Below are 57,671 nucleotides of genomic sequence, written 5' to 3'. Positions count from 1 at the left end.
ATAAATTCAAGAAAATATAAACTATTTTGAAAATTCATTAATCATTTCTAAATAATTTACACTTACATTATCATATTTTTAACAATATCCTTCAATATTCAACTGCACAAATATTAACCGTTTTCAATGCTTTTTTTTCATCAAAATGCATAATTTTATTTTTTTATTTATCATAAAGAATTTTGTAATAATTTAACTTACATACACAGACTTCTGTCATAATAAACTTTACTACTAATAATGCATTTCCTTTGTATTATTAGTAAAAAATAGTATATTATAATCTAAGAATAAAATTAATTATAGATTAGCAACCTTGCTGTAATAGTCAGTATTTTAGCATAAAAGAAAATATCTTGTGACTGCTTAAAAACAATTACAAGATATCTTCCTAATTTAAATATTTCTTAATTATTAGACATTATACTCAGTGTCCATTTCAAAATTAATTATAGCACTATAAAGCCAAAACAAATCTGTATATTTTCTTGGATTTCTATCTGTCAATTTATATATTTTATCCAAACGGTAACTTAAGGTATTTCTATGAATGAACAATCTATTCGCCACATTATTAAGTTCTCCATTTTCCTCTATCAAAACTTTCAGGGTTGCTCTTAATGCTTTGCTTTTATCATTTTCAGCTATTAACTTATATGTATCCTCCAATTCATTAACTTTCCATTTGGCATTATTTTGAAAAAATAACATATCATACTTTAAGGCTTCAAATATATAAATATTATCTTTATTATGCATCTTTTTCCCAAATTTCAGAGTTTCCTTCGCAATGTCAAAAGATTTATACATTTCTAACAACTTATTATATATTTTTCCTGTTGATATTTTTGTATCAATGCTAGTTTCATCTTTTATTTTAATACTTACTTTTTTTATCTTTTCTTCATATTCTTGATTTTTATTACTATGCTTTGAACATTTATGCAATAATACAATAGTATTTGAATTCACTACAGCTGCTAGTGATTCTTTAAAAGTTCCCTCTAAAATATTTATTATTCTACTTGATATAGTTAAATCATTTTGGATTGAACTGTTTTCAATTTCTAATTCAAAAATAATGATAATCATTGGATGATCATATGGCAACTTGAATTTTTTTATGTATTCATCTAACAGAATAACTGAATTAGGTTTATTATATATTAGTGCGAACATCATTTCTTCTTTCATTCTATTATTCCACTCTAATTCCTTCATCACATTTTCTTGCTCAATCATCATTTCGGCTGTCATTTTAATTAACTTAGCATATCCCAAAACTTCCTTAGGCTTTCCTGTAATACCAATTACTCCAACCACGCTATTTTGAAATTCTATTACAATGTTAGTTCCTTGATGTACACCATTTAATCTCTTACTTTCATTTTCACTAACATTAAATTCTGATTTTCTTTGCAATGCAATTATTGCACCTTCATGAATAGTTCCAATTCTTTCTTTATCTCCTGATGCTATTATGACACCGCTTTCATCCATTATATTAATATTATAATTAACGACACTCATAGTTCTTTCTACAATACTTTTAGCCAATTCTCTACTCAACAATTCCATTTATACAAGCTCCTCCCTTTGTTATAAATACAAATAATAATAAAAGGCATAGAATCTTTCTATACCCTTATATTAATATTTCCATAAACTTATGTCTACATCCACACTTTAATATTCATCTATATCTTTTATTTTAAATTAAACATGAGATTAACTAATCTGAAATTTATCTGTCATTTTTTCAAGACTTTCTGACATTTCACCTAACTCAGCAGCTGATGCAGTCATCTCTTCAATTGATGCTACTTGCTCTTCTGTTGTAGCGGAAATTGTTTGTGCTCCCATACTTACACTATTAGAAAGTTCAGCCATTGTTTTCATATTTAGTGATATTTCCTTTCCATCATTCTCCATAGACTCTATAGAGTTATCCACTTCTTTTATATTTACTGAAATTTCTTGAATAGAATTGAATATTAAATCAAAATATCTATTGGCTTCTTCTATTATTCTAGATCCGCAACCAACCTCATTTAATCCTTTGTCCATTACCAGACTTACATTTTCAGTTTCACTTTGGATTCCATTTATTAAATTGCTTACTTTTTCTGCTGCTACGCCAGATTGCTCGGCTAATGCACGTACTTCTTCAGCTACAACAGCAAACCCCTTTCCCTGCTCTCCTGCACGTGCTGCTTCTATTGCGGCATTTAATGCTAACAGATTTGTCTGCTCAGAAATTCCCTTTATTACTTCTGTAATTTCTCCTATAGCCTTTGAATGTTCACCTAACTTATGTAGAACCTCAGCAATATTATTAACACTTTCTTGAATATTTTTCATACTTAAGTTAATTTGTGACAATGCCTTGCTTCCACTTTCCGAATAATCTGCTGCATTATCTACTACCTTAGTAACCGTATTGGATTTTTCTTTTACATTATTAATTCTTAATTCTAAATTATCTATATTTGAACTAATTTTATCTATACTTGAGTTTACTCTTAAAGCTCCTTCTGCTATTTCATTAACATTTTCAGCTGTAGTAGTTGAAGCTTGTGATTGCTGTCCACATACCTCTGCAAGCTCTTTAGATGCTTCAGAAACCCGAACTGTATGTACTTTAATATTATCAATTAATTCTTGCAAATTGTTAACCATTTTTTCAAAACTTCTGCTCAAAATACCTATTTCATCTTTTGATTTAACATTTATATTCTTAATGGTTAAATTTCCTTTTGCAATATCTTCAGCAACAAATGCAATAAGCTGTATTGGTTTAATTCCACGCCTAATTACTAAATATCCAATAATGCTTGAAAGTATTATTAGAATTAATCCTATTGAAGAGATAATAAGAGAACTCTTTATGCTGTCTTTTATAACAAGACCATATGGTTTTTCAGCACAAATCAGCCATCCAGTTTTAGGATCTTTAACATAACTAATGAGCATATCAGTTCCATCTTTTTTCACACTTACTGAACCTTTATTACCACTTAAGCCATCTTTCACAAAAGCGTAATCGCTTAAATCTTCTCTATCTTCTAATTTTTCTAAAGTTTTGTTAGCATCCGCTAATAATTTACCATCGCTATCTAATACATACACAGTAACATCATTATCTGATAATTCTTTAACAAAATCCTTTAGCATAGTGAGCTGGATAGTCCCTTGCAAAACCCCTGTTACATTTCCATTTTGCGCGTCTCTTATTGGAGTCGCTAATACCGTTATCAAATTACCAGTAGTATTACTTTGAAGAATTTCTGAAACAACTTCATCAGTACCTTTCATAGCAAGCTGAAAAAAGTTACGGTCTGAAGCATTCGCCAATTTCCCATCTGGAACTTTTATGAATTGATTTCCATCTGGTTTTGTAACTACATATGAATCAAAACTTTTATATACTTTTAAATTGTAGCTTAAAACATTATTAATTCCTTCCTTATCATAAGATTGAATACTTGGATCCTTTGCTGCCATCTCAAGTCCATGTAAATCTTCATTAATTAAGGCACTTACTTTTTCTTGGACTAATTCTGTCCTTTTTAAGTTATCACTCATGGAATTTTTTACTGCTGTATTTTCAGCAAAATAAAAGCTAATTGCAATAAAAATTATAAGTGGTACAACACTAGTCAATAATAACACTGCTAAAAGTTTCTTTTTTATACTCATATACAATCCTCCCCTAATTGTTTTTAAAACTAATAAGAATTTCTTCTTAAAGTAATGACCATGCTCTATTTAAAGTTCTTTTTGCATTTGCAATAATAATATCTGAATCTTCTTCTTCCCAAGGTTTAACTTCAAAAGAAACCATGTAAGGATTATCCTCTTCAAAAAACCTTCTTCTTTCATAACTTTCAAATATCTATAAATTGATTCTTTCACATTAATACCTCTTTTCGTAATTAAATAAAGATATTTGCAGAATTATATACAAAAACTTTATTCATTTGTATACTTAAACATTTATTTACTATATATATCGGAACTTCAAACTTAATACACCCCCATCAACTTCCACCATAGCATTCCAATTCCATACCAAATAATAATATGAGCTATCGATACAATAAATCCTACTTTCCACCATTTCTTTTGGTCAATATACCCTGTCGCAAAGAATACGCTGCCATGAGCCACTGCATAATGAGTTAAGCCTGAACTTAATGCCGACATATTAGTTAATAATACTATAGATATTATCGGAGGAACCCCAACACTTATTAATATTGCTAAAAATGCTGAAAATAGTGCAGTAAAGTGAACTGTATTGCTTGCAAATAGATAATGGAGATAATACATAGCTACTGCGACTATAAATAATGCAGCCCACCAAGGAACTCCAGAAATATTTTTCTTAACTCCTCCGCTTATCCAATCAACAACACCTAACTTATTTAATTGACTTGACATCATCATAAAAGATCCCTGCCAAATCAATAAATCCCAAATCTCTTTTTTTCCAGTAAATTGTTTCCACGATACGATTCCTGTGGAAATAGCCACTACTAATCCCAAAACTGCTACAGTTGTAGAATCTATATTAAGCATACTTCCAAACATCCAAAGAAGTAGTACTGTAACAAATAACACAATCATTATTTTTTCCGATTTTTTGATTTTACCTAACTCCCCTAGCTTTTCATCCATTATGTCTTTAACATTATGTACTTCTTTTATTTCGGGTGGACAAATAAAATATATAATTAATGGTATTAAAATAAATCCAACCACACAAGGTCCTACTCCTACTAAGAACCAGCTTTGTAATGATATTTCTGCATCAACACCTAAACCTTTTGCCATGGTGATTGCTAAAAAATTCACAGCGGATGCCGTCATAAAAAACGATGATGATATGAAATTACTATGTAATGCTGTTAGTAATAAAAATTCTCCTGCTCTTTGCTGGGTTCCGTCTTCTGCTTTTGAACCATATCCTTCTGCTAAAGATCGAGCAATAGGGAGCACTATCCCCGCCGATCTTGAAGTTGCACTTGGAACAAATGCCCCTAATATAATTTCACATAAAACCAATGCATATCCTGCTCCTATGGTTCTTCTACCGATCAATTTAATAATGTTGTAAGCAATTCTCTTTCCTAGACCTGTATTTGTAATTCCCATTGAAAGACAATCCGCGCACACTATGAGCCAAATAAGACTTTCACTATATGAGGAAAATGCTGTTTTGACTGTAATTATATGTGTAAAAGTCAATACAAAAATTCCAATAAAAGCTGCGAGTCCAACTGAGGCTGCTCCTATAGCACAAGCCACTATAATTGACATAAATACTGCTAGGAGGTACCACCCCTCTTGTGGTATTTGAGTTGGTCTAGGCATAAAACAAATAGCAATTCCAACAATTACTGATATAATAAGTGGAATTACTTTTACATTTGGTTTAAGAGTTTCCTCTTCAGTTTTTATACTACATACCGACATATGAAATCCCCCATTAATATAAAGTCTAAAATTAAATTCACCTATATTTAAATTATGCTATTTTTTTACTATTAGCTCAATATTCAATATTACAATTGTTAACTGCTGTTAATATATTTTTTTGTTCATTTGCACATTGTAAACAAGATACAATATGTGTTTTTTTGTGATTTATAACTATAAAAAATAAGGCATAACTACTACTGCTAATAATAGACATAAATAATTCTTTTAAAGGAATTTACTGCGCTCATCAACTTCTCTAATCAACCTTTTGCTAATTATACTCAAAGTTAATTTTTTAACGAAATATTATATTCGTTTTCAGAAACGATTTCAATATATTCAATATATTCTTAACATTAATTTTACATATTATTAATTTTTTGTTCATACTATATAACGTTTTCTTCAATTTTTTTCCTTTATTTTTATGTTTCAAAGTACTATTATAATAATATAAAAAAATAGATAAAAGAGGAAAATTTATGGAAAGATCAATTAATATACATTCAATTATAAAAAAAATTCTATCTAATTATGATATTGAGAAAATATTAAAAAGAGCTGAATTATTTAGTTCATCAGATTTTGCAGAAACATTTATTTGCTTAGATAAAAAACAATCAGATAAATAATAAGTTCATTTACCAGCTTATTTAAATTTGATTAAAGAAAATAGATAAGGTAATTGATATCAATAATTAAATTAATAAACATAAAAAAGCAAATAGAAAAAGCCTATAATTTAAATTATGAAGCTTTTTCTATTTGTTTTTTTGTCTTTTACAAAATAGGAGATATGCGTATGCATAATCCCTATTTCTAACACACTATTACCTCAATCACTTTAATATACCTTAATTAAAAACCCTGACAACTACCAATTTCTTATTATGTAATTGGAGCTGGATTGAAGATACACAAATCATTGTGCAGCTCATATTTTTCTGCACTAGATTTTGCTCTTCCGCTTGCAACCTCAATTATCTTATTAAATAGTTCTGTTCCTATTTCCTGTATTGTGGCATCTCCAGTTGCAATTGGACCAGCATTTATATCAATTAAATCCTGCCACATATCTTTCATATCATTCCTAGAACATACCTTTATTACAGGAGCTGCTGCCAAACCATACGGTGTTCCTCTACCTGTCATAAATACTTGAAGGGTAATACCTGATGCTAACTGACATGGACCACATACAATATCACTAGCTGGTGTTGCTGCATATATAAGACCTTTTTTATTAGGTCTTTCACCTGGTGATAAAACTTCTACTATTGGAGAAGTTCCTGACTTTGCAATTGATCCCATAGCCTTTTCTACTATATTTGATAGTCCGCCTTTTTTGTTACCTGGAGTAGGATTAGCACTACGATCAACTTTCCCATTTAATAAATAGTTATCATACCATTTCATTTCAGCTGCTAGTTTTTTGCCTACTTCTTCATTTATACAGCGTTCCCCAATGATATGTACCCCATCACGGACCTCGGTAACTTCAGAAAACATTACTGTAGCACCTGCTTGAACTAGCATATCTGCTGCATATCCTGCGCTTGGATTTGCTGTAACGCCTGAGAAAGCATCACTACCACCACATTGCATTCCAATGCAGAGTTCTGATAATGGGAGAATCTCCCTCTTTCTCATGTTTAGCTTAGCCAATTTTTTTTCAGCCATTTCCATTAATGCATTTATCATGGCATCCATTCCCTTTTGTTCTTGAAGAACAATAACATTTTCAGAAGATATATCTGCTTCATCTAACAGCATCTCAACTGTTAACTTTTCACAGCCTAAAGCTACTACCATTACTTCCCCGCCAAAATTAGGATGCTTCACAAGATTTTTCAAACTTCTAATTGGAACTTTAGCCTCTGGTGCATTAATAGCAACTCCACATCCATATGCATGATTAATTGGAACTATATCATCCACATTAGGATACTTTGGAAGTAATTCCTCCTTCATTTTTTTAACAGCTACATTTAAAACGCCTGTTACACATTGTACTGTTGTGCTTATTCCAAGAATATTTCTTGTACCCGCATAACCTCCATTTGGATTTTTATATCCTTCAAAAGTCTTAATCGGAGCCTCTGGAAGATCTGTAGCAATATTTGTTGCAAATTCCATTTCATCTACAGAAGGCGGCATAGGAAGTTCTAACATTTTCTCATTAATCCAGTCACCTTTCTTTATTGGATTAATAGCATATCCTAAAACGATTCCATAACGGACAATCTTTTCCCCCTTAGGAATATCACATAAAGCAATTTTATGACCTTGTGGGATATCTTCATTAGCTAAAATATTATCCATGACTTCTGTTCCTGCCGGTATTGTATTAACTGCAATCGCTACATTATCCACATCATTAATCTTTATATAAGTTTTTATACTCAATATACTCCATCTCCTTTCTTGAATTTTAAACCAAAATTAATAATAATTTTAATTTGTTTTTTCTTTGATTTTATTGTATAAAATAAGTAACTATTAATCAAATTAATTAAAATAAGACTACTCTTAGAAAAACTTATAGAAGGTGATATGTTTGGATTTAAAACAACTTGAATACATGGTTAAAATTTCAGAAGAAAAGAATATTACAAAAGCTGCTGAAAAACTCTTCATTACGCAATCAGCATTGAACCAACAGTTGTTAAAATTAGAAAAAGAATTAGGTGCTTCCTTATTCTATCGTTCTAGAACTAATTGGCATTTAACTGAAGTTGGTGAAATATACATATCTGCTGCCAAAGAAATTCTTGGTTTAAAAAAAGAAACATATAACAAAATCAGTGACTTAATTAATCTAAAAAATACTCATTTGTCCATAGGTTTAACTCCTGAAAGAGGAATATCTATGTTCGCATCAGTTTATCCTGAATTTCATAAATTGCACTCAAATGTTATTGTCGAACCAATGGAACTTAGCGTGAAAGAACAAGAGGTTATGATTAATTGCAGGGAATTAGATTTAGGATTTTTAACCTTATCAGATAATATTCAAAAGACTGATTTCTCATATAAATATATTTTAAATGAAAACATTATAGTTGCTCTTCCTTCTTGTCATCCTCTAGCTGAAAATGGAAGCAGATATGGTGATTTTCTTAATGAGATTGACTTAAAATTATTAAAAGATGATGAATTTGTATTGATTTCAAAGAGCAGCACAATCCGTGATGCTGTAAATCCATTATTTCAAGCTGCTGGCTTTACCCCTAATGTATTATTTGAAACAAGAAGTTGTCAAACTTTAATTAATATGGTTGAAAAAAATTTGTGCTGCACCATATTGCCAGAACATTATGCTATAGATTCCAATAATATTGCGTACTTCTCTCTGCCACAAAAACCCCAATTAAGAATTGTTGCCGTACACAAAAAAGGTGTCTACTTAAGTAAATCTACAGAAGATTTTATCAAACTTGCTTCGATTTATTGGAATACTTTAAGAAAAAATTTCAATCTTATTTAAATTTAAATTTACTTAGAAATATTCTTATTTAGTTAATTTCTCTAGTTTCCATTTAGATTTTTGCAATGCAAAAAGCCCTGAAATGAATTAATCAGCATTTCAAGGCTAATTTAAAAATAAATATTATCAACACCAAAATTCCTAAAATAACATTAAACTTTTAATATTTATTTTATACTGATATGTATCTTACTTCATCTATCGCTAATGCAACAACCCAATAGTATTTTTATCTTATAGTTTTAAGAAGTTAAGGCTAAATTCTGGATCTTGAGATTTTTCTAATTCTTCTCCTAAATCCCTAAGAAATATTTCCGCAGCTAGAGATATTTTTCCTTCAAATAAATGACCACCTACAATATTAAAGTTTTTATCTGATAATGTTATATGATTATGAACAAGAACATCACCGTTTGATAATCTCCCAACATTCCCCACAAGACTTGTTATTTCTAAATATTCCTCAATATCTTTAGTTTCATATACTTTTTCTTTTGGGTTAAACCATCCTAATTTAACGCTAGAAATTGCTCCAATTCCTGTGAAATATCCACCTCTAACGTTTTCACTTTTACATAATTTAGTAATTTCCTTAACTAAATCATCGCCTTTATCCATCTTTATTACATAATCGGAATTTATTTTTCTGAATTTCATGTACATCCCTCCAATTATTTTTAATTTCTTAAATTTAAAAGTTTTAAATTTAAGAAATATATATATTTCTGTGTTACAAATATAATGCTTTTACACACATAAATCATTATGTATTTGCATAAAGCTTAACTATTATCGTTACATTTTTTTGTGCATATTACTAATTTAAATTTATATTTATTATTTTATAATTATGTATAAACTTAAATAAATCGCAATATCTTTATAATATTTGTAGTTGCTTATTATATTTTTTCTCATAATGTTATTAATTAAACTACAGATATTTAGTACAAAATCTATTGATAAGAAAAAACTTAATTATATTATTCTTATCTTTATTACAAGGAGATTAAAAATGGAAAAAATAAATATACTTGGTACAGGATCTGCTATGGTTACAAAATGTTATAACACATGTTTCACTTTATCTAAAGATAATAAGCATTTTCTTATTGACGCTGGTGGCGGTAATACAATACTCACCAATCTAGAAAAATTAAATATTTCTATTAACCAAATACATAATATGTTTATATCACACAATCACAATGATCACATACTAGGCAGTATTTGGGCTATCCGTGCTGTAGCTCAAAGTATTTTAAATTATAAATATGCAGGTAACTTAAATATCTACTGTCATGAAACATCTATAACTGCGATAAAAACGATTTCTTCATTTGTTCTTCAGAAGAAATTTTTAAAACTTTTTGATGATAGAATATTATTTAACAAAATTAATGATAATTATTCCACTACCATACTAGATAGACCTACTACCTTCTTTGATATACACAGTACAAAGGATCTTCAATATGGATTTAAGACAACACTCAAAAATGGTAAGACTTTAACATTTTTAGGAGATGAACCTTATAGGGAAAACGTAAAAAGTTATTGCACAGACGTAGATTATTTACTTCACGAAGCATTTTGCCTTTATTCACAACGAGAAATATTCAAACCGTATGAAAAGCATCATGCTACAGCAAAAGATGCTTGCAAAAATGCTCAAAAATTAAATGTAAAAAATATTATTTTATATCATACAGAAGATAAAAACTTAGAGAATAGAAAATATCTATATACAACTGAAGGCAAGAAAGAATTTTCCGGCAATATATATATGCCAGATGATTTAGATATAATAGAATTATAGATTTAATAAGGCTATATTAGATATGATATACACATGGATGAGATACATTATTAACTTCATAAAATAGTTAACAATTTTTCTAACTCATCTTTTCAAATCATAATAATAAAAAATTATACTTTATAATTGATATATATATACTATATACAAAAGCAGCTATTATAAATAATATTTTTTATAATAGTTGCTTTTTAACATCAAATTGTTATATCAATCTATAGATTCGTAGCATAATGATGCTTGGCTTTCTAATACACTTCCAATATATTTAGCCACTTCAACATGTACCGGATGAATTAAGTAAGCATCTAAGGCTTCTAATGAATCATATTTAGTAATCAACATGATGTCATAATTTCCTTTACGTACATCAATCTCTACTTTTATATCCCTAAGAGTTTCAATCTTTCCTTTCATGCTTAGTAATGTATTTCTAGCCTCTTCAATACTTTCCTTGTTATTGTTCTTGAGCTTAATTAACAGATTATTTGTAATCATCTTTATTCCTCCAGTTTTATCTTTAAAATATAGTAGATATCTATAGTTATACTTAACTATGAGATAATTATAATATTTATAACCTGACAACATATAGTCATATTATTAATTTATATTTTTAAGCTGATTAATTAACATTCATTTATCCTACTAAATATAATCTTTATGGCATATTTAATCTTGAATTAGTTTAATTTTTATTCAAAATACACTTTCCTTTTCCAAGACATCCATTACAAGATACACACTTAGTTTTGCTAGTATCTCCACTTTCCCATCTTTTAACTAGGTCAGGCTCCGAAATCAAAGGCCTACACATAGCAAAATATTCGATTGATGTTTCATTCAATATGTTACTCATAGAGTCAAAATTTCTATTTCCTCCAACTAATATAACTGGAACCTTATTTTCTGCTGCAATTTTTTCAGTATACTCTTTAAAATAAAACTCATCTTTAGAATTAAATAACTGATACCACGCTCCACTAATTTCTATTGCATTAATGCCCTTATTAGCAAGTTCTTTACATGTATAGCTTAATCCTTCATAAGTTATCCCTTGATCAATACCATCCATACAATTTATTTTCACAAAAATAGGATATTCGTTTCCAACTGCTTCTCTAACTTCACTATAAGTTTCTAAAACCATCCTTGCTCTGTTTTCAATTGTTCCACCGTATTCATCAGTTCTTCTATTATAATAAGGTGTCAAAAATTGATTTAGTAAAAAGCCATGAGCTGAATGAAGTTCAACACCATCAAATCCTGCTTTTTTAGCACGAACTGCTGCCTCTGCAAAAGCCTTCTGTATATGTTTAATATCTTCTTTACTCATTTCCTCAGGTATAATTTCTACACCTCTATATTCTAGTGCTACTGCACTTGGTGCCAATATTTTTTTGTTTCCTATTTCCCCTGATGCATGGGAGCCATAGTGAACCAGTTGAAGGATTATTTTTGAATCATATTCATGTACTACGTCTGTTAACTTTTTATACTCTGATATAAATGAATCGTCATAAATTCCAAAAGATCCTTCGCTCGGAATATCTGAATCAAGAATATATGTATATCCAGTAATTATCGCTCCTACTCCACCTTTAGCAATATCTCCATAAATTTCTAAGTCATTTTCTGTCATATGACCATTTACAGCATATCTATCTCCTGCTGCTGCTCGAATCAATCTATTTTTCAATTCCATAGTTCCTATTCTAGTTTTATCAAATAAAGTTTTCATTAATAACACACTTCCTATCTTCTAATAGTTATTTTGCTTTTTTACTTTAAAAAATATTAAATATTAATTATTTCAAGATTTTTTAGATTATTTTCAGTATATTATTTAGAGCATACTCTAAGTCAATAGTCAGTTTAAGATTGATTGAAATTGATTTGTAAAATGAAAAACTTAGTTCGTGTTCGCAAGAATAATTTCATCATAGATGTTGTAATTTTCCTTAAAATATTAAAATTAGGGCTTGTAAATCAAGCCCTAATTTTAATATTTCAATATATATTTTTTTAACTTCTTCATAATATACAATTATTATTTTATTGATTTTTTCTTAGATTCTCTTTATTTTGCATAGCACATCCAAAATTATAACCATAATCAAAAGCTTGTTTCAAGTCATCCTCACTTGGTTTAAATTTTATACGAAGTCCATCATCAACAACTTTCATTCTAAGCTGCTTTAATCTTTCTATGATATGTGGAACTGCCTCCCCACTCCATCCATAGCTTCCAAAAGCACTTGCAAATTTATTACAATGAGTTCTTGCAAAAATTGATGTTGTTAAATCCCAAATAGGTTTTAATGCCTCACCTACTATTGTAGGAGTTCCAAATAAAATACCATCAGCAAATTCAAGTTCTTCAAGTACTTTAGCTTGATCTGCTTCTACCATGTCATAAAGCCTCACATCAATATCTCCACTTTCTTGAATTCCTTTAGTAATTTCATAAGCTAATTCCTTTGTATATCCATAAGCACTTACATACGGTATAATTACTGTCTTCTTAGGATTTGGATTAACAACATTACACCACTTCTTGTAGTATTCCATAATTTCGTCTATTCGAGAGTCAAGTACTGGACCATGACCTGTGCATATCATATCAATTTCTAAATCTTTAATTCTTTCTAATGCTTTTGACATAAATGGATTTTTAAAAGGTCCAATTATGCAGTCAAAATAATATTTAAGAGCTCTTAAGTATCCCTCATTATCTGTAACCTTACTTAACAAAATTTCATCAAAGCTATAATGAGCTCCAAAAGAATCACAAGTAACTAATGCTTTATCTTCTTCAATATATGTATACATTGTATCAGGCCAATGTAAATTAGGAAGCATCATAAAACGTAGAGTTTTATTTCCTAGTTTTAAGGTTTCATTTTCCTTAACAATTATACTGTTAAATTCGCGGTTTACAATATTTTTTAGAAAACCTATAGCAACTTGAGTCCCAACAACTTTGATATTAGGATTCATCTCAACAAGTTTTTCTACACTGCCTGCATGATCTGGTTCTGTATGATTCACAACAATATATTCAATGTCTTTAATATCAACTAATTTATTCAATGCTTCCAAATATTCATCAAAAAATTTAGCCTTTGCTGTTTCAAATAAAACCACGCTTTCATTTGTTTTAAGTAAATATGAGTTATAAGAAGTTCCAAATTCTGTCTCCATTACAATATCAAATACTTTTAAATTAGGATCTAAAACACCTGTCCAGTATAAATCCTTTTTTAATTCTAATATCTTCATATAAAATCCCTCCTAGTATGTTTTCTACACATAAAAATATTATACATCTTTTTCTAAGAAATGATTAGAGTTCTTGTGCATGAAAATAAATTTACTTATAAAAGTTCTACTTATTTATTAATTTTACATCTTAAACTTGCTTAAATATTTCACTTATTTCTCTTGCAGCTTCTGCAATATCCTTTTGCGCAATAATAGCAGAAACTATTGCAAGTCCATCAATTCCACTTCCTTTAAAATCTCTGGCTGTGACTTTATTTATTCCACCAATTACTACTATAGGGATAGATACATTTTCTCTTATTTTCTTTAGTTCTTCCATACTAGTTGGATTTGCATCCTTTTTAGTTCCAGTTGCATACATTGCACCAACACCTAAATAGTCAGCACTATCTTTTTGTGCTTTAAGAGCTTGTTCTAGTGAACCTGTTGACACTCCAATAATTTTATCTTCCCCAATTATCTTTCTTACAATTGCTGCCGGCATATCACTTTGACCTACATGTACCCCTGCTGCATCTACTGCGAGTGCAATATCTAATCTATCATTTATTATAAGTGGAACATTGTATTTATCAGTGATTTCTTTAACTTTCACAGCAGTACTATAAAAATCAAGAGATGAACAATCTTTTTCTCTTAATTGAATTAATGTACATCCTCCAATAATAGCTTGCTCTACAGCTTCTTCTAAAGTTTCTGTACTCATTAAATCCCTATCCGTTACAAGATAAATACTATAATCTATTTTAGGTTTCATATATAAATCCACTCCATTTCTATATTAATATTTTTTTATTTAATTTAAGCGTATATCTAATTTTACTAGATATACGCTTAAAACACACTCAAAAAATATCTTATTATTCTTTAATTTTAGCCATTTTTTTAATTATTTCAGTATTTAAATTACTTATTGCATCTATAATAGCAATATGGAAGCTACCTGTTCCAATATTCCCTGCCTTTTCAAATGCAATTTCTCCTGCAATTCCCATTGAAATAATTCCTGATATAGCTGCAATGAAATAATCTGAACCTGCGCCACAATATGCTCCAACTAATGCACTTGTCATGCAGCCAGTTCCTGTTACATTTGATAACATTTTTGTTCCATTTTCAAGTATAGCTACTCTTTCCCCGTCAGATATAATGTCTATTACACCAGTAATAGCTACAGTACAATTAAGTCTATTAGCTAAATTTTTAGCTACATTAATACCTTCATCACTTCCACCTTTTGTATCAGCCTCTGAAGCATCAACACCTTTTGTAGTTGCTTGTAAACCTGCTATAAATTTGATTTCAGACATATTTCCACGTAAAACACTTATTTTAACTTCATCTATTATTCTCTTAGTGGTAGCATTTCTAAATTCTGATGCCCCTGCACCTACTGGGTCAAAAACAACTGGTATGTTTAATTCATTTGCCTTTTTTCCTGATGCAACCATTGATTCAATAGTTCTTTCGTTTAATGTACCAATATTTATTACAAGTGAAGATGAAATTTTAGTAATATCTGCTGCTTCTTTAATATCATCTGCCATAATTGGTGATGCACCTAATGCAAGCAAAATATTAGCACAATCATTTACTGTAACATAATTAGTTATATTATGCACAAGAGGTTTATTATTCCTAACCTCATCTAATAATGTTCCTATTTCTAAAACTATTTCATTATTCATAAAACCTTAGCAAGAATTTATCTTTAATAATATCAGAATTCTTGCCAGCTCCTCCCTTCGATAATCAACAGTATTCAACTCATTTTAATTAATTTGCTAAAATGGCTGCAACTTCTAATGTTAGAAATCCACAATCTTATTCCCTAAGTAGCCGAAACAACATAGTAACCATTCTTTCGGTTTATCGCATACACTTAAGTTTATTTTTGATCAAAAAGTTCTACTTTTTCACCATTTAAAATTTTATTAGTTGTTCTTACAGCACACATCTTTCCGCACATTGAGCAGCTATGTTTGTCTTCTGGTGGTATGCTTTCAAAATATTCTCTTGCCTTCTTTCCATCTATGGCAACCTTGAACATCTCTTCCCAATCTAATTTTTGACGAGCATCTGCCATTGCATTATCTCTATCTCTTGCTCCTGGAAGTCCATTAGCTATATCTGCTGCATGAGCTGCAATCTTTGAAGCAATGATTCCTTCCTTAACATCTGATAAATCTGGAAGTCTTAAATGTTCAGCAGGTGTTACATAGCACAAGAAGTTTGCTCCATTAGTTGCTGCAATAGCTCCACCAATTGCTGAAGTAATATGGTCATATCCTGGGGCAATATCAGTAACAAGTGGTCCAAGTACATAGAATGGTGCTCCATGACATAATCTCTTTTCAATCTGCATGTTTGCTGCTATTTCATTTATAGCCATATGTCCAGGTCCTTCAATCATAACTTGAACATCTTTTTTCCAAGCTCTCTTTGTTAATAACCCTAATTCTATAAGTTCTGTAACTTGTCCTGCATCAGTTGAATCATCAAGGCAGCCTGGTCTCATAGCATCGCCAAGACTTATTGTAACATCATACTCTCTAAGAATTTCAAGCAATTCATCATAATGCTCATAAAATGGATTTTCATTTCCTGTCATCTCCATCCAGGCAAATAATAAAGATCCTCCACGAGATACTATGTTCATCTTTCTCTTATCTTCTTTAAATATTGAAACTGTTCTCTTATTTATACCTGCATGAATAGTAACAAAGTCAACTCCAGCCTTCGCATGAGCTCTAACTACTTCAAGAAAATCCTCTGCTTTTATGTTTAAAAGATCCTTTTCAAGATATCCAATTGCATCATACATTGGAACTGTTCCTATCATAGCAGGAGAATATTCAATAAGTTTTTCTCTAAATTCTTGAGTCTTTCCATAATTACTTAAATCCATTATAGCTTCAGCACCAAAGTCTATTGCCATTTTTACTTTTTCCATTTCTCTACAATAATCCACTGAGTCTCCAGATATGCCTAAGTTAACATTTATTTTTGTTCTTAATCCATCGCCAATTCCTTCTGGGCTAAGTGATTTATGATTAATATTTGCTGGAATAACTATTTTACCCTCTGCTATAAGCTTCATTAATTTTTCTTCTGAAATTTTTTCTTTCTCAGCTACTACCTTCATTTCTTTAGTAACTATACCTTTTCTTGCTGCTTCCATTTGAGTTTTATAATTCATTTTATTTTCTCTCCTTTATCACATTTTTTATATAACAAAATTTTAAATTTACAATTCTAGTCCCTAACTTTTAAACCACTATTTTTTTAGAATTCTGTAAAGATCCTATCTTATTGTTAGTTAACTCTTAATTCTTAACTTTTAGCCCTTAGCTAATTTAAATATTTGCTTTTTTATAAAGTTCATAAAAATGATTAGTAGGTCCTACACCTTTACCAAGTTCAAAGCCATGCTCAATTGCAACTGTTATATATCTCTTTCCTTCTTTAACAGCTTGCTCAATACTCATATTCTTTGCTAAGTTTGCTGCAATAGCAGATGATAAAGTACATCCAGTTCCATGAGTATGCTTTGTATTTATTCTTTCCTGTGGTAAAAACATAAAGTTCTTTCCATCAAATAGTAAGTCAGTTGCGTCCTCTTCTAAATGCCCGCCTTTAACTAAAACAGCCTTTGGTCCAAGTTCCTTAAGTTTTAAAGCCGCTTCCTTCATTTCTTCTAAATTGCTTATTTCTATACCTAAAATTTCTTCAGCTTCAGGTAGATTAGGCGTAATTAGCGTTGCTAAAGGAAATAATTCCTTAACTAAGGTATCCTTAGCATCTTTTGATAATAAATTAAAACCGCTTTTTGAAATCATAACAGGATCTAAAACTATTACTGGTAGTTTTTCAACCTTTTTTAAAGCTTTAGCTATAGCTTTTATTGATTCGATTTTAGAAACCATACCTATTTTTATTGCATCAACCCTAATATCATCAAAAATAACATCTATTTGTGATTCTATCATTTCTGGATTTATATCTTGAATTCCAAAAACCCCCATGGTATTTTGAGCCGTTACAGCTGTGATAACGCTCATTCCATAAACTCCATTTGCAGAAAAAGATTTTAAATCAGCTTGAATTCCCGCCCCTCCACAGGTATCTGAACCTGCAATAGTTAATGCTCTAAACATAAAATCATCCTTTCATTTAAATTTGATTAGTACTATGTTTTTCATCTATTGGTGACTCATTCTCTATTAACATTTTCTTTATAACAGGAATATTTACAAAGAAATATGCTATTATTGCTCCAACTGTGCAGCTTGATATAAATGGTATTACATAAACAAATACTGCAACATTCTTGCCTAAAACAATTTCTGTCACTGGATAAGCTAATAATGCTCCTAATATTCCTGTACCAATTATTTCTCCAATCACAGCTATACTTGGTCTTCTAAATTTCTTATACAGAATCCCGGCAAGAAACGCACCCACCATGCTTCCTGGAAACGCCAATAAACTTCCTGTTCCCATAATATTTCTTATAAGTGATGTAATAAATGCATTTGCAAGAGCGTATAACGGACCAAGGGTTATTGCACCAACTACATTTACAAAGTGCTGCACCGGAGATATCTTGGCCGCTCCAATTGGTACGGAAAATGTTCCAAATATCACAGAAATCCCAATTAACACTCCACTTAATGCGATTTTCTGTGCTTTACTTTTTTCCCTCATTTTAATGACCTCCTAAAAAATAAAGTAGATTATTTTTTTAAGATTTTTTAATTGATTAACTTTAAAGAAGTTAAATATTTTAAGCAAAAAAAAATGTATCCCAACGGGATACATTAACAACCATATGCACACAAAAATATTAATATACTTCCCTACGTTGGTACTAACCAAATCAGGTTATAAGAGTCTAGGAAATCAATCTTTCCAATCTCAGCTAAAATATTAGCTCCCCTAGTTATTCAATTATAAAATTATCTTTTACAATTTAAACATTATACCATTAGCCTTAAAACGTCAAGCAATATTTTTAGTGATAAATTATAAATAACAAGCAATACTTAGTTATAAATTAAAAGTTATAAATTATGCTCCTAAAAGTGAGAATCTAGAAAATAATTATTTAAGTTTTATATTTGGTTAGCATAACTTTCTCTGTGAGCTTTATTCTTAACTTTGTCACTTATCATTCTTAACTGATCTAATTGTTCTTTACTAATACATAGTATTTTCCATATCTTTTAACAGGTTTTATTACCTCAAATCCGTTGATAAGTTCACCTATCACTTGATCTTTAGCAACCTCAATTAAAATTGTTTCCTTCTTTTTCTTAACACGTTCTGCTGTTATTACGGCAGGTTTTCTGCCTATGTTAGTTCTGCTTTTAGATGGCATTTTATTTCATACTCCTATTAATATTATAATCCTGAGATTATTATATTAATAATTAATATAATTGTGTCTAAATATATTATTTTGCCTGACTTAAAGCATCAGCTACAGCACTCATGATTCCTTTTGAACTATAAGTAGCACCAGAAACAGTATCAACCTGAGCTGTCTGTTTTGAAATTATTCCCTTAGATATAGTTCCAAAGGCCCTATTATAATAATTAGAAGTATCTTTATTAGATAATGTTGTTATATCTGTTATTTTTCCACCTGCTATTGTTACAGAAATTTTAGTTGTCCCTCCTCTAAATCCTTGTCCGTTTCCTGTATATGTTCCATCTTTATAAGCATTATTATTGGATGTATTTACTGCTTCTGTTGTATTTCCTGTGTTTTTTGTATTAGAATTAGAAGCTGTACTTTCAGTTGAAGAAGTGCTATTAGCACTTGAAGTAGATGCTTGATTTAATGCATCTTTAACTGCACTTATTATTCCATTAGCACTATGTGTAGCTCCTGATACTGTATCTACTGCAGTCGTTTGTTTTGAAATTATTCCTTTAGATATATTTCCAAAGGCTCTATCATAATAGCTACGAGTATCACTATTGGATAGTGTTTTTATATCTGTTATTTTCCCACCTGCTATAGTTACAGAAACCGTAGTTGTTCCTCCAAATCCATGTCCATTTCCTGTGTAAGTTCCATCTTTATATTGTACAGAACTATTGGAAACAGAACCTTGAGAAACCTCATTTGAAGTTCCACTTGATATTACACCTGCCTTTGTTAAAGCATCTGCACTAAAATTACTTAATCCATATGTTCCAATCATTGCTGCTAATGCTACAGACCCTGCTAAATTTTTATTTACATCTTGTCCAAGAATATTTATATTTGCATTTCCTCTAGGGCATATTTCTGTACACTTTAAACAATTGATACAGTCACCACCTTTAGTGCCATCCACTTTATAAAGCTTTAATCCCATAGAACAATTCATAGTACAAGCTCTGCACTTTCCACAATCAGTTTTAGGTTTATTAATTTTTACTATTCCAATTTTAGAAATTATAGAAAATACGGCACCTAATGGACACAAATATCTACAAAAAAATCTTTCAATAAACGCTGCTCCTATTGTAATTAAAATTAAAAGCACTAAACCTATAAATAAGTTATTAAATATACCAGATACGTCAGACATTTGTCCAAACACATCCCACGGACTTGTACTTTGTAAAATATTACTTCCTAATGTCCATGAAATAATTATTATAAGCAGTAATATCACATACTTTGTATATTTTAATATTGAATCAATTTCTTCACTTATTTTAAATTTTCCTTTGAATATTTTTTTAGATATAGCATATACAAAATCATTATATGCTCCAAAAGTACATACCCATCCGCAAAACCATCTTCCCATTAGTATTGTTATAAGCATCACAGCTGTGAATTCTATTAAGCTTGGAAATGCTTGAATGAAATTAAAATTACCTTCTATAATCATTTTGTACACTGTTTTTACTTCACTAAATGTCATGGAATAAAGTCCAGGCATTATAAAAAACATAATTATTTGTACAGCATGCCTTAAAACTTGTGATTTCTTTATTTTCTTAGCCATCTCTTTTTCTCCTTCTAATAAAATCTTATATTTTTATAACTGCAAATATTTTTATAGCTGCAAATTAAAAGAGTTAAGCATCATTTATCCTATTATTAGTTATCTCTTATTAAATGTTAATTTTTTATTATTAGAAAAAACACCACTTGCCCTAAATGCGATATTTAATCCTTTCAACAATAAAAATTATAACAATTAAACCTTAAGACAACCTTAGTGTAAGCTTAGAATTTGCTGAGAATAGCTAAAAATGTGAAATTAATAGAGAATTACACTTGTAAAACCCAAAAATAATAGACAATCTTATGATTGCCTATTATTCCGCTATTGTATCTTATTCATTTTCTGATGTAAATTCTTTATCTGTTACCATAAAAATTTCATTAATGCCTGATGTGGTATATACTTTTTTATCTTCTGTAACTAATATTGCTTCAACACCCTCAATTGACTCTATAATCCTTAAGGACTTCTCTACTCCAAGAATATATATTCCTGTTGATAATCCATCACCATCTATAGAATTATCTGATATAATAGTTGCACTTATAATTTCACTTTCTGATGGGTATCCAGTTTTAGGATCAATTATGTGATGAAATCTCCTTCCATCTTCTATAAAATATCTTTCATAATTTCCTGAAGTAACAATTGACTTATCCTTAACACTTAGAATCCCTATGAATTCCCCCCTAGGTTTAAAAGGATTTTGAATTCCAACCTTCCAAGATGTATTATCCTGCTTATTACCTAATGCAAAAATATTTCCACCTAAATCAATTAATGCACTTTTAATATTATTCTTTATAAAAATATCCCTAACTTTATCAGCAGCAAAACCTTTTGCTATGCCTCCAACATCTAAGGCCTGTTTCTCTTGTTTTAACTTTATTGAAGAGTTACTTTCCTCCAAAATAACATCATTATAATTCACAAGCTTTAATACCTTGTCTATTTCAGACCTTTGTGGAATTCTTTCATCCTTTGTGCCTATTCCCCACAATTTCACTAAAGGTCTTATTGTAGGATCAAAAGTTCCCTCTAGAATTTTACTATACTCTATAGCTTTCTTAACCACAAAATATGTATCATAACTTACGATTTCAGCCTTTGCTCCAGCCCCCAAATTTATTTTTGATATTTCGCTGTTTTCCTTAAATGCTGACATTTTATCATCAATATCATTTAACTTTTCAAAGGCTTCATCAATTGCAGCTTCTGGTGCATTTCCATATGCTCTCAAATTAATTAACGTTCCAAGAACATAACCGCTTCTAGCCGCTTCATGCATTTTCTTACTCCTATTATATTTATTAATAAACTTACTAATTAAAAGAAAAATAATAACTATTGCACATATTACTAATAAAATATTTATAATACTCACCTACCAAACATACTATTAATTTTATAATAATCAAATCATACCAATTAAGTCTTAGTTTATCCTTAGTATAAGCTTAGAATTTACTGAGAATTTATTTGTTTATTAAAATAAAGGATACTCTGCCTCTTCAACTAATATATAGTCTTCAACCAAAAAGTATCCTTTATTGTTTATTAATCTTCTACTCTCATATATACTTTAAATGTTGTACCAACATTTACTTTACTTTCTACTTTAATTTTTCCTCCATTGCTATCTATTATAGCTTTAACTATAGAAAGTCCCAGACCATAACCTCCTCGTGTTCTTGATCTGTGTGCTTCACTTCTAAAGAATCTATCGTATATTTTTACAATATCTTTTTCCGGTATTCCTATTCCATTGTCTGTTATTCTTAGAACTGCAAAATTTTCATTATCCAAGTTTTCTACATATGTAGCTATAGTTATAATCCCCTTTTCACTATCCGTGTGAAGTACAGCATTTTGAGTCAAATTAAATATAACCTGCTTCATTTGATCTCTATTTATAATTGCTTTTACATTATCTGTGAATTCAAGCTGCAATGACCTATTTTTACAAAGTATCCTAAGCTGTGGTTCAACTTCCTTAATTACTTCATTAATATTTTCTATTCCCACTTCTACAACTGGCTGTCGATCCAGCCTAGTTAAAATTAAAAGATCATTTACCAATTTTGTGAGTCTTTCACTTTCTATTAATATGCTATTCAATGCTGAATCTAACTGCTCTTTGTTTTTAGCTGCTCCTCTTAATAAAACCTCGACAAATCCATGAATTGAAGTTAATGGTGTTCTTAACTCATGGGAAGCATCGGATACAAAACGTCTCATCTTTTCTTTAATCTCCCGTTCATTTTCAAAGGATTCCTCTATTCTTGCAAGCATAATATTAAATGATTTAGCCAACCTATCTATTTCTAATTGTCTGTTTTCTTCTTTAAGTCTCTTATGTAAATCAGTTACTCCTATGCCTTCAACTGTATCTGTTATATTATATAATGGCTTTAACGTTCTATTAAAAATAGTGGTTCCGAGTATTGTACCTATTATAAGAATCAAAACTGAAATACTGGTGTGCATATATAGCTGTCTATCTAATATGTCTGAAATATCTTGTATAGGTGTACTTAATTGTATTAATCCAGTTGGCGAAGATTGGTCCCCAACTTTTCTCCATGCAACCATTTGATAATTATTATTCTTATCTTTTACAATTTCATAGGTATGCTCTAAATTATCAGGTTTATTGCAGATACTTATATATTCTTCTTTGGAAAATATCGGCACCGGTATAGTTTTTATTTTCTTTTCATCTCTCTCTTTGGAATCATCATCACCATCTTTATCATCTTCTTTAATTATATTATCTGCATTTGTTTTTTTAAGTAGTATTTCACCGTTTTTATCTATCATAGATAAACTCATATTTTTATCTCTCAAAGTTTCTAATATACTATTAATGTTGTTTTCATCTATATCTTCTATATTGGTCTTAGATAATACATCCAAGTCTAAGCTATGAAATCTCGACTGCAATATCTGTCTTTTGCCTTCATATAAGTAATTTCTCATACTTATATATTGGAAAATCTCCATTGTAATTAGCAAAAAAGTCAGTATAATAAGAAAACGGAATAATAATTGCCACTTTAAACTCTTGACTTTGAATCTTTTTCTTAATTTCCTCATTGTATCACCACTTTATATCCGACACCACGAACTGTTTTAATTATATTATGCTCCTTGTCCTCAATTTTATCTCGTAAGTATCTTATATAAACCTCAACAATATTTTCCTCACCATTAAAATCATATCCCCAAACTTTCTCGAGAATTAATGATTTACTTAATGCCATTCCATTATTCACAAGTAAAAATCTTAATAAATTATATTGAGTTGGCGGTAAATCTAACACTTTGCCATTATATGTAATTTCATGAGCTCTATCATCTATAACAAAATTACCTAGTTGCTGAATATTATTTAATTCAGGAAAACTACTCCTTATTCTTGCATTAATTCGTGCTAAGAGTTCTTTAAAACTAAACGGTTTTGCCATGTAATCATCAGCTCCAATATCTAAGCCTCTAACTTTATCATCAACATCATCCCTTGCTGTAAGCATAATTATTGATGTTTTAATACATTTTTTAATTCTAGAGCATACTTCATATCCATTTATTCCTGGCAGCATAATATCTAATATAACTATATGTGGATTAATTTTTTGAGCTAATTCAATCGCTTCATTTCCATCAAAAGCTGAGTATACAACATACCCTTCTGCTTCTAAACCCATTTTAATAAAATCAACTATACTTTTTTCGTCATCCACTACTAAAATAGTAATTTGTCCTCTTGTTAATGGATTCATAATATTCCTTCCCTTCATTAAAAACATATAACAATTCACAGTTAGTAAATTATGATTCAGGCTCTACATTTTATAATTACACATTTTGAATCTTAGCTTATAATTTTTATTACTTTCCAAAAACTTGCTCCTTAAGCCTTAGTCCTTCTTTTGTTGTTGCTACTCCACCAAGAGCTGTTTCTCTAAGTGCTGGAGGTAAGCATTTACCTACTTTGTACATTGCACTTACTGTATCATCAAAAGGAATTTTAGAAGTTACGCCAGCCATTACCATATCGGCTGTACAAAGTGCGGTTACAGCACCTTGTGCATTTCTCTTAGCACAAGGTATTTCAACAAGTCCTGCCACTGGATCACATACAAGCCCTAAGACATTCTTAATTATTATAGCTGCTGCATCTAAGCTCATTTTAGGAGTTCCGCCCATCATTTCAACAACAGCTGCTGCACCCATTGCAGATGCTGAGCCACACTCTGCCTGACATCCGCCTTCTGCACCAGATAGTGTCGCATTTAGCCCTATGATAGTTCCTATTGCTGCTGCTGCAAATAATCCCTTCAGCATTTCTTCTTCATCTAATTTTAATTCTCTACCTGCTGATAAAATTACAGCTGGTAAAATTCCACATGAGCCAGCTGTTGGACAAGCTACTATTTTCCCCATGGAAGCATTGACTTCTGAAGATGAAATTGCCATTGCCATTGCCATTGTTGTCGCAGTTCCAGTAAGGGTTTTCCCACCTTTTGCATAATTATATAGTTTATGTCCATCTCCGCCTATTAATCCACTAACCGAATAAACTTCCTTTTCCATTCCTTCGTTTGCTGCTGATACCATAACCTTTAAATTTTGTCTCATTTTATTCATTACTTCTTCTCTAGTTAAGTTTTGTTCTTCCATTTCACACATTATGGCATACTCACTTAGTGAAATATTATTTTTTTCACATATTTCTAAAAGCTCTAATCCTGTTCTTGCTATCATAAAATAACTATTCCGCCTTCCTTAATTCTCAATTTTTCATCTTTTCCGTATCTCATTTGCATTACTAGAATAATATTTTTAAGAAGTCTATCCGAAGATTTCGTCCCCAACTTATAGTTCTTAATTCATAACTCTTAACTGTTCCTAGCTGGACTTATTGAAATTGCATTATAAACCAGTTCTATATTTTTAATTTTTTGCATTAGTTCATCGTTTACCTTATTATCCATTTCAAAAATCATTGTAGCTTCTTTACCTTTGTGATTCCTAAAAACTCTCATAAATGCTACATTTATATTTTCACTATAAAGAATACTCGTAACACTACTAATAACTCCTGGAACATCTTTATGATCTATTATTAAAGTTTCATACATTCCAGAGAAATCAACTTCATTACCATTTACCTCTATAATTTGAATACTTCCTCCACCAATAGATGATCCCATAACTTCACAATGTCTATCATCTTTTGTCCTCATAATAAATTTTACTGTGTTAGGATGAACATCCCCCAAATCAGCTTCTTTAAACAAAAACTCAATCCCTTTTTCTTTTGCAAGCTCCATTGAATTTCTAAGTCTTTCATCACTTGGTTCCATGCCTAATATACCTGCAACTAATGCTCTATCAGTTCCATGACCTTTATAGGTTTGGGCAAAAGATCCATGTAATAGGAAAGTCACTTCTGCTATCTCTCCATCAGCTATACTTCTTGCAACTTTTCCAAGTCTTGCTGCACCAGCTGTATGCGAACTTGATGGACCTATCATAATCGGCCCTATAATATCAAAAACTCCTATACCTTTCATATTGCTCCTCTTTCTTACAACTTTTATATAAGTCTATCCTTAGTTTATATATTTTTTATATTAATTAAACCACAATATGACTAATTTTAGTATATAAAATTATCTATTCATATTACAATTTTTATTTTTAATTACAATCAATAATTAATTTTACTACCATTAACTCTCTTTTCCCTAGCTTAATTATCTGTTAAGTTCAATAATATGTAAAATAAATAGAAAGTGTAAACATGCATTAATAAAATATTGATGAAGAATAAATACTCAGCTATACTATTATTGTTAGTTGCTTAAATTAACTAAAACACAATAGGGAGGAATTTCATTGGCTACTATAAAGGAAATTGCATCTCTTGCAGATGTTTCTATGTCAACAGTTTCCCGAGTTTTAAATTTTGATGAAACATTAAATGTCAGCAATGCTACAAGAGAAAAAATATTAAAAATTGCAGATGAACTTGAATATGTTCCATTGAAAGCAAAAAGAATTAAAAGCAAAACTTATAAAGATATAGGTATTATTTACTGGTACAATTATGAAGAAGAGTTAGAAGATCCATACTATTTATCAATAAGGCTAGCTGCTGAAAAAAAATGTTATGAAAATAATCTCAATTTAATTAAATTAACAGAAAATAGCAGCCTGGATGACATTAGCAAAGTCAATGGAATAATCGCAATTGGTAAATTTAATTCTACTACTATAGATAACTTATTCAGTGCTAACGACAATATTGTTTTCGTGGATTTTTCTCCAGATGAAATTAAATTTGATTCTGTAATGGCTGATGTTGGCAAAGCAACAACAGAAATACTAAGATATCTCTATGACCTTGGCCATAGAAAAATTGGTTTTATTGGAGGTAAAGATCTTGAAAACCTTTCATTAAAAAATTCATATACTGATGAACGATCAATTAAATATAAAGAATTCATGATAGAAAAAGGTATTTTTAATCAAAATTACATATATAGCACAGATAAATTTACTTTTAAAACTGGATACAATCTCATGTTAAAAGCACTAAAGACGAAAAACAGACCAACAGCATTTTTTATCAGTAATGATACAATGGCTATCGGTGCATATAAAGCAATTTCCGAATCTAATTTATCAGTGCCTGATGATATAAGTATCGTTGGTTTCAATGATCAACCAAGTGCACAATATATGATTCCAGCTTTAACAACTGTACGAATTCCATGTGAATACTTAGGAAGTGCCGCTGTCGATTTATTACTTGAAAACCTTAACTGTAGCAGAGATTACAATAAAAAAGTTATTATACCAACTGAATTTAAAATAAGAGAAAGCTGCAAAAAAATATAATTATAAAAAAGCCTATGTAACTTGACAGATATACAAGATACATAGACTATTTTATAATTTCTAAAATTAAATTTGTTGTTTCAATATTTTAAATCCATATTTATTTAATTCAATTTCACCACTTACATCCTCTTCTAAAACCATATCTATATAGTCTTCTTTTCTTAATGATATTTTTTTCTCTTCTTCATTAAAGTTCATAATGAATATATATCTATTATCTTTGTTATGTCGCACTTGAGCTGTAACACCTTTAGGTAATTTTCCATCAATAGCACTCTTAATATTTAAATCTTTGATTAACTTTGAATAAAAATCATTATTGAAATCTGCTCCTGCCCTTGTTGCTATATAATATGTTTTTCCCTTTCCATAATCATTAACTGTTAATGCAGGCATGCCCGCATAAAAATCATTCTTATATGTGCCGAGAACTTTTGCAGTTTCTACATGAATTAAATCACAATAATCCTTTACTTCATAACTTTCTTTTAAGTCATCTATTTTAGAATTATTAATCTCTACATAATTTAATTCATTATCATATAGTGAATCTATCTCTTCTGACCAAATTCCAGTAACTTCTCTTAGTGGCCCTGGAAAACCTCCTAAAAAGCAAAGATCATTTTCATCCACAATTCCACTAAAGTAAGTAGTTACAAAAGTTCCTCCTTGTTTCACAAATTCGTTAATTCTATCAGCTACATTTGATCGCACCATATAGAGCATTGGCGCTATTACAAGCTTATATTTTGAAATATCACATTCCATATTAATTACATCCACTGAAATGCCGTTCTCCCAGAATACTTTATAAGTAGCTTTGCAGCTCTCTTCATAACCTTTTTTATACTTTTTTAAACCTTGAGTATCATCAATTGCCCATCTATTTTCAATATCATATATTATAGCTACCTCTGATTCTTTTATTGAGCCTTGAATTTCTTTTATCTTATTTAATGTTTCACCAACTTGTGTTACTTCTCTAAATACTCTAGTATTTTCGTGTCCACAGTGATCTACTACAGCCCCATGAAATTTTTCTGATGCTCCTCTCCCCTTTCTCCATTGGAAGTACAACACCGAATCTGCTCCATGAGCTATCCCTTGAATTGATGCTAACAAATGCATCCCAGGTCGCTTTAATTTATTAATGTCATGCCAATTTACTAGACTAGGAGTGCTTTCCATGACCAAGAATGGCTGTCCACCCTTTAATGATCTATATATATCATGTACAAAACTTACATTTGCCGCTAAGTCTGAAGTACTTTCAAAATCATTATGCCATGCAGGATAATTATCCCAAGAGACTACATCTACTTCTCTTGCAAATTTAAAGTAATCAAGTCCTGTGAATAATCCCATATGAGGATAATTGCCCATAAAATTAGCCGTTACAGGAATATTAGGAGTTATCCTTCTGATAGGAGCAATTTCATTTTTATAAAACTCTATGGTTTGATCTGTAACAAACCTTTTCCAATCCAAATTATGTCCATGCACAAACATTTCCCCTTTTTCTGACGGACTTTCTATTTGTGACCAATTAGTAAATTTGTGACTCCAAAATCCTGTCCACCAAGCTTCATTTAGCTTTTCTAAATTATTTTCATACTTTTTCTTAAGCCAACTTCTAAAAGCATTCTGGCAAAGTTCACAATGGCATTCGCCTCCATATTCATTAGAAATATGCCACATTATTAAAGCTGGATGATCTTTATACCTATTAGCTAACATTTCATTGATTTCATAAGTTTTTTTTCTGTATACAGGTGATGTAAAGCAGTGATTATGCCTCTGTCCATGAAGATTTTTGCTTCTATCACTGTTAACTCTTAAAACTTCTGGATATTTTTCTGACATCCAGGCAGGTCTTGCACCACTTGGAGTAGCTAAAATTACATGAATATTATTTTTTGCCATATCATCCATGATTTTATCCAGCCATTCAAAGGTATACTTACCCTCTTCAGGCTCTATTGCACTCCATCCAAATATATTTATGGAAACACAATTGCAATTTGCAAGCTTCATAAGTCTTACATCTTCTTTTAATATTTCAGGATAGTTTAGCCATTGATCTGGGTTGTAATCACCGCCATGTAAAAATCCATTAATTTTACTATTAGATACTTGGAATTCTTTACTCATAAGTCTTCCTCCAATATTATATAAACATTTTTATTCTATTTAAATTCTGGTAGTTATAAAAAGCTTAGCTGTAATTTCATGCTTGTACAGTAAATCTAATTTAATACTATTTTATTGATCCAGTCATTCCTGCTACAAAATGCTTTTGCATTACAAAAAATACAAATGCAGTTGGTAAAGTTGTAATTACTATGGCCATCATAATTAGACCATAATCAGGTGAATAACTTGATGCTAATTTCGAAATTATAAGTAAGACAGTTTTCTTATCTGGTGACTGTAATGCAATTAATGGCCATAAATACGCATTCCATGCACCCATAAATGTAATAATTGCTGCTGCTGCATAAGTTGTTTTCATAGTTGGGAAAAATATTTTAAAGAAAATTCCCATTTCACCTAATCCATCAATTCTTGCTGCTTCTAAAACCTCTTTAGGAAACGATTTAGTATTTTGTCTAAAGAAAAAAATTAAGAATGCGGTACAAAAACTTGGTAAAACTACAGCCCATATTGTGTTTAGTCCTAAAAAACCTAATGGTGAATTTTTTATGCCTGCAAAAAACTTAAATAGTGGAATCATTAAAGCAGAAAATGGAATCATCATTGATAAAAGTAAAATGTTAAATACTCTATCTCTAGTTTTCGATCTGAATATTTCAAAACCATAACCAGCTACAGATGAAATTAATAACGCAAATATGGTAGTTAAAATTGCAATTTCTGCTGAATTAATTAATGAAGTGACAAATCCCAAATCTGGCTTCAAAAGATTATTTAAATTTTCCATAAAACTACTTCCTGGAAACAACCTTCCTCTTGTTACATCAACTGACTTATTAGTAGCACTTATAAGCATCCAGAAAAACGGGAATATTGAAATAAAAGATGCTGCACTTAAAAATGCATACTTTAATATCTTATTAAATTTATTTGTCATTCTTGTCACCTCCTATTTTAAATTGAATTATAGCTAATACTACTACTATAACAACAATAAGATAAGCCACTGCTGTTGCATATCCAAAATCTGGTGTATATGTGAAACATAAATCGTATATATATTTCGAAATGGTAGTTGTTGCATTCGCTGGACCACCTTTCGTAATATTCATAACTTCATCAAATAACTGTAATGTACCAGTTGTTGAAGTAATTGTTGTAAATAAGATTATAGGTTTTAATAATGGTATTGTTATTGCTGTAAATTTCTTAAATGAAGATGCTCCATCAATATCGGCTGCTTCATAAATTGAGTGATCAATATTTTGTAAACCTGATAAATAAAATATCATGTTATAACCTGTCCATCTCCAAGTTATTGCAATTATTATTAATACTTTCGCCCAAATTGGATGTGTAACCCACTCAATCGGTGTAGAGATAAGATGAATTTCCATAAGTAACTTATTAACTATACCATCTGAAGCAAATATACTCTTAATAATAACTGAATATCCAACCAAAGATGCCACGCAAGGCAAAAAAATTGCTGTCCTAAAAAATCCACTAAATTTTAAAGTTCTATCATTAAGCACTGAGGCAATAATAAGTGCTAAAATAATCATTATCGGAACTTGAACTATCAAATAAATCAAAGTATTTCCAAGCGCTTTAATAAGAGTTGCATCCGAAAACATTCTTACATAATTGCTAAAACCACTAAATTTTAAGTTATTTCCTTTACCTGATTGTAGTGACATTATTAAAGATTCTATCATCGGATAAAATACAAATAATCCAATTAAGACTATGCCTAACGATACGAATAGCCATCCCCATAGGTTTTCCTTACTGTTAAGGCCTGCAACGTTCTTTTGTTTCATTTTTTCAACTCCTTAATATTCATAAAGACTATTTGCTAAATATGTATTCAAATTTTAACAAATAGTCTTCATAAATTTCTATTTTTTTATTATATCTATCTTATTGTTATTTGTTTACAGCAGCTTCTGCCTGGGCTTGAGTCTTTTTAAGAGTTTCGTCTATATCAGCTCCACTAACAATAGCCTGCATTCCTTCTGACATAACACTTTCTAATTGATATGTGTAAAGACCATAGTTTACAGCTGGAACTTTAGTAGTCCAATCTGCCATATCCTTAAATACTTCTTGGTTACCATAGAATGGTACAGGTTTACTATAGTTTTCACTTGTGCTTGCTGATTTTAATGTACTTACTAAACCAATTTTAGGTACTAATTCATTCATTAAATCATTATCAGATGCAAAAGTGCTTGCTAGGAAATCTGCAGCTAAATCCGAATTACCTACTTTATCTAATACATACCAACTACTACCACCACTATTAGATGCATTTACTGATTTTGGATTTGCGCCTAATCTTGGAATAGCTGCTACTGCCCATTTTCCACTTTGATCTTCTGCTTTTTGAATTGAAGAAGAAATCCAGCATCCACTTGGTACAGTTGCAACATCACCTTTTTGGAAGGCTGCTAGAAATGCATCCCATCCAGAAACTTGTTTTGTAATACCTGCATCAACCATTTGTTTGTATATTACAATAGCTTGTTTTAACGCTTCATTACCATCAATATTTACTGTTTTGCCATCTGGTTTTACATACCAAGAACCAGCTGACTGCATCATAATTCTAAGTTGATTTAAATCACTTGGATCAATTGTAAGCATTGCTTTTCCAGTTTTAGCTTTTACAGCTTTACCTATTTCAATATACTTTTCCCAAGTAAGATTTTGCATATCTTCTTTTGTATATCCAGCCTGTTCTATTAGGTCTGTTCTATAAAACAAAGCCGCTACCCCACTATCAAATGGGACTCCATAAAGCTTGTTCCCCTGCATCATGCTATTTAATTTGAAATCTGCAAATTTTGATTTATCTACTTTATCACTTAAATCTTTAATTTCACCTGGATAAGATTGTAAATAATTTTGAATTCTATAATCTTCTATTGATACAACATTAGGCAATCCATCATAGGTTCCTGAAGATAGAGATGTATTTAACTTTTGTACTATATCATCTTGAGCCATACTTACTACATTAATTGTTACATCAGGATGATCTTTTAAATATCTCTCCTTTGCTGCATTTACTGCTGGAACATTAAAGGTATCATCCCAAGTCCAAACTGTAATTGTCTTGTCATCTTTTCCTTTACTTGATGTTGAGTTTCCTCCTGATGTTGATGAGCCGCATGCCATTAAACTAAATGCCATCATGCCTGTTATGACTACTGCCATAATCTTTTTTAGTTTCATAAACTTTTCCCCCTTGAAAATTTAATCTGTTCATGAGTAATTTTCCTGTTTATGGTTACATTATAGCATTTCGCCCTTTGTAAACGTTATGATAAAATTAACAGCATTTTGTTATAATTTTATAATTTAAAATTATGTTACTTGTTATTTTTTTATATTTTTGTACTTTTTTAATATTATCTTTATAGGTTAAATAAATAAAAATAATTAAAGGAATTAAAATATATAAACTTTATCGTATTTCAATTCCTTTAATTTAGGAATATCAAAATAACAAATAAATTTAACTACTTATTTTGTATTGTATTAATCAATATTCATTATTGTACTTATTCACTATCACTTTCATAAGTCTCATTAAATTCCTTTTGAGCTGGAATTCTTACCTTCACAGTAGTTCCTTTACCTAACTCACTTGTTATTGTAATCCCATATTTTTCTCCATATATGAGCTTAATCCTATCATTAACATTATTGATTCCAATACTAGTAAAATGTTCATGCTTTTTAGAAGTTTTTTTAAATAAATATTTTAATTCTTTACTTCCTATTCCAACTCCATTATCTATAATTTCACAAATTAAGATTCCCTCTTGTTCATTTACAAATACATGTATTGAACCATTATCCTTATCTGCAAAACCATGAAAAAAAGCATTTTCAATCAATGGTTGAAATAATAATTTAGGAACAATATACTCTTCACAATTTGGCATTATAAAAAAATTAACATTGATATTATCACCGTAACGAATATGATTTATCAAAACATAATTTTTTAAATTTTCTATTTCCTGCTCTATCGATATCATTTCATTTTTATTGCTGATTGTGTTTTGTAAAAGAGAAATAAAAGCATCTATTGTTCCAGTAGACTTTTCTATATTTCCTTGCCACATAAGCCACTTTATCGAAGATAATGTATTATATATAAAATGAGGATTAATTTGCATCTGCAATGCGTGAATTTCTGCCTTTCTCTTACTTCTTTCCATTTCCATCTGCTTTTTAACATAACTATTCAATCCATCCAGCATATAATTAAATGCTGCTGATAATTCTTGAACTTCATGACTTCCTGCTATAGGAATATGGTTATTAAAATTACCATAAATTATTTTAGGCATAGTTTTGGCAAGTACAGAAATTGGTTTAGTTGTTGTTCGTATTATGAAAAAAGTAATAATAATAAATACAAGTGCAATCATTATGCTAGCTGCCATAATTTCTTTTGAATCATATATTTCATCCAAAACAATATTTTTGTCGATAGTTCCAACTATATTAAAATTGTATGTTGATAAATATTGAGTTAATATTATTGAATCAGAATAATTAATTTTTGTACTGGTAAATTCGAGATTATTATCTAAGTTTTTTTTAGAAATATCATATAGATTTATATCTTTAGTCCCTATTTTAGCTGTTAAATTAGAAGAAACAATAGTACCATCATTAGCTATAATTTCAATGTTATTACCATTTCCAACAAAATGCTCATAGTATTGTTTCAATGTATCTTCACTAATAAGAACATAAACAAAACCATAAGGTTCTTTTGTAAGCTTATCACATAAAACTTTTATTGTTACAAGTGCGCTGGAATACTTTGTTAGATTGGTGAACCCGCGATCTAAATATTGATATGATACCACATTCTTATTTTCTAGTGCTTTTTTTGTAATATCACTATTTAATATCTCCGAAGATTCTACTTCAAGATGATCTCTATTAGTTGTAAACATATTACCATTAATTCCAATAGTTATCACAGAAATATTATCAAAATCTTTTTCAGGCACGACTCTATTTACTAAATTATTTTTCATGTTATAAAGAGTTTTAAAGGTTAGTTGAGGGCCCATTTCTTCTTCTGTCATTGTGAAGTATCTTTGAAAATCTGGAATGTTATTAATTCCATTCATAATATTAATTATTTTATCATTCAATACACCATAATTATTGGCAATTTGAGTCAAGACCTTATAATCAGATCTACTAAATGTGTCAACAAGTATATCTTTTGAAATTTTAATTGTCAACATCCCAATTGAAATGGATACTAAAATTACACTTATAAGCACAACTGAAGCAACTCTAAAGAATAATGTGCTGGATTGAAGATATTTAAAAAACTTTGACATAACTTATGTTCACCTCTTAGCTTAAAACATCCTAAAACCATTATGGATATTTTTTCTTACTTAATCTAATTCTTTTGTTTTGTTTTTCTAAAACTACTTGGAGTGAGCCCGATAAATTTCTTAAAAACCTTGCTAAAATAACTTTGATCTGAATATCCCACCATACTACTAATATCAGCAATAGGAATATCTTGATTTAAAAATTCACAGGCTTTTCGTATTCTTATTTTATTTAAAAATTCACTAAAACCTTCCTCATTATGTGAACTAAAATATGATGATAAGTAATAATAATTGAAATTAAATAATTTTGAAACATAAGACAATGTAAGTGGTTCATTATAATGTTCATAAATATATTGGATTATTTTATTAATCATGTGCGAATTAATTTTGCCTTGATGTTTATCTATAATTTCCTTAAAAGAATTTAATATTAAATCGTAAGATATTATTAAATCTTCTGCATACCTTGCATTATCTATTTTATTAAAACATTCCCGTTTAAGAGAATTTGCTGAGATCTCATCACAATTTAAATATTCTAAAGTAGAAATTAAATTGTAAAAACAATTTTGTATTAAAGCTTTTAATTCGAATTCCATCAAAGACTTATTACTAATAGCTTTATGAATATACTCTGTAAGCATTTCAAAGGCTTTGGAAACTTGTAATATTGAAATCAGCTCTGAAAATCTCTTAAAATTAAATTTATCTATCGAAGAAGCTTTTTGAAATTCTTTTGAATTTAGTAAATGAATATTTCTATTATAGAAATATTGTTGAGTTAATGTTAAAAAATCATTTTCATAGATATCTTTAAGATCTAATATAGAATTAAATTCTTTGCTTATGATAAAAAAGGCTTCATTAAAATTAAGAGAGATCTTTTCAGAGATTTTAGATAATTTATTCATCAAGTTATGGTAGCTTACTTCTTTAAAATTGAGAATTACAAAAATAATATCACTTTCAATATCAACAATTTGTGTTATTAATTCTTTAAACTCCTCCCCATTAATTTCTGCAATAAAACTTTTAATCAACTGTTGACGCCTTTCATAATTAGGACATATTTTCTTTGTATTAATACCAAAAAGACAGAAACACGGATGGAGAAATAACTTATTTAAAGAATCAAGATCAGCATTTATATCATATCCAAGGATTAATCTATTTAATAGATGATTAATATTAATCGAACTCTTAGATGGCAAGTCCACATTTGATATTTTTTTTGCTGCCCGCCTTAAAACTTCAACAAATTCAGCAGGATTTAGTGATGGTTTTAATATATAATCAACTACTCCGTTTTGAAATGAAGACCGTACATATTCAAAATTACTATAGCTGCTTAAAATAAACACTTGTATTTTAGGATATTTTCCTTGAACAATTTTAGTAAATTCAATACCATCTATTTGAGGCATTACAATATCTGAAATTATAATATGAGGCATATCATTTTCAATTATATTCAAAGCTTCCTGACAGCTTGAAGCTTCTCCTATAACCTTAAAGCCTTCTTTTTCCCAGTCTATCATATGTTTAATTCCCTGACGCATGATGAATTCATCATCAACAATTAAAATTTTGCAATATTCCTGCAATAACTTTCACCTCCAATATATTCTTTGATAATGTTTACATTATTATGTTTTATTATATATTATAAAATAATTCTTTTCAATTGAAGAAATCCTCTAAATATTTTTACTAAAGCTTTACTAAAATAAATTGACTTTTTACTAAATGGTTAATAAAATAAAATTGAAAACGATTATAAAATTAATTTCAACTTACAAGCTCATCCTTAAGACTTATAATACAAAAATAGTTCTAAAAGTTGGAATTCATAATATCTGCTCATAGAATAAATATTGAAAGCGAGGTACTTATATGAACTATACTCAACCATCTTTAGAGTGGCTAGAAGATCCTCAAATTTTTAGAGTAAACAGAATAGATGCGCATTCAGATCACTGGTTTTATGAGAAAATTGATCACTTAAAACTAGATGATGACATGCCTCTTAAACAAAATTTAAATGGTAGCTGGAGATTCTCATACAGTGAAAATCCTTCATTAAGAATCAAAGATTTTTATAAGGAAAACTTTGATATTAGCGGCTTTGACTATATTGAAGTGCCTGGACATATTCAACTTCAAGGTTATGACAAATGCCAATATATTAATACTATGTATCCATGGGAAGGTCATGATGAATTAAGACCACCTCATATTTCAAAAACTTATAATCCTGTAGGTAGTTATGTAACTTTTTTTAATATTAAAGAAGATCTTAAAAATAAACAGACTTTTATTTCCTTTCAAGGTGTTGAAACTGCTTTTTACGTCTGGGTTAATGGTGATTTTGTAGGCTATAGTGAAGATACTTTTACACCATCAGAATTTGATATTACCCGCTATTTAAAAGACGGTGAAAATAAACTTGCTGTAGAAGTTTATAAAAGAAGCAGCGCAAGCTGGATTGAAGATCAGGATTTCTGGAGATTTTCTGGAATCTTTAGAGATGTTTACTTATATGCAATACCAGAAACTCATATAAGTGATATCTTTGTTAAGACAGATCTATCAGCATATTTTACTAATGCAAAGCTTAATGCAGCTCTTAAGATGGTTGGAAATGAAAATACAAAAATAAAAGCATATCTTGAAGATGCTACTGGGAATAAAATTGTTGAAGTTAAGGATATTCCTTTTAACAAAGAGCTAACCTTCTCGCTTGATGTTGAAAATGTTAAGTTATGGAGTGCTGAAGAACCAAATTTATATGAACTTTATATAATTGTTGAGAAATCTGATAACTCTTTAGTTGAAGTTATTAAGCAAAAAGTTGGCTTTAGACATTTTGAAATGAAAAATAAAGTTATGTATCTTAATGGAAAAAGAATAGTCTTCAAAGGTGTTAATAGACATGAATTTAGTGCACGCAGTGGTCGCTCTATTACAAAAGAGGACATGCTTTGGGACATTAAATTTATAAAACGACATAATATTAATGCTGTTAGGACTTCTCACTACCCTAACCAAAGCTTATGGTATAAATTATGTGATGAATATGGTGTTTATTTAATAGATGAAACAAATTTAGAAAGTCATGGTTCATGGCAAAAAATGGGGCAATGTGAACCATCATGGAATGTGCCAGGAAATTTACCAGAATGGCAAGCTGCTATCTTAGATCGCGCTGCTTCAATGCTTGAAAGAGATAAAAATCATCCTTCTGTACTTATTTGGTCATGTGGTAATGAATCTTACGCCGGCGAAGATATATTCCAAATGTCTGAATATTTTAGAAGAGCAGATCCTTCCCGACTAGTTCATTATGAAGGTGTGACTCGAAACAGAGATTTTGATAAAACCAGTGATATGGAAAGCAGAATGTATGCAAAAGCTGTTGAAATTGAGGAATATCTTAATAACAATCCTCAAAAACCGTATATTAGCTGTGAATATATGCACTCTATGGGTAACTCTACTGGCGGAATGATAAAATACACAGAACTTGAGGACAAATACTTAATGTATCAAGGTGGATTTATTTGGGACTATGGCGATCAAGCTCTTTATAGAAAATTACCAAGCGGTAAAGAAACTTTATCTTATGGTGGAGATTTTACTGATAGACCATCAGATTATAATTTCTCAGGGAACGGTTTAGTCTACGCAAACAGAGAAGCATCTCCTAAAGCTCAAGAAGTAAAATATTTATATCAAAATATAAAATTATTCCCTGATAAAAACGGAGTTACTATTAAAAATAATAATTTGTTTATAAATGCTGATAAATTTGATTTATATTATAAAGTTGAAAAAGAAGGCGTACTTATAAAAGATGGTATTACAAAAGCTTCTGTTTCAGCTGGTGAAGAAAAATATTTAGGACTACCATTTGGAGATTACAAATGCTCAGAAGAACTTGTATTTACTGTTTCATTAATATTAGCAGAAGATACCCTTTGGGCATCTAAAGGCCACGAGATAGCTTTCGGACAAAAGATTTATGAAAGAAAAGAGGCCATTAAAGTTACCTCTACTCCTACTTTAAAAGTAGTTCATGGTGATGTTAACATTGGTGTTCATGGCAAAGACTTTAAAGTAATTTTCTCAAAACAGGAAGGTGGAATCGTTTCTTTAAGATATAGCGGAAAGGAATTCATTACAAGAACACCAAAAACATATTATTGGAGAGCAACAACTGATAATGACAGAGGAAACAAACATGAGTTTAAATGTGCAGGATGGCTTAGTGCTTCAATTTGCCAAAAATATGTTGATTTTTCAATGGAAGAACAAGTTGATAAAGTTATACTACACTATACTTATGAACTTCCAACAATCCCAACTACAAATGTTAAGATAAATTATGAAGTTACATCTGATAATTCAATTAAAGTAAATATAGCTTATAACGGCGTAGAAGGACTACCTATGCTCCCAGTACTCGGAATGAACTTTAGATTTTTATCAGAATTTAATTCATTCTCATGGTATGGAATGGGACCAGAGGAAAACTACATTGACCGTGCAGAAGGTGCAAAACTAGGCATTTACTCGAGCACACCACTTGAAAACTTATCTAAATACTTAGTTCCGCAAGAATGTGGTAACAGAATTGGTACTAGATGGTTAACTGTTAAAAATGAAAAATGTGAAGGAATTAAATTCTCTTATGAAAAATCACCATTTGAATTTAGTGTTTTACCTTATAACTATATGGAACTTGAAAATGCTCTTCATATAGAAGATTTACCTCCTGTTAACTTTACAAATATAAATATTATAGGAAAACAAATGGGTGTTGGTGGAGATGACAGTTGGGGCGCACCAGTCTTACCTGAGTTTTGCATAGATTCTAGCAAAGATTTAGAATATAGTTTTATAATTTCTAATATATAATTCTGCACTCTAAAATTATATTGCAAACTACCGAAATAAGTAACATTAAGATTAATCTCAATGTAATTGAATATGTTGTGATGAATTTTAAAATATACTCCACATATAAAAAATTATAGCTATATAAATATCGAGCTAAATATAACTGAGTCAAACTCTAAAACATTAAATTGGGGTGATTATTATGACAATAAGAGAAAAAATGAAAAATGGTATGCTATATATTGATGTAGGTGAAGGTCTTGAAGCTGATCGTAGAAAATGTCAAGAATTGTTATATGACTATAATCATACACGACCAAGTGAAGAAATAAGGAGAAAAAATATATTAAAAGAATTATTAGGGGATATAAAAGAACACATTTGGATTGAACCTCCATTTCATGCCGCATACGGTTCAAATATCCACATTGGAGATCATTTTTATGCAAACTTTAATCTTGTAATTGTTGATGATATTGATGTTTATATCGGTGATCATGTTATGATAGCCCCTAATGTAACGATAACCCCTACTGGACATCCAGTTGATCCGACTCTTCGTAAGCCTGGCACTCAATTTTCTATTCCTGTAAGAATCGGCAATAATGTATGGATAGGCTCTAATGCAGTTATTTTACCTGGAGTTACAATAGGCGATAATTCAGTTATAGGTGCTGGAAGTGTAGTTACGCACGATATTCCTAAAAATGTAGTTGCTGTAGGGAATCCATGTCGTGTATTAAGAGAAATCAACGAACGAGATAAAGAATATTATTATAAGAATAAAGAAGTTGAATAATAAAATCTATTACGGAGGATAATATGAGTATTATTTTTGATAACAATACAAAATCATTTCACTTAATAGCTAAAAATACCAGCTACATACTGCAAATTCATGACGAAGGATATCTTGCACATGTTTATTTTGGAAAAAAATTAAGGAATTTTAATTCTAATAATCTATTATCCCTTAAAGAAAGATGTTCCTTTTCTCCAAATCCTAATCCTAATAATTGTGTGCTCTCACTTGACACACTTCCACTTGAATACCCTTCCTATGGAACAAGTGATTTCCGCACGCCAGTCTTTTCAATTCAGCTTGAAAATGGTTCAACTATAACTGATCTTAGATATGAATCTCACAAAATAGCTGATGGGAAAGCAAAATTAGAAGGTCTTCCAGCAACTTACGTTGAAAGTGATGATGAAGCTCAGACATTAGAAATAACCTTATCTGATTCCTTGATTGGCTTAAAAGTAATTTTGTCCTATACCGCTTATGAAAACTTTGATGTTATAACTAGAAATTCAAAATTTTTAAATTGCGGTAATGAAGATTTAAAACTACTAAGAGCTTTAAGTATGAACATTGATTTTAATAATTGTAATTACGATTTTTTACATCTTCACGGTGCCTGGGCAAGAGAAAGAAACATTGAAAGAACTCCTCTATTAGTTGGTACTCAATCAATAGAGAGTAGACGTGGCTCAAGCAGTCATAATCAAAATCCCTTCATTGCATTACTAAGTAAAGATGCTACTGAAGAACACGGAGAAGTATATGGATTTAATCTAGTATATAGTGGCAGCTTCCTTGCACAAGCAGAAGTTGATCAATATAAAACAACTAGGGTTTCTCTAGGTATAAATCCATTTGATTTTTCTTGGCTTCTAAAGCCATCTGAAAGCTTTCAAACACCTGAAGTTGTAATGGTATATTCCTCAAATGGTTTAGGAGAAATGTCTAGAACTTATCATAAACTATACAGAAAAAGACTGTGCAGAGGTGTTTACAGAGATAAAAGCAGGCCTATCCTAATTAATAATTGGGAAGCAACTTATTTTGACTTCAATGCAGAAAAAATCGAGAACCTTGGAAAAATTGCAAAAGATTTAGGTATTGAACTTTTAGTTCTTGATGATGGATGGTTTGGGAAAAGAAATAATTCTAGTTGCTCACTTGGAGATTGGGTCGTTGATAAAAATAAACTTCCTAATGGCTTGAATGACTTAGCTCACCGTATAAATAATTTAAATTTACAATTTGGCTTATGGTTTGAGCCTGAAATGGTATCACCAGATAGTGATTTATATAGAGCTCATCCTGATTGGTGTTTGCATGTTCCTGGAAGATATCGTACTCAAGGAAGAAATCAGCTGGTATTAGATCTTTCCAGAGAAGATGTATGTAATTACATTATTGAAGCCTTATCTAATATTTTAAGTTCTGTTAATATCAGTTATGTAAAATGGGATATGAATAGAAATATGACAGAAATAGGCTCTGCTATGCTTCCTCCGGAGAGACAAAGAGAGACAGCTCATAGGTACATGTTAGGTTTATATAAAATTTACGAAAAGCTTTTAGCAGCTTTTCCAAATGTACTTTTCGAAGGCTGCTCCGGAGGTGGCGGAAGATTTGATGCAGGTATACTATACTATATGCCTCAAATATGGACAAGTGATGATACTGATGCTGTCGAAAGACTAAAGATTCAATACGGAACAAGTATAGTTTATCCACTTAGTACTATGGGCTCTCACGTATCTGCTGTTCCTAATCACCAAGTTTACAGAGATACTTCTCTAAAAATGAGAGGTGATGTTGCAATGCTTGGTAATTTGGGATATGAACTTGATCTTACAAAGTTTAATGATGAGGAAAAAGAAACTGTTAAAAAACAAGTAGAAACCTATAAAGAATTAAGGAAACTCATTCAATTTGGAGACATGTATAGACTTCTTAATCCATTTGAAAGCAATGAAGCTTCTTTTATTGTTGTTTCAGAGGATAAAGCTGAAGCTTTTGTGAGCTATTTTAGAGTTCTTGGAATTCCAAATGAACCAATAAGAAGATTATACTTAAGAGGCTTGGATCCATACAAAAATTATTCAGTTGAAGGCCTCCAGGAAATATTTGGTGGCGATGAACTTATGTATGGAGGTCTTACTATTCCTAATTTACAAGGAGATTACCAAAGTATCACCTGGAGAATAAAATCTAAATAACATTGCCGCGTTAATTGTATCGATAACATCAAGAAAAGACTAATACTTTTTCAGCATTAGTCCTAATCCTTACTGTGCAATTCTAATTATAAAACTACGTTTTTTGTTGCAATAATATTTACACCAGTTTCTAATATATTTTTAATTATAATATCACCTATTTTAACAGGAGCCTTTATTGTTGCTTTGTTGATTTCCTCCATGCATTCTACAATAAGCCCTTTTGGTATTGCCTTTTCGGTTTTAACTGGAACTACTGGTGCTTCTCCGCCAGTAACCTTAACTGTTGAAGTTACTATTCTAACAGGATTTGTAACTTCATTTACTCCATATTCAGCTCCCTTAGGACAGCTATTACCAGTAACAGTTAAACTTTCTTCATCAACTTTTAAATGACATCCCTTAGGACAACTTATACATATTAATTCTCTTTCCATTTTATTCACCGTCCTCTAATGATATTGTAATATCACCTTTAATCTTATCTAGCAGTACCTTACTTAAAACTACTTTTTCCATTTCTGATGGTGCTAAATGAGCTCTCTTAAATTTAGCTATAACTTCCTCACCACTTCTAACTACTAATGCTTTATTGTGATATATATTATTTACTCTCATAAAGATAGTTAATTTATCCTGAACATCATCTATATCAAGTCTTTGTGGTACTGTGTAATTAACATTTGTACCATTTATTATATTAACATATTTATCTTTCTTAAGTTCATTCTTAATATATCTTGCTGCTGAAATACCAGTACGCTTTGATTCTTCTGTTACAAAGTCTACTAAGTCATGAACATGTACTACATTTCCACATGCAAATATTCCATCTGCAGAGGTTTCCATACTTTCACTGACCATTAAACCATTTGTTCTTCTATCCCCTTCAATTCCTGCATTAAATGATATATCATTTTCAGGAATTAATCCAACTGATAACAATAAAGTATCTACATCAAATTCTTTTTCAGTTCCTTTAATTGGTCTTCTATTTTCATCTACTTCAGCTATTATAACTTTTTCAAGTCTTTCTTTTCCAACAATATCTACTACAGTATGAGATAAATATAATGGGATATCATAGTCATTTAAGCATTGAACTATATTTCTATTTAATCCATTTGAATATGGACATAATTCAACGACTGCTTTAACTTTTGCACCTTCAAGAGTCATTCTTCTTGCCATTATAAGACCTATATCTCCTGATCCTAATATAAGAACTTCCTTACCTGGCATATATCCTTCTACATTAATGTATCTTTGAGCTGCACCTGCACTATATACACCTGCTGGTCTATCCCCTGGGATATTAATAGCTCCTCTTGTTCTTTCCCTACAGCCCATTGAAAGAATTACAGCCTCTGCTTGAAGTTCCATATATCCTTCTTCTGAGTTTATAGCATACACCTTTTTATCTTTTGTTATTTCTAATACCATCGTATTAAGTTTAACCTCAATATCTGTATCCTTAACCATATCAATAAATCTGCTTGCATATTCAGGTCCTGTAAGTTCCTCTTTAAATGTATGAAGTCCAAATCCATTATGGATACATTGATTCAAGATTCCACCTAATTCTTTATCTCTTTCTAATATTAATATCTTTTTTATTCCATTGTTATATGCCTCATATGCTGCTGCAAGGCCTGCTGGTCCTCCACCTACTACTATTAATTCATAACTCATAATACTACCTCGCCCTTCTATTTAGATTTTCCTACTAATAAATAAGAATTATCTTTTTCTAACACAACACTTTCTAGTGGAACATTATATTCTCTTGCAATTATTTCTTGAACTCTTGGTCCACAGAAACCGCCCTGGCATCTTCCCATTCCTGGTCTGCATCTTCTCTTTACTCCATCTAAAGAAAGTACTCCAAAGCTTCTCTTTATCGCATCAACGATTTCACCCTCTGTTATAGTCTCACATCTACAAATAATTCTTCCATATTGTGGATTATTCTTTATAAGTTTAGCTTTTTCTTCTGGTGATAACTCCATGAAATGAATTTGCTCTCTCTTAGCTTTAAAATTGTCTTTCTTTTCTAACTTACATCCTGCCTTTTCTAATATATCTACTACTCCTAAAGCAATAGCTGGTGCAGAAGATAAACCTGGTGATTTCATTCCTGCTACATCAATAAAGCCCTTAACATCGTCATTTTCTTCAACTATAAAATCTCCTGTATCCGGATTAGCTCTTAGACCTGCAAAATTTCTTATGCTCTCTCTAAAATTAACCTTTTTAGTTGTATGCATTGAAGCTTCTCTTATAGAATCTAATCCTTCTGAAACAGTACCTAAATCTTCTTTATTTTCTATATCTCTTGCATCAGGACCAACAAGTAAATTTCCATGAACAGTTGGAGTTACTAAAACTCCCTTTCCAAGCTTTGATGGGCATTGGAATATTGTATGACTTACTACGCTTCCTTGACTTTTATCCATTACAAAGTATTCGCCGCTTCTTGGAATTATCTTGAAGCTTTCCTTACAAATTAAATTGTGAATTTTATCTGCATATAACCCAGCAGCATTTATAACAAATTTAGCTTCTATGACTTCTCCATCACTAGTTGAAATCCTAAATGCATCACCTTTTTCTATAGACACTACTTCTTTTTTAAGTTTAAGCTCTCCACCATTTTGAACTGCGTTTTCAGCTAATGCAATTGTATATTCAAATGGTCCAACTATTCCTCCTGTTGGTGCATATAAGGCTCCTTGCACCTCTTCACTGAGATTCGGTTCCATTTCTAAAACCTCATCTCTATTTAGTATTTTTAAATCTTTTACACCTATTTTACATCCATTTTCATAAAGGTTTTTCACTGTATCTAAATCTTCTTCACTAAATGCTAAAATTAATGATCCATTTCTTTTAAAAGGTACACTTAATTCTTTACATAAATCTTCGAACATTTCATTTCCTGCTACATTATACTTTGCCATTAAGGTGCCTTCTTTAGGATCATATCCAGCATGAACTATCGCTGAATTTGCCTTACTTGTCCCCATTGAAACATCTTTTTCTTTTTCTAAAGTGACTACCTTTAAGTTATATTTTGTTAGTTCTCTAAATATGGAACTTCCAATAACTCCTGCTCCAATTATTGCTACATCATACATATAAAATCCTCCCTTTATTTAGTTCACAATTTATAATTACTTATAATTGTGATTTATTTCTGATTTTCTTTGCACAAAAAAAGCCAAGCTAAAAACAGGTGTAACATCACCTCTGTTTTTATGCTTGACTCTAAATTCTCTAAGCATTTATCTTTAATTATGTATACATTGTACCATGTAAATGTATACTTGTCCAGTATTTATTGCAAAATTTTTTCCCGCATCATTTTTATTCTAGCATTACTTTTAATAATACTCAAATTTAAGTATAAATGTACCTCTTATCCAATTTACAAATTGGATACAAGAAAATCAATTTGTCTCATTAAATTTAATAATTTTAAATATAGTGATTTAGAAATGTAATTTCTATAAATACTTATTCAAATACTTCTTTAAAATTCTCTTCTCTACTATTAGACATATCAACAAAGTTATCCATTTAGGAAAATCTAGGGGCCAAAACTGAACATAAGCTCCAATAGCAGTTATTTCAACCATAATGCAAAGAGTACACTCAAGCCAATATATCTATACTGTAAAAACAGTAAACCTTTCAAAATATTGAGTTACAATACCCTAAATTAGGATTATCTGCCCCAAGTTCACCAAGAGCTCTAATAATAAAAAGGTGTTAATCTTACCTCATGATGAGTAATATTAACACCTTTGTTAACTATATAATATTTAATTAAAAATAAAAATTATCTCTAAATGTTAATTAAAAACAGATTCTATAAAATTATTTCACATGGACAACTAAGGCCTTTACTAAATTTATCCAAACTGTATAGCACACTTTTTACCATATCTGATACTGCATGGTCAGTAAAGAATGCATAATGCTGGGTTAAAATAACATTGGGAAATTGCTTTAAATAAAGCATTTCACGATGAGTAACCACTGAAACATTATGATTAAAATGACAAATACCTTCTTCAGCTTCATAAGTATCAATTCCTGCCGCTCCAATCTTTCCTGTTTCTAATGCATTAATTAGATCTTCTGTATTAATCAAACCGCCTCTTGCAGTATTAATGATTATTGCTCCATCTTTCATTTTAGAAATTGTATGACTATTAATTATGTGGTAATTGTCATCTGACAATGACATATGTAAAGTAATAATATCACTTTCACGATATATAGTTTCTAAATCAACATATTCTGCCATACCTTTTAAATTTTCATTTGGATGCCTTGCATATGCAATAGTTCTACATCCAAATCCCCTAAGATTTTTTACTACTGTGCTCCCTATTTTACCTGTACCTATTACTCCAATAGTTAAATCTTTCATTTCTCTTCCTTGCAAATCATTTAGAGAAAAATCATTAACATTAGATCTGCCCATTGAAATTTTAACTTTTCTAATTAGCATTAACATAAGCATTACTGCAAAATCTGCTACATTGTTTGGGGAATATGTGCCATGACTTAACCTAATCCCAAGGTTCTTCGCTGCTTTAACATCCATATGATTATATCCTACACATCGTGATGCTACATATTTCACACCAATTTTTTTTAATTTTTCAAATAAGTTCCTATCAATTTGACTTAATCCATTTATTGTTACATATTCATATCCCTTTGCTAATGATACAGTTTCTAATGTTAATAAATGACTAACAATTGTAATATCTATATTTAATTCTTCTGAATATCTTTTAAAATACTCTTCTTCATGCTTTTCTACTTCATATGCTAAAACCTTCATGATTATCTCCTTGTTTTTAACTTATAATCTTTTGCCAATTTTTTAAATATTGGCAGTGAATTCATTATCTGCTCTGGCTGTACACAATATGAAATTCTTACATGCCCTGGACATCCAAAATCATCTCCTGGCACTAACAGCAAATCATATTCTTTAGCTTTTTCACAAAATGCTGCTGCATCAGGTTCTAATGATTGAGGAAATAAATAAAATGCCCCATCTGGTTTTACACATTTATATCCCATTTCTAATAATGCATTATATAATAATTCTTTGTTCTTCTCATAAATTGAAATATCTGCAGTCTGATCAGCACACCTTGCTACTACTTTTTGAAACAGACTTGGTGCATTAACATATCCAAGAACTCTTCCTCCACCACAAATTGCTGCATAAGTATCTTGAAAATTATCAATATCATCAGGAACTACTATGTATCCTATTCTTTCTCCTGGTAATGATAATGATTTGCTATATGAGTAACATACTAGTGTATTTTTATAATATTTTGTTAAATAAGGTATTTTCACTCCAGCATATGCTATCTCTCTATATGGCTCATCACTTATTAAGTAAATTGCATGCCCATATTCTAAAGACTTTCTTTCCAAAATATCTGTTAATTTTAAAATAGTTTCTTCTGAATAAACAACTCCTGATGGATTATTAGGTGAATTCACAATAACAGCCTTAGTATTTTTATTAATACTTTTTTCAAATTCATTAAAATTAATTTGAAAACTTTCTATATTAGCACTTACCACCACAAGCCTAGCTCCTGCAGCTTCCACAAAACATCTGTACTCTGGGAAAAAAGGTGCAAATGCAATAAACTCATTATCTTCACATGCTAAAGCCTTGAAGCAAATACTAAGAGATGCTGCTGCTCCAAGAGTCATGTATAGATTATTCTTTGTAAAATTAGTATCAAATCTTTTATTAATTGAATTTGCTATTGCTTCTCGTACTTTATCATCACCTTGAGCACTTGTATATCCATGAACTAATGTTGAATCTTCATTTTCTAATATATCTATAATTGTTTCTTTCACAGAATTTGGAGCTGGCACATTAGGATTTCCAATACTAAAATCATAGATTTTATCACGTCCAACAATTTCAGCTCTTCTTTTGCCAAATTCGAATATTTCTCTAATAGTTGATCTTTTGTTTCCTATTTCTATCATTTCTTTTGATAACATAATTAATCCCCCTGTTTCTTCAGTTAAGTTTCTAGTTTAAGCTATAAACTTTCCTGATATAGCCTTGCCTTAGATTTATATTATTTTATATTTAGAAATTTTATAAAAAAAGTCAATTTTACTCCATTATAAAATTGACTTCATTGCCATTAAACTATTTGATTTTGTCTATATAAGCCAAGCACCATAAAATCCACGCTATGTATGCTTCCTCTCTAAATACAGCACCTTGCATAACAATATAATTACAAAAATCTGATGTTAATTCATAATCTAATCTATCAAGCTTTTCCATTTCATTTTTAATGCTGTTTAATTTCATTCTATGTTTTCTTAACTGATTGTTAAAATTACTCTTAACTTCCTCAATTGATAGAGCTTCTGAAAAATAAACTTTAAGCTTAAACATATCTTTTGGAATTAAATCGTCTTCTTCCTTAAGAAGCCAGTTTATTAAATCGCTTCTTCCTTTTTCAGTTATAGAATATAATTTCTTTTCAAGCTTTTCGCCCTGTATTGTTATTTCAAAACTTACAAGTTCCTCTTTTAGCAGGCGGCGAAGTTCAGGATAAATCTGACTATGGTCAGCATACCAAAAGTCAACCCATTCTTTTTCAAGTTCCTTTGTAATATCATAACCTGTCATAGGCTGTCTATTAATCATTCCTAAAACTAAATATTTTATTGTTCTCATTTGAACCCCTTTTTACTTTTTACTTAAATTGCAATTTTGATTAACATCTTTATGTATAAGTCATATTTAAATCATGTTATTTATAACATGTTTATAATATATATTTTTTTATTAATTCTGTCAATACTTTACTAAGTATTTAATTATAACTTAGAGTATAAATAGGCTGGCAGATGGAGTTATTATTTATTTAATTATGCTTTATATCAATTGTATTAACCTATTTATCTAATACAATTAATATTGACAATAGATTTTGTTTTAATTATCATAAATATAAAACATGTATTTTAAAACATGTTTTTATTATAATAAATATTATACCCCATATGAATAAGGAGGCTCATTTTGAATATATTAAATAACGTTAAAAAATTTCCTGGAGGCTTATTAATCATTCCTATGTTTATTGCTACATTAATACATAGTGTTTCTCCAAATATACTACTTATAGGTGATCCTTTCACATCAATTTTCACCAGCAAAGGTACTATGTGTTATATCGGTATAATGCTTTTTATTACTGGTAGTCAGTTTGAATTGTCAAATCTAAATTTAGCTTTAAAAAGAGGTGGTATTTTAATTCTTAGTAAGCTCATAATATCATTTGTATTTGGTATATTGATTGTGCACTTTTGTGGATTAAATGGTTTCCTTGGAATTTCAACTCTTGCCTTAGTAACTTGTATTGCCAGCTGTAATCCAAGTATATATATTGCATTAATGAATGATTATGGTGATGACTTAGATCTTGCAACCTTTGGTATGTTAAGCATTATTGCTGTTCCTGCTCTTCCTATCTGCATCTTAAATATTGCGAGTGGTGGTGGAATAAATTTAAGTACAATACTTGCAACCATGCTGCCTTTTATTTTAGGTGTGATTTTAGGTAATCTTGATCATAATATCTATGATATATTGAAACCTGGCAATAATATTATAATTCCATTTCTAGGATTTTCTCTCGGCTCTAACATTAACATCTTCGATGCCTTTAATGCAGGAATATCTGGATTCGTATTGATTATTATATTCTATATAGTAAATACTATTCCAATGATTACTGTCGATAAATTTTTACTAAATCAACCTGGTTATTCAGCTTCAGCAATCTGTTGTATTGCCGGTATATCAATTGCTATCCCACAACTTGCTGCTCAGGTAAACAGCATATATGCACCTTATGTTAATTCTTCAGTCTGCCAAATAGCCTTCACTGTAATCCTCAGCACGTTTATCACTCCGCTTATAACAGCATTTTTTGCAAAAGTTCCTGCTGTACACTACACACTCATTAAACAAGGTGATACAAAAGAACATAGTATAAGAAACAAATTTTGAATGCAAAGAATAGAATAGGGTGTCGTGATTCACGACACCCTTATAACACCTGAATTTAAAACTAATTCTTGTTTCAATCCATGATCCATTCTTATCAACCTCTCAACCATATTTTAATGCACAGTAGCTTTTATCTTCCAATTTACTACAATACCTTTTTCAATTACTTATAAATATATATTGTAAAATCCTTATAGCAAATTATTACAGCTAACAAAATAAGCTAGAAATATATTTTAGAATCATACATCTCTAGCCTTTAACTTATTATTTTTTTATTGCACCTTAGATGCAATAAGCTCAAAAAATTCCATCCAACTGTAAATTGTTAACTGTTAATCAAATTAATCTTCCCAGCCTTCAGCTCTCTTAACAGCTTTCTTCCAACCATTATATAGTTTTTCCTTTTTATTTTCATCAAGTTTTGGAGCATAAGCCTGACTTACAGCCCATTTTTCTGCAATCTCCTCTTTTGATTCCCAAAAACCTACAGCAAGACCTGCTAAATATGCTGCACCAAGTGCTGTTGTTTCAGTTATTATTGGTCTAACAACTTCTGCTCCTGTAATATCAGCTTGGAATTGCATCAATAAATTATTTCTACTTGCTCCTCCATCAACTTTAAGGCTTGTAAGTTTACAGTCAGAATCTTCCTGCATTGCATCTATAAGATCTTTTGATTGATATGCGATAGACTCAAGAGCTGCTCTTATAATATGGTTTCTATTAGCTCCTCTTGTTAGTCCAAAAATAGCTCCTCTTGCATACATATCCCAATATGGAGCGCCAAGTCCAGTAAATGCTGGAACAACATACACCCCTCCATTATCTTCTACCTTTTGAGCAAAATATTCTGTATCTGCTGCATCATTAACCAATTTAAGTTCATCTCTGATCCACTGAATAACAGCTCCACCAACAAATACTGAACCTTCTAATGCATATTGAACTTTATTGTCTATTCCTACTGCAATAGTTGTTAATAATCCATTTTTACTTTGGATCATCTTTTCTCCTGTATTCATAAGTAAGAAACAGCCTGTTCCATAAGTATTTTTAACGCTACCTGCTTCAAAACAAGTTTGTCCAAATAATGCACATTGCTGATCTCCTGCCATACCTGCTATTGGAACTCTTACACCACCTGTGCCTCCAAGATTTGTATATCCATAAACTTCTGATGAATTTTTAACTTCAGGTAACATTGATTTTGGAATATTAAGTTTTTCTAATATCTTATCATCCCATCTTAATTCTTTTATATTATAAAGCATTGTTCTAGAAGCATTTGTATAATCGGTTACATGAACTTTACCATTTGTAAGCTTCCAAACTAACCAAGTATCTACTGTACCAAATAGCAATTCACCTTTTTCAGCTCTTTCTCTCGCACCATCTACATTATCTAATATCCATTTTATCTTAGTTCCTGAGAAATATGCATCTAGTAATAATCCTGTATTTTCCTTTACATATTGTGCGAACTCTTTATCTTCTTTAAGTTCTTCCACTATAGCTGCAGTTCTTCTACATTGCCATACTATTGCATTGTACACAGGCTCCCCTGTATTTTTATCCCATACTATAGTTGTTTCTCTTTGATTTGTAATTCCTATTGCTGCTACTTCATCCTGAGTAATGCTAGTTTTTGCCATTACTTCTTGTAAAACTCCGTATTGGCTTGCCCATATTTCTAATGGATTGTGTTCTACCCAACCTTGTTTTGGATAGATTTGAGTAAATTCCTTTTGACTTACCCCCATTATGTTTTGATCCTTGTCAAAAATTATTGCTCTTGAGCTTGTAGTTCCTTGATCTAACGCTATTATATATTTTTTCATAATATTGCACCTTTCTTTCTTAACATATTTTATTAAAATACTTCATTAAAATTCTAATATCAAACATCTAGATTAATTTATATCTCTCTTATTTAAATATGGAATATATAAGCATTTGCAGTAAATTTGCTGAAAATTATAGCCACATAAAACATTAATTCATACTCCTGCAATATAATATCTTCTCCTTACTGCCTTGTATAAATTTAAAATCTATTTAGTCCAAATAAACTTATCTAAATAAACTTAGTTTTATGTGGCTTTATTCTCTAATTCTCTATAGCCTACATGTTCCAAATTTCTTTTTTAGTTGTAGATACACACGTTGCTCCTGAATTCAATGCATGTATTACCTCTTCTTTGGTTTCGATTAGTCCACCAGCAACAACTGGTTTATTAGAATGCTCTGATATAATTCCAAGTACCTTAGGAATTATTCCTGGTAATACTTCTATTGCATCACATTCAGAAATCATGTGATTTTTAACAGTGCTCAATGATAGAGTATCGAAAATAAAAACTCTCTGAACTCCTAATAAATCATATTTTTTAGCGAGTTTTACAACCTGTGGTTTTGTGCTGATTATTCCACTAAATTTTGTTCTTTCTTTGATATATCTTATAACCACTTCCTTATTTGTAAATCCTTCAACTAAATCTATATGAATTATTCCTATCTTGTTTTTAGATGTAATAATTTCACTTATTTCTTTAATATTCATCACATCTCCAAACAAAACAAATATAATTTGAGCATCTGAATCTACTGCTAATCCTAATTGTTCTTCGTTTTTTACTGCTGCTATAACTGGATTTTCCTCTAACAATTCTTTAATATTCATATATACTCCCATGTAATTGTTTTCTTTTTATTTTAAGTATTGCATACTTACCTTTCACTGTCAAATCCAAATATTAATAAGTTTTTATAATATTCCATGTAACATTACATAAAATAATGCAGCTAAAATTGCTCCTACAATTGGGGCAACAACAGGAATCCATGCATATCCCCAATTAGAATCTCCCTTATCAGGTATAGGTAATACTGCATGTGCGATTCTTGGCATTAAATCTCTTGCTGGATTAATTGCATATCCTGTTGGACCTCCTAAACTTACACCAATAGCTAAAATTAAAAATGCTACAAACAATGTTCCCATTCCATTTGATAGATTTTGATCTCCCATTCCTAAAATTGCATAAACTAGTACAAATGTTCCTACAAGCTCAGTTATAAAATTAATTGAAGTATTCTTTACTTGAGGGCCTGTACAAAATACACCAAGTTTACTTCCTTTATCTTCAGTAGCTTTAAATTGATCATTATAAACAATAAATACCAAAACTGCTCCTAAAAATGCACCAATACATTGTCCAGCTAAATAAATCGGAACTTGAGCCCACGCTACTTTACCTATTACTGCTAACGCAATTGTTAATGCTGGATTAAAATGAGCCCCACTATAATTTCCAAAAATCAATGCTGGAATTCCTACCGCAAAAGCCCATCCTATTGCAATTACTATTAATCCTGCTCCTGATCCACCTGATTTTTTTAATACGACATTGGCTACAACACCGTCACCTAATAAAATAAGTAATAAAGTTCCTACTAGTTCTGCAAAAAAAATTGTCATAGCATTATCTCCTTTCTATTCTTACAACATTTAATTTATTTTTCCTTACTCTTAAAATGTAGTACATATTTTAGTTTATATACACCTACTTTCAAAATAAATATTTTGTTTGATAATCCTAGAAAGCAATACATCAGCAATCTTCAGCGTTAAGAATTATTTTAGTAAGATTGATTAAAAATTCTAAATTGCTATTAATTTTGCCAATAATAATAGCCACATAAAACACCCTTATACTTTAAACAATAATGAATTCTTCATATTGACTAAATATATAAGCTTTAAATTTACCTAAAATAAAGTAGTTCTTCTAAGTAAATTCAGTTTTATGTGGCTCTTTTCTCTAATTCTCTATAGCCTACATTTACAAAGGGATCTCCCCACAGAATCTAAATGTAATTGTTTTCTTTATGTTATTAGTATCACACATTTATTTCTTAGTGTCAAGGATAGTTAATAATATAACAATCCTTATATTATTTATTTTTTATTCTCTTTTCATATATATCCTAATTAATAGCCCATCTTCATAAGTCATACGATAAAGTGATATTCCATTCACGGATATTATTGCATTATAAATCACTAAAGAATAAAACAAAAGTGGCTACTCGAGAATCGCATTTTTAATAATTTATTTAAGAATAACTCTTATTATATGCTCAATATCTTCCCCCATTGAAGTTATCACTTTTCTTTTGATAACAGGTTGTCCATAGAATTTATATTCTTGTCCATCAATATAAACTTCGCTCACTTTATACTCTCCATATTCTTTATTATAACTATTTATATATTCAACTTTAAGTCGTCTTTCTGCAAAATTCATTTTAATAGAAGCCTTACTTTCATCATTAAATTGCCTTGCCAGAATCTTAGGTTTAAATAATAAATCCCCCATTTCACCTTTTATTCCAAACATTTCAGTTAATACTGTTAATATCAACCAACTAGCTGATCCAGTTAAATAATGATACATACCTATTCCTTTTTCATTTATATATTCAGGCACACCTGGATATATCCTGCTAACATCAAAATTATTACAATGACTGTAAAGTGTATCAATAACCTTAAATCCTTCCAATACAAAACCTCTTTGATAAAGTGCATTTGCATACATAATGTCCATGTGGCTAAATACAGCTCCATTTTCCTTATGTCCATACGCAAATCCAAACATTCTTCCTAAATCAGTTTTTACTTCATTGAAGTTGGTATTTAATCTGTAGCCACCAACAGATTTATCATAAAGATATTTATCAGCTGATTTAATAATACTTTCAACCTGTTCTTCTGTTGCAGTATTACTCATAATAGTAAATACTTGTCCAGTAAGCATCATACGAGTTCCTGATTCGCCATCTCCCTCAACTCTTCTAGCATTATTATCATAGTAACCATTATACCAGCTATAGCCATCATTATTACTTATCCATTCATTTCTTTGAATATGTTCCTTAAGCCATTTTGCTTTTTCTTCAATGTTACTAATCAATTCATCGCAGTCTATGTTAGCTACTTTTCCACTAATATTATGCTTGCATTTATCACAATAATTTTTTAATATACTTTGTTTTTCTTCTACGTTGTCATAAACTTCATTATTACCAGTTAAAAGCAATTGTAACTCTTCAGCTAACTCTATACTTTTTACTTTCTTTATATCTCTTAAGTACTTTAATAACTCAGCAATATCTGTAAGATTTCCTCCATAAAGAGCACTAAAAGCAACACTTTCACCGTGTTTTTCTGCCATATCAAGACCATCATTCCAGTCTGCACCATGTAATTTTAAATTATTATGCTCTCCAACATCATAAAACGCTGTTAAGTGTTGTACTAAAAGATGCTCTAAAATAGTTCCTTTATGTTCTTCTAAATTTTCTGTACGAACTCTATTTCCTTGACTTAAGTCCCATAAATTATCTTTTTCTGTGCCTCTTCCTACTTGAAGATCTTTAAAATAGCTTTGTTTTTCTAAAAGAAAATCTATGTCTCCTGTTTGTTCAATATACAGCTTAGTTGTTAAGAAAGGCCATGCTCCATGATCCATCCAAACACGTGTTATATTATTTCTATCTGCAATAAACTCACCTTGTTTAATTCCGATAATTGTAGCATTAGTTCCATCAAAACGAACTCCACCAAAATTATCTAAAAGCATACCACGTACTCCGCTTGGATCCATTGCAAGTAGAGCTAAGCAATCTTGCCATAAATCTCTCCAGCCTCTTCCGCCCTTACCATAATCATGATGTGGTAAGAATGAACAGCCATAAATCCTTCTAAGCATTGGTTGGAAATTAACCCAATACATCCAATTATCAAATTGTTTATCCTCTGTTTCATATGAAATATTAATTTTTTTATTCCAATATGCTTTAGTTTCCTCAAGAAGCTTATCAAAAGCTATTTCTTTCAAATTTCTTTCAGCAATATTATTAAAATCAGATTTTGAATCTCCAAAACCTATTGCTACAATATATGTTTTAGACTCATTAGGTTCAATTTTCACCTCATCAAAACGAATAGCTCCAATTGCCTCATAACCTTCTAATTTTGTATCCGCCTTAACTTTAAATTCCTCATTTAATAAAACACTCTTTGGAACTTCAAATGATCCGCCTTCTCCAATAT

Annotated in this window: 44 protein-coding genes and 1 riboswitch (1 of these 45 only partly in view); of the genes, 8 read left to right on the top strand and 36 right to left on the bottom strand. The window is 30.2% G+C overall.

Annotated elements, in window-relative coordinates; all coding sequences use genetic code 11:
* Nucleotides 1-414: 414 nt before the first annotated feature.
* From CLOBL_RS03345 to CLOBL_RS03335, 3 genes are all read right to left on the bottom strand, one after another.
* Entirely contained in the window at nucleotides 415-1,578 is a 1,164-nt protein-coding gene (locus tag CLOBL_RS03345; RefSeq protein ID WP_077857720.1) for a sugar diacid recognition domain-containing protein, read from the bottom strand.
* Between the two features lie 150 nt (nucleotides 1,579-1,728).
* A complete protein-coding gene (locus CLOBL_RS03340; protein ID WP_077857719.1) occupies nucleotides 1,729-3,699 on the bottom strand; it encodes a methyl-accepting chemotaxis protein in 1,971 nt (656 codons plus the stop codon).
* A 327-nt stretch (nucleotides 3,700-4,026) separates the two neighbouring features.
* Complete coding sequence (locus tag CLOBL_RS03335; protein WP_077857718.1) at nucleotides 4,027-5,478, bottom strand: DASS family sodium-coupled anion symporter; 1,452 nt, start codon at nucleotides 5,476-5,478, stop codon at nucleotides 4,027-4,029.
* Between the two features lie 488 nt (nucleotides 5,479-5,966).
* Here CLOBL_RS03335 and CLOBL_RS27825 point away from each other — a divergent pair, with 488 nt between their 5' ends.
* The gene (locus tag CLOBL_RS27825) at nucleotides 5,967-6,116 is read left to right on the top strand and encodes a hypothetical protein (protein WP_179117669.1); all 150 of its coding nucleotides are present in this window, start codon (nucleotides 5,967-5,969) and stop codon (nucleotides 6,114-6,116) included.
* Nucleotides 6,117-6,372: 256 nt separating this feature from the next.
* Here CLOBL_RS27825 and garD read toward each other — a convergent pair whose 3' ends face one another.
* Complete coding sequence (gene garD, locus CLOBL_RS03330) at nucleotides 6,373-7,890, bottom strand: galactarate dehydratase (protein ID WP_077857717.1); 1,518 nt, start codon at nucleotides 7,888-7,890, stop codon at nucleotides 6,373-6,375.
* A 142-nt stretch (nucleotides 7,891-8,032) separates the two neighbouring features.
* Between garD and CLOBL_RS03325 the strand changes: the two genes are divergently transcribed.
* Complete coding sequence (locus CLOBL_RS03325) at nucleotides 8,033-8,971, top strand: LysR family transcriptional regulator (RefSeq protein ID WP_242953777.1); 939 nt, start codon at nucleotides 8,033-8,035, stop codon at nucleotides 8,969-8,971.
* Between the two features lie 234 nt (nucleotides 8,972-9,205).
* Here CLOBL_RS03325 and CLOBL_RS03320 read toward each other — a convergent pair whose 3' ends face one another.
* Nucleotides 9,206-9,628 carry a PPC domain-containing DNA-binding protein gene (locus CLOBL_RS03320; RefSeq protein ID WP_179117668.1) on the bottom strand — a complete coding sequence of 141 codons (423 nt, stop codon included), beginning with the start codon at nucleotides 9,626-9,628 and terminating at the stop codon, nucleotides 9,206-9,208.
* 358 nt (nucleotides 9,629-9,986) lie between these two features.
* Between CLOBL_RS03320 and CLOBL_RS03315 the strand changes: the two genes are divergently transcribed.
* Nucleotides 9,987-10,790, top strand: a complete 804-nt coding sequence (locus tag CLOBL_RS03315) for an MBL fold metallo-hydrolase (RefSeq protein ID WP_077857714.1) — start codon at nucleotides 9,987-9,989, stop codon at nucleotides 10,788-10,790.
* Nucleotides 10,791-11,000: 210 nt separating this feature from the next.
* On the opposite strand, the gene CLOBL_RS03310 is transcribed toward CLOBL_RS03315, so the two are convergent.
* The 15 genes from CLOBL_RS03310 to sdaAB all read right to left on the bottom strand — a co-directional run bounded on the left by CLOBL_RS03310 (nucleotide 11,001) and on the right by sdaAB (nucleotide 26,667).
* Nucleotides 11,001-11,288 (bottom strand): Dabb family protein, encoded by a 288-nt coding sequence (locus CLOBL_RS03310; protein ID WP_077857713.1) that lies wholly within the window; start codon nucleotides 11,286-11,288, stop codon nucleotides 11,001-11,003.
* A 190-nt stretch (nucleotides 11,289-11,478) separates the two neighbouring features.
* A complete protein-coding gene (locus tag CLOBL_RS03305) occupies nucleotides 11,479-12,531 on the bottom strand; it encodes an NADH:flavin oxidoreductase (RefSeq protein WP_077857712.1) in 1,053 nt (350 codons plus the stop codon).
* Between the two features lie 314 nt (nucleotides 12,532-12,845).
* The gene (locus CLOBL_RS03300; RefSeq protein ID WP_077857711.1) at nucleotides 12,846-14,072 is read right to left on the bottom strand and encodes an FprA family A-type flavoprotein; all 1,227 of its coding nucleotides are present in this window, start codon (nucleotides 14,070-14,072) and stop codon (nucleotides 12,846-12,848) included.
* Between the two features lie 130 nt (nucleotides 14,073-14,202).
* Entirely contained in the window at nucleotides 14,203-14,832 is a 630-nt protein-coding gene (gene thiE, locus CLOBL_RS03295; protein ID WP_077857710.1) for a thiamine phosphate synthase, read from the bottom strand.
* Between the two features lie 103 nt (nucleotides 14,833-14,935).
* Nucleotides 14,936-15,763 (bottom strand): hydroxyethylthiazole kinase, encoded by an 828-nt coding sequence (gene thiM / locus CLOBL_RS03290; protein WP_077857709.1) that lies wholly within the window; start codon nucleotides 15,761-15,763, stop codon nucleotides 14,936-14,938.
* 200 nt (nucleotides 15,764-15,963) lie between these two features.
* Nucleotides 15,964-17,274 (bottom strand): phosphomethylpyrimidine synthase ThiC, encoded by a 1,311-nt coding sequence (gene thiC / locus CLOBL_RS03285; protein WP_077857708.1) that lies wholly within the window; start codon nucleotides 17,272-17,274, stop codon nucleotides 15,964-15,966.
* A 157-nt stretch (nucleotides 17,275-17,431) separates the two neighbouring features.
* The gene (gene thiD / locus CLOBL_RS03280; protein WP_077857707.1) at nucleotides 17,432-18,232 is read right to left on the bottom strand and encodes a bifunctional hydroxymethylpyrimidine kinase/phosphomethylpyrimidine kinase; all 801 of its coding nucleotides are present in this window, start codon (nucleotides 18,230-18,232) and stop codon (nucleotides 17,432-17,434) included.
* A gap of 16 nt (nucleotides 18,233-18,248) precedes the next feature.
* Nucleotides 18,249-18,782 carry an energy coupling factor transporter S component ThiW gene (gene thiW / locus CLOBL_RS03275; protein ID WP_077857706.1) on the bottom strand — a complete coding sequence of 178 codons (534 nt, stop codon included), beginning with the start codon at nucleotides 18,780-18,782 and terminating at the stop codon, nucleotides 18,249-18,251.
* A gap of 132 nt (nucleotides 18,783-18,914) precedes the next feature.
* A riboswitch (TPP riboswitch) is annotated at nucleotides 18,915-19,025 on the bottom strand.
* Nucleotides 19,026-19,260: 235 nt separating this feature from the next.
* The gene (locus tag CLOBL_RS03270) at nucleotides 19,261-19,455 is read right to left on the bottom strand and encodes a hypothetical protein (RefSeq protein WP_009168528.1); all 195 of its coding nucleotides are present in this window, start codon (nucleotides 19,453-19,455) and stop codon (nucleotides 19,261-19,263) included.
* A 76-nt stretch (nucleotides 19,456-19,531) separates the two neighbouring features.
* The gene (locus CLOBL_RS03265) at nucleotides 19,532-21,085 is read right to left on the bottom strand and encodes an FMN-binding protein (RefSeq protein ID WP_077857705.1); all 1,554 of its coding nucleotides are present in this window, start codon (nucleotides 21,083-21,085) and stop codon (nucleotides 19,532-19,534) included.
* A gap of 334 nt (nucleotides 21,086-21,419) precedes the next feature.
* The gene (locus CLOBL_RS03260) at nucleotides 21,420-22,472 is read right to left on the bottom strand and encodes an FAD:protein FMN transferase (protein WP_077857704.1); all 1,053 of its coding nucleotides are present in this window, start codon (nucleotides 22,470-22,472) and stop codon (nucleotides 21,420-21,422) included.
* Nucleotides 22,473-22,645: 173 nt separating this feature from the next.
* Complete coding sequence (locus CLOBL_RS03255) at nucleotides 22,646-24,184, bottom strand: HAMP domain-containing sensor histidine kinase (RefSeq protein ID WP_077857703.1); 1,539 nt, start codon at nucleotides 24,182-24,184, stop codon at nucleotides 22,646-22,648.
* Nucleotides 24,181-24,870: a response regulator transcription factor gene (locus CLOBL_RS03250; protein WP_077857702.1), complete on the bottom strand. Its 690-nt coding sequence runs from the start codon at nucleotides 24,868-24,870 to the stop codon at nucleotides 24,181-24,183. The genes CLOBL_RS03255 and CLOBL_RS03250 overlap by 4 nt, the downstream gene beginning before the upstream one ends.
* Nucleotides 24,871-24,979: 109 nt before the next feature.
* A complete protein-coding gene (gene sdaAA, locus CLOBL_RS03245) occupies nucleotides 24,980-25,855 on the bottom strand; it encodes an L-serine ammonia-lyase, iron-sulfur-dependent, subunit alpha (protein WP_077857701.1) in 876 nt (291 codons plus the stop codon).
* A 134-nt stretch (nucleotides 25,856-25,989) separates the two neighbouring features.
* On the bottom strand, nucleotides 25,990-26,667 hold the full coding sequence (sdaAB, locus tag CLOBL_RS03240; protein ID WP_077857700.1) for an L-serine ammonia-lyase, iron-sulfur-dependent subunit beta: 678 nt from the start codon (nucleotides 26,665-26,667) through the stop codon (nucleotides 25,990-25,992).
* 325 nt (nucleotides 26,668-26,992) lie between these two features.
* Between sdaAB and CLOBL_RS03235 the strand changes: the two genes are divergently transcribed.
* Entirely contained in the window at nucleotides 26,993-27,997 is a 1,005-nt protein-coding gene (locus tag CLOBL_RS03235; protein ID WP_077857699.1) for a LacI family DNA-binding transcriptional regulator, read from the top strand.
* A gap of 66 nt (nucleotides 27,998-28,063) precedes the next feature.
* On the opposite strand, the gene CLOBL_RS03230 is transcribed toward CLOBL_RS03235, so the two are convergent.
* From CLOBL_RS03230 to CLOBL_RS03205, 6 genes are all read right to left on the bottom strand, one after another.
* Nucleotides 28,064-30,151, bottom strand: coding sequence for a beta-galactosidase (locus CLOBL_RS03230; RefSeq protein WP_077857698.1), 2,088 nt, complete (start codon nucleotides 30,149-30,151; stop codon nucleotides 28,064-28,066).
* Nucleotides 30,152-30,257: 106 nt separating this feature from the next.
* Entirely contained in the window at nucleotides 30,258-31,091 is an 834-nt protein-coding gene (locus tag CLOBL_RS03225) for a carbohydrate ABC transporter permease (protein WP_077857697.1), read from the bottom strand.
* A complete protein-coding gene (locus CLOBL_RS03220) occupies nucleotides 31,081-31,977 on the bottom strand; it encodes a sugar ABC transporter permease (RefSeq protein WP_077857696.1) in 897 nt (298 codons plus the stop codon). Before CLOBL_RS03220 ends, CLOBL_RS03225 begins: the two co-directional genes overlap by 11 nt.
* A 106-nt stretch (nucleotides 31,978-32,083) precedes the next feature.
* The gene (locus CLOBL_RS03215; RefSeq protein WP_077857695.1) at nucleotides 32,084-33,394 is read right to left on the bottom strand and encodes an extracellular solute-binding protein; all 1,311 of its coding nucleotides are present in this window, start codon (nucleotides 33,392-33,394) and stop codon (nucleotides 32,084-32,086) included.
* A gap of 329 nt (nucleotides 33,395-33,723) precedes the next feature.
* Nucleotides 33,724-35,538, bottom strand: a complete 1,815-nt coding sequence (locus CLOBL_RS03210) for a histidine kinase (RefSeq protein WP_077857694.1) — start codon at nucleotides 35,536-35,538, stop codon at nucleotides 33,724-33,726.
* 65 nt (nucleotides 35,539-35,603) lie between these two features.
* Nucleotides 35,604-37,148, bottom strand: coding sequence for a response regulator (locus CLOBL_RS03205; protein WP_077857693.1), 1,545 nt, complete (start codon nucleotides 37,146-37,148; stop codon nucleotides 35,604-35,606).
* 289 nt (nucleotides 37,149-37,437) lie between these two features.
* Here CLOBL_RS03205 and CLOBL_RS03200 point away from each other — a divergent pair, with 289 nt between their 5' ends.
* From CLOBL_RS03200 to CLOBL_RS03190, 3 genes are all read left to right on the top strand, one after another.
* Nucleotides 37,438-40,461, top strand: a complete 3,024-nt coding sequence (locus CLOBL_RS03200) for a glycoside hydrolase family 2 TIM barrel-domain containing protein (protein WP_077857692.1) — start codon at nucleotides 37,438-37,440, stop codon at nucleotides 40,459-40,461.
* Nucleotides 40,462-40,645: 184 nt separating this feature from the next.
* Complete coding sequence (locus CLOBL_RS03195; RefSeq protein ID WP_077857691.1) at nucleotides 40,646-41,242, top strand: maltose acetyltransferase domain-containing protein; 597 nt, start codon at nucleotides 40,646-40,648, stop codon at nucleotides 41,240-41,242.
* 23 nt (nucleotides 41,243-41,265) lie between these two features.
* Nucleotides 41,266-43,455 carry an alpha-galactosidase gene (locus tag CLOBL_RS03190; RefSeq protein ID WP_077857690.1) on the top strand — a complete coding sequence of 730 codons (2,190 nt, stop codon included), beginning with the start codon at nucleotides 41,266-41,268 and terminating at the stop codon, nucleotides 43,453-43,455.
* A gap of 86 nt (nucleotides 43,456-43,541) precedes the next feature.
* On the opposite strand, the gene CLOBL_RS03185 is transcribed toward CLOBL_RS03190, so the two are convergent.
* From CLOBL_RS03185 to CLOBL_RS03160, 6 genes are all read right to left on the bottom strand, one after another.
* Nucleotides 43,542-43,892 carry a DUF1667 domain-containing protein gene (locus CLOBL_RS03185; protein WP_077857689.1) on the bottom strand — a complete coding sequence of 117 codons (351 nt, stop codon included), beginning with the start codon at nucleotides 43,890-43,892 and terminating at the stop codon, nucleotides 43,542-43,544.
* A 1-nt stretch (nucleotide 43,893) separates the two neighbouring features.
* Nucleotides 43,894-45,147 carry an FAD-dependent oxidoreductase gene (locus CLOBL_RS03180; RefSeq protein ID WP_077857688.1) on the bottom strand — a complete coding sequence of 418 codons (1,254 nt, stop codon included), beginning with the start codon at nucleotides 45,145-45,147 and terminating at the stop codon, nucleotides 43,894-43,896.
* A gap of 17 nt (nucleotides 45,148-45,164) precedes the next feature.
* Nucleotides 45,165-46,592 carry an NAD(P)/FAD-dependent oxidoreductase gene (locus CLOBL_RS03175; RefSeq protein ID WP_077857687.1) on the bottom strand — a complete coding sequence of 476 codons (1,428 nt, stop codon included), beginning with the start codon at nucleotides 46,590-46,592 and terminating at the stop codon, nucleotides 45,165-45,167.
* A gap of 734 nt (nucleotides 46,593-47,326) precedes the next feature.
* Entirely contained in the window at nucleotides 47,327-48,313 is a 987-nt protein-coding gene (locus CLOBL_RS03170; RefSeq protein ID WP_077857686.1) for a D-isomer specific 2-hydroxyacid dehydrogenase family protein, read from the bottom strand.
* A 2-nt stretch (nucleotides 48,314-48,315) separates the two neighbouring features.
* Nucleotides 48,316-49,515, bottom strand: a complete 1,200-nt coding sequence (locus CLOBL_RS03165) for a pyridoxal phosphate-dependent aminotransferase (RefSeq protein ID WP_077857685.1) — start codon at nucleotides 49,513-49,515, stop codon at nucleotides 48,316-48,318.
* 154 nt (nucleotides 49,516-49,669) lie between these two features.
* The gene (locus tag CLOBL_RS03160) at nucleotides 49,670-50,209 is read right to left on the bottom strand and encodes a PadR family transcriptional regulator (protein WP_077857684.1); all 540 of its coding nucleotides are present in this window, start codon (nucleotides 50,207-50,209) and stop codon (nucleotides 49,670-49,672) included.
* 348 nt (nucleotides 50,210-50,557) lie between these two features.
* On the opposite strand from CLOBL_RS03160, the gene CLOBL_RS03155 reads away from it, so the two are divergent.
* Nucleotides 50,558-51,550, top strand: a complete 993-nt coding sequence (locus CLOBL_RS03155) for a 2-keto-3-deoxygluconate permease (protein ID WP_179117667.1) — start codon at nucleotides 50,558-50,560, stop codon at nucleotides 51,548-51,550.
* A 344-nt stretch (nucleotides 51,551-51,894) separates the two neighbouring features.
* On the opposite strand, the gene glpK is transcribed toward CLOBL_RS03155, so the two are convergent.
* The 4 genes from glpK to CLOBL_RS03135 all read right to left on the bottom strand — a co-directional run.
* Nucleotides 51,895-53,391, bottom strand: coding sequence for a glycerol kinase GlpK (gene glpK, locus CLOBL_RS03150; RefSeq protein WP_077857682.1), 1,497 nt, complete (start codon nucleotides 53,389-53,391; stop codon nucleotides 51,895-51,897).
* A gap of 284 nt (nucleotides 53,392-53,675) precedes the next feature.
* Nucleotides 53,676-54,233, bottom strand: a complete 558-nt coding sequence (locus CLOBL_RS03145; RefSeq protein ID WP_077857681.1) for a glycerol-3-phosphate responsive antiterminator — start codon at nucleotides 54,231-54,233, stop codon at nucleotides 53,676-53,678.
* An 84-nt stretch (nucleotides 54,234-54,317) separates the two neighbouring features.
* Nucleotides 54,318-55,031: an MIP/aquaporin family protein gene (locus CLOBL_RS03140; RefSeq protein WP_009168514.1), complete on the bottom strand. Its 714-nt coding sequence runs from the start codon at nucleotides 55,029-55,031 to the stop codon at nucleotides 54,318-54,320.
* Nucleotides 55,032-55,665: 634 nt separating this feature from the next.
* On the bottom strand, nucleotides 55,666-57,671 hold the 3' portion of the coding sequence (locus CLOBL_RS03135) for a cellobiose phosphorylase (RefSeq protein ID WP_077857680.1). The gene runs 697 nt beyond the window's last position; 2,006 of the gene's 2,703 nt are visible here — the last part of the coding sequence; the start codon falls outside the window, past its right edge — the gene reads right to left on this strand; the stop codon is at nucleotides 55,666-55,668.

Source organism: Clostridium sp. BL-8 (genome assembly GCF_002006495.1).
In the GTDB taxonomy this organism is placed as follows: domain Bacteria; phylum Bacillota; class Clostridia; order Clostridiales; family Clostridiaceae; genus Clostridium.
This window is presented reverse-complemented; position numbering and strand designations above follow the sequence as displayed.

What these genes read in the sequence shown, in the direction of transcription:
- CLOBL_RS03220 (WP_077857696.1), bottom strand. Translation starts at nt 31,977, where the DNA reads ATGAAACAAAAGAACGTTGCAGGCCTTAACAGTAAGGAAAACCTATGG.
- CLOBL_RS03270 (WP_009168528.1), bottom strand. Translation starts at nt 19,455, where the DNA reads ATGCCATCTAAAAGCAGAACTAACATAGGCAGAAAACCTGCCGTAATA.
- CLOBL_RS03185 (WP_077857689.1), bottom strand. Translation starts at nt 43,892, where the DNA reads ATGGAAAGAGAATTAATATGTATAAGTTGTCCTAAGGGATGTCATTTA.
- CLOBL_RS03145 (WP_077857681.1), bottom strand. Translation starts at nt 54,233, where the DNA reads ATGAATATTAAAGAATTGTTAGAGGAAAATCCAGTTATAGCAGCAGTA.
- glpK (WP_077857682.1), bottom strand. Translation starts at nt 53,391, where the DNA reads ATGAAAAAATATATAATAGCGTTAGATCAAGGAACTACAAGCTCAAGA.
- CLOBL_RS03340 (WP_077857719.1), bottom strand. Translation starts at nt 3,699, where the DNA reads ATGAGTATAAAAAAGAAACTTTTAGCAGTGTTATTATTGACTAGTGTT.
- thiW (WP_077857706.1), bottom strand. Translation starts at nt 18,782, where the DNA reads ATGAGGGAAAAAAGTAAAGCACAGAAAATCGCATTAAGTGGAGTGTTA.
- CLOBL_RS03255 (WP_077857703.1), bottom strand. Translation starts at nt 24,184, where the DNA reads ATGAGGAAATTAAGAAAAAGATTCAAAGTCAAGAGTTTAAAGTGGCAA.
- CLOBL_RS03175 (WP_077857687.1), bottom strand. Translation starts at nt 46,592, where the DNA reads ATGTATGATGTAGCAATAATTGGAGCAGGAGTTATTGGAAGTTCCATA.
- sdaAB (WP_077857700.1), bottom strand. Translation starts at nt 26,667, where the DNA reads ATGAAAGGTATAGGAGTTTTTGATATTATAGGGCCGATTATGATAGGT.
- CLOBL_RS03310 (WP_077857713.1), bottom strand. Translation starts at nt 11,288, where the DNA reads ATGATTACAAATAATCTGTTAATTAAGCTCAAGAACAATAACAAGGAA.
- CLOBL_RS03170 (WP_077857686.1), bottom strand. Translation starts at nt 48,313, where the DNA reads ATGAAGGTTTTAGCATATGAAGTAGAAAAGCATGAAGAAGAGTATTTT.
- sdaAA (WP_077857701.1), bottom strand. Translation starts at nt 25,855, where the DNA reads ATGATAGCAAGAACAGGATTAGAGCTTTTAGAAATATGTGAAAAAAAT.
- CLOBL_RS03345 (WP_077857720.1), bottom strand. Translation starts at nt 1,578, where the DNA reads ATGGAATTGTTGAGTAGAGAATTGGCTAAAAGTATTGTAGAAAGAACT.
- CLOBL_RS03140 (WP_009168514.1), bottom strand. Translation starts at nt 55,031, where the DNA reads ATGACAATTTTTTTTGCAGAACTAGTAGGAACTTTATTACTTATTTTA.
- CLOBL_RS27825 (WP_179117669.1), top strand. Translation starts at nt 5,967, where the DNA reads ATGGAAAGATCAATTAATATACATTCAATTATAAAAAAAATTCTATCT.
- CLOBL_RS03165 (WP_077857685.1), bottom strand. Translation starts at nt 49,515, where the DNA reads ATGTTATCAAAAGAAATGATAGAAATAGGAAACAAAAGATCAACTATT.
- thiM (WP_077857709.1), bottom strand. Translation starts at nt 15,763, where the DNA reads ATGAATAATGAAATAGTTTTAGAAATAGGAACATTATTAGATGAGGTT.
- CLOBL_RS03195 (WP_077857691.1), top strand. Translation starts at nt 40,646, where the DNA reads ATGACAATAAGAGAAAAAATGAAAAATGGTATGCTATATATTGATGTA.
- thiC (WP_077857708.1), bottom strand. Translation starts at nt 17,274, where the DNA reads ATGAATTATAAAACTCAAATGGAAGCAGCAAGAAAAGGTATAGTTACT.
- CLOBL_RS03180 (WP_077857688.1), bottom strand. Translation starts at nt 45,147, where the DNA reads ATGAGTTATGAATTAATAGTAGTAGGTGGAGGACCAGCAGGCCTTGCA.
- CLOBL_RS03320 (WP_179117668.1), bottom strand. Translation starts at nt 9,628, where the DNA reads ATGAAATTCAGAAAAATAAATTCCGATTATGTAATAAAGATGGATAAA.
- CLOBL_RS03190 (WP_077857690.1), top strand. Translation starts at nt 41,266, where the DNA reads ATGAGTATTATTTTTGATAACAATACAAAATCATTTCACTTAATAGCT.
- CLOBL_RS03335 (WP_077857718.1), bottom strand. Translation starts at nt 5,478, where the DNA reads ATGTCGGTATGTAGTATAAAAACTGAAGAGGAAACTCTTAAACCAAAT.
- CLOBL_RS03225 (WP_077857697.1), bottom strand. Translation starts at nt 31,091, where the DNA reads ATGACAAATAAATTTAATAAGATATTAAAGTATGCATTTTTAAGTGCA.
- CLOBL_RS03315 (WP_077857714.1), top strand. Translation starts at nt 9,987, where the DNA reads ATGGAAAAAATAAATATACTTGGTACAGGATCTGCTATGGTTACAAAA.
- CLOBL_RS03215 (WP_077857695.1), bottom strand. Translation starts at nt 33,394, where the DNA reads ATGAAACTAAAAAAGATTATGGCAGTAGTCATAACAGGCATGATGGCA.
- CLOBL_RS03250 (WP_077857702.1), bottom strand. Translation starts at nt 24,870, where the DNA reads ATGAATCCATTAACAAGAGGACAAATTACTATTTTAGTAGTGGATGAC.
- CLOBL_RS03305 (WP_077857712.1), bottom strand. Translation starts at nt 12,531, where the DNA reads ATGAAAACTTTATTTGATAAAACTAGAATAGGAACTATGGAATTGAAA.
- CLOBL_RS03200 (WP_077857692.1), top strand. Translation starts at nt 37,438, where the DNA reads ATGAACTATACTCAACCATCTTTAGAGTGGCTAGAAGATCCTCAAATT.
- CLOBL_RS03265 (WP_077857705.1), bottom strand. Translation starts at nt 21,085, where the DNA reads ATGGCTAAGAAAATAAAGAAATCACAAGTTTTAAGGCATGCTGTACAA.
- CLOBL_RS03230 (WP_077857698.1), bottom strand. Translation starts at nt 30,151, where the DNA reads ATGAGTAAAGAATTCCAAGTATCTAATAGTAAAATTAATGGATTTTTA.
- CLOBL_RS03210 (WP_077857694.1), bottom strand. Translation starts at nt 35,538, where the DNA reads ATGTCAAAGTTTTTTAAATATCTTCAATCCAGCACATTATTCTTTAGA.
- thiE (WP_077857710.1), bottom strand. Translation starts at nt 14,832, where the DNA reads ATGAAACCTAAAATAGATTATAGTATTTATCTTGTAACGGATAGGGAT.
- CLOBL_RS03300 (WP_077857711.1), bottom strand. Translation starts at nt 14,072, where the DNA reads ATGAAGATATTAGAATTAAAAAAGGATTTATACTGGACAGGTGTTTTA.
- thiD (WP_077857707.1), bottom strand. Translation starts at nt 18,232, where the DNA reads ATGTTTAGAGCATTAACTATTGCAGGTTCAGATACCTGTGGAGGGGCG.
- CLOBL_RS03160 (WP_077857684.1), bottom strand. Translation starts at nt 50,209, where the DNA reads ATGAGAACAATAAAATATTTAGTTTTAGGAATGATTAATAGACAGCCT.